General features: G+C 70.3%; 47 protein-coding genes (2 of these 47 running past the window's edge). 37 read left to right on the forward strand and 10 right to left on the reverse strand.

The window, feature by feature from the left end:
* The 10 genes from grpE to ACFC1J_RS04390 form a co-directional block, all read left to right on the forward strand.
* Positions 1–246, forward strand: partial view of a nucleotide exchange factor GrpE gene (grpE, locus tag ACFC1J_RS04345; protein ID WP_375902847.1) — the 3' end only. Its footprint begins 417 nt before the window's first position; 246 of the gene's 663 nt are visible here — the last part of the coding sequence; its start codon lies beyond the left edge, outside the window; its stop codon occupies positions 244–246.
* Between the two features lie 3 nt (positions 247–249).
* A complete protein-coding gene (locus tag ACFC1J_RS04350; RefSeq protein WP_375902849.1) occupies positions 250–1236 on the forward strand; it encodes a DnaJ C-terminal domain-containing protein in 987 nt (328 codons plus the stop codon).
* Between the two features lie 204 nt (positions 1237–1440).
* A complete protein-coding gene (locus ACFC1J_RS04355; RefSeq protein ID WP_375902851.1) occupies positions 1441–1920 on the forward strand; it encodes a heat shock protein transcriptional repressor HspR in 480 nt (159 codons plus the stop codon).
* A 365-nt stretch (positions 1921–2285) separates the two neighbouring features.
* The gene (locus tag ACFC1J_RS04360) at positions 2286–3656 is read left to right on the forward strand and encodes an ABC transporter substrate-binding protein (RefSeq protein WP_375902853.1); all 1371 of its coding nucleotides are present in this window, start codon (positions 2286–2288) and stop codon (positions 3654–3656) included.
* Positions 3657–3739: 83 nt separating this feature from the next.
* Entirely contained in the window at positions 3740–4666 is a 927-nt protein-coding gene (locus ACFC1J_RS04365) for a carbohydrate ABC transporter permease (protein WP_375902855.1), read from the forward strand.
* Positions 4666–5577, forward strand: coding sequence for a carbohydrate ABC transporter permease (locus ACFC1J_RS04370; protein WP_375902857.1), 912 nt, complete (start codon positions 4666–4668; stop codon positions 5575–5577). The genes ACFC1J_RS04365 and ACFC1J_RS04370 overlap by 1 nt, the downstream gene beginning before the upstream one ends.
* A gap of 29 nt (positions 5578–5606) precedes the next feature.
* Entirely contained in the window at positions 5607–6710 is a 1104-nt protein-coding gene (locus ACFC1J_RS04375) for a DUF4185 domain-containing protein (protein ID WP_375902859.1), read from the forward strand.
* A 148-nt stretch (positions 6711–6858) separates the two neighbouring features.
* Complete coding sequence (locus ACFC1J_RS04380) at positions 6859–8592, forward strand: ABC transporter transmembrane domain-containing protein (RefSeq protein ID WP_375902861.1); 1734 nt, start codon at positions 6859–6861, stop codon at positions 8590–8592.
* Entirely contained in the window at positions 8589–10352 is a 1764-nt protein-coding gene (locus ACFC1J_RS04385; protein WP_375902862.1) for an ABC transporter ATP-binding protein, read from the forward strand. Before ACFC1J_RS04380 ends, ACFC1J_RS04385 begins: the two co-directional genes overlap by 4 nt.
* Positions 10353–10543: 191 nt before the next feature.
* Positions 10544–10975: a DoxX family protein gene (locus ACFC1J_RS04390; RefSeq protein ID WP_375902864.1), complete on the forward strand. Its 432-nt coding sequence runs from the start codon at positions 10544–10546 to the stop codon at positions 10973–10975.
* A gap of 117 nt (positions 10976–11092) precedes the next feature.
* Here ACFC1J_RS04390 and ACFC1J_RS04395 read toward each other — a convergent pair whose 3' ends face one another.
* Positions 11093–12628: a DUF4185 domain-containing protein gene (locus ACFC1J_RS04395; protein WP_375902866.1), complete on the reverse strand. Its 1536-nt coding sequence runs from the start codon at positions 12626–12628 to the stop codon at positions 11093–11095.
* 50 nt (positions 12629–12678) lie between these two features.
* Positions 12679–13806 (reverse strand): glycoside hydrolase family 172 protein, encoded by a 1128-nt coding sequence (locus ACFC1J_RS04400; protein ID WP_375902868.1) that lies wholly within the window; start codon positions 13804–13806, stop codon positions 12679–12681.
* Positions 13807–13948: 142 nt separating this feature from the next.
* Here ACFC1J_RS04400 and ACFC1J_RS04405 point away from each other — a divergent pair, with 142 nt between their 5' ends.
* Positions 13949–14929 (forward strand): LacI family DNA-binding transcriptional regulator, encoded by a 981-nt coding sequence (locus ACFC1J_RS04405; RefSeq protein WP_375902870.1) that lies wholly within the window; start codon positions 13949–13951, stop codon positions 14927–14929.
* 8 nt (positions 14930–14937) lie between these two features.
* Here ACFC1J_RS04405 and ACFC1J_RS04410 read toward each other — a convergent pair whose 3' ends face one another.
* Positions 14938–15213: a hypothetical protein gene (locus ACFC1J_RS04410; protein WP_375902871.1), complete on the reverse strand. Its 276-nt coding sequence runs from the start codon at positions 15211–15213 to the stop codon at positions 14938–14940.
* Between the two features lie 183 nt (positions 15214–15396).
* Here ACFC1J_RS04410 and ACFC1J_RS04415 point away from each other — a divergent pair, with 183 nt between their 5' ends.
* From ACFC1J_RS04415 to ACFC1J_RS04430, 4 genes are all read left to right on the forward strand, one after another.
* A complete protein-coding gene (locus ACFC1J_RS04415; RefSeq protein ID WP_375902872.1) occupies positions 15397–16920 on the forward strand; it encodes an FGGY-family carbohydrate kinase in 1524 nt (507 codons plus the stop codon).
* Positions 16917–19556, forward strand: a complete 2640-nt coding sequence (locus ACFC1J_RS04420) for a GH116 family glycosyl-hydrolase (protein WP_375902874.1) — start codon at positions 16917–16919, stop codon at positions 19554–19556. The genes ACFC1J_RS04415 and ACFC1J_RS04420 overlap by 4 nt, the downstream gene beginning before the upstream one ends.
* Positions 19553–21184: a fucose isomerase gene (locus ACFC1J_RS04425; RefSeq protein ID WP_375902876.1), complete on the forward strand. Its 1632-nt coding sequence runs from the start codon at positions 19553–19555 to the stop codon at positions 21182–21184. Before ACFC1J_RS04420 ends, ACFC1J_RS04425 begins: the two co-directional genes overlap by 4 nt.
* A gap of 62 nt (positions 21185–21246) precedes the next feature.
* Positions 21247–21657, forward strand: a complete 411-nt coding sequence (locus ACFC1J_RS04430) for an MmcQ/YjbR family DNA-binding protein (RefSeq protein WP_375902878.1) — start codon at positions 21247–21249, stop codon at positions 21655–21657.
* A 110-nt stretch (positions 21658–21767) separates the two neighbouring features.
* On the opposite strand, the gene ACFC1J_RS04435 is transcribed toward ACFC1J_RS04430, so the two are convergent.
* Entirely contained in the window at positions 21768–22163 is a 396-nt protein-coding gene (locus ACFC1J_RS04435; protein WP_375902880.1) for a winged helix-turn-helix transcriptional regulator, read from the reverse strand.
* Between the two features lie 123 nt (positions 22164–22286).
* On the opposite strand from ACFC1J_RS04435, the gene ACFC1J_RS04440 reads away from it, so the two are divergent.
* Positions 22287–22817: an SRPBCC domain-containing protein gene (locus ACFC1J_RS04440; protein ID WP_375902881.1), complete on the forward strand. Its 531-nt coding sequence runs from the start codon at positions 22287–22289 to the stop codon at positions 22815–22817.
* A gap of 144 nt (positions 22818–22961) precedes the next feature.
* Here ACFC1J_RS04440 and ACFC1J_RS04445 read toward each other — a convergent pair whose 3' ends face one another.
* Positions 22962–23564, reverse strand: coding sequence for a hypothetical protein (locus tag ACFC1J_RS04445; protein WP_375903615.1), 603 nt, complete (start codon positions 23562–23564; stop codon positions 22962–22964).
* Between the two features lie 141 nt (positions 23565–23705).
* Here ACFC1J_RS04445 and ACFC1J_RS04450 point away from each other — a divergent pair, with 141 nt between their 5' ends.
* The 3 genes from ACFC1J_RS04450 (at position 23706) to ACFC1J_RS04460 (ending at position 28836) form a co-directional block, all read left to right on the forward strand.
* Complete coding sequence (locus tag ACFC1J_RS04450) at positions 23706–26165, forward strand: polysaccharide lyase 8 family protein (RefSeq protein ID WP_375902882.1); 2460 nt, start codon at positions 23706–23708, stop codon at positions 26163–26165.
* 284 nt (positions 26166–26449) lie between these two features.
* Positions 26450–27610 (forward strand): glycosyltransferase, encoded by a 1161-nt coding sequence (locus ACFC1J_RS04455; RefSeq protein ID WP_375903617.1) that lies wholly within the window; start codon positions 26450–26452, stop codon positions 27608–27610.
* Positions 27611–27615: 5 nt separating this feature from the next.
* Positions 27616–28836 (forward strand): glycosyltransferase family 4 protein, encoded by a 1221-nt coding sequence (locus ACFC1J_RS04460; RefSeq protein ID WP_375902884.1) that lies wholly within the window; start codon positions 27616–27618, stop codon positions 28834–28836.
* 37 nt (positions 28837–28873) lie between these two features.
* Here ACFC1J_RS04460 and ACFC1J_RS04465 read toward each other — a convergent pair whose 3' ends face one another.
* Positions 28874–29314 (reverse strand): hypothetical protein, encoded by a 441-nt coding sequence (locus ACFC1J_RS04465; protein ID WP_375902886.1) that lies wholly within the window; start codon positions 29312–29314, stop codon positions 28874–28876.
* Between the two features lie 128 nt (positions 29315–29442).
* Positions 29443–30147: a hypothetical protein gene (locus tag ACFC1J_RS04470; RefSeq protein ID WP_375902888.1), complete on the reverse strand. Its 705-nt coding sequence runs from the start codon at positions 30145–30147 to the stop codon at positions 29443–29445.
* A gap of 221 nt (positions 30148–30368) precedes the next feature.
* Here ACFC1J_RS04470 and coaBC point away from each other — a divergent pair, with 221 nt between their 5' ends.
* The 6 genes from coaBC to pucL all read left to right on the forward strand — a co-directional run bounded on the left by coaBC (position 30369) and on the right by pucL (position 35076).
* Positions 30369–31586 carry a bifunctional phosphopantothenoylcysteine decarboxylase/phosphopantothenate--cysteine ligase CoaBC gene (gene coaBC, locus ACFC1J_RS04475; protein ID WP_375902890.1) on the forward strand — a complete coding sequence of 406 codons (1218 nt, stop codon included), beginning with the start codon at positions 30369–30371 and terminating at the stop codon, positions 31584–31586.
* A gap of 91 nt (positions 31587–31677) precedes the next feature.
* The gene (locus ACFC1J_RS04480) at positions 31678–32553 is read left to right on the forward strand and encodes an HpcH/HpaI aldolase/citrate lyase family protein (protein ID WP_375902892.1); all 876 of its coding nucleotides are present in this window, start codon (positions 31678–31680) and stop codon (positions 32551–32553) included.
* 68 nt (positions 32554–32621) lie between these two features.
* Positions 32622–33089: a thioredoxin-dependent thiol peroxidase gene (bcp, locus tag ACFC1J_RS04485; protein WP_375902893.1), complete on the forward strand. Its 468-nt coding sequence runs from the start codon at positions 32622–32624 to the stop codon at positions 33087–33089.
* Between the two features lie 239 nt (positions 33090–33328).
* The gene (gene uraD, locus ACFC1J_RS04490) at positions 33329–33832 is read left to right on the forward strand and encodes a 2-oxo-4-hydroxy-4-carboxy-5-ureidoimidazoline decarboxylase (RefSeq protein WP_375902895.1); all 504 of its coding nucleotides are present in this window, start codon (positions 33329–33331) and stop codon (positions 33830–33832) included.
* A complete protein-coding gene (gene uraH, locus ACFC1J_RS04495) occupies positions 33829–34170 on the forward strand; it encodes a hydroxyisourate hydrolase (protein ID WP_105688448.1) in 342 nt (113 codons plus the stop codon). Before uraD ends, uraH begins: the two co-directional genes overlap by 4 nt.
* A 12-nt stretch (positions 34171–34182) precedes the next feature.
* Positions 34183–35076, forward strand: a complete 894-nt coding sequence (pucL, locus tag ACFC1J_RS04500) for a factor-independent urate hydroxylase (RefSeq protein WP_375902897.1) — start codon at positions 34183–34185, stop codon at positions 35074–35076.
* An 89-nt stretch (positions 35077–35165) separates the two neighbouring features.
* Here pucL and ACFC1J_RS04505 read toward each other — a convergent pair whose 3' ends face one another.
* Positions 35166–35942, reverse strand: coding sequence for an SDR family oxidoreductase (locus ACFC1J_RS04505; protein ID WP_375902899.1), 777 nt, complete (start codon positions 35940–35942; stop codon positions 35166–35168).
* A 112-nt stretch (positions 35943–36054) separates the two neighbouring features.
* Between ACFC1J_RS04505 and aceE the strand changes: the two genes are divergently transcribed.
* Complete coding sequence (gene aceE, locus ACFC1J_RS04510; protein WP_375902901.1) at positions 36055–38760, forward strand: pyruvate dehydrogenase (acetyl-transferring), homodimeric type; 2706 nt, start codon at positions 36055–36057, stop codon at positions 38758–38760.
* Between the two features lie 144 nt (positions 38761–38904).
* Here aceE and ACFC1J_RS04515 read toward each other — a convergent pair whose 3' ends face one another.
* Entirely contained in the window at positions 38905–39705 is an 801-nt protein-coding gene (locus tag ACFC1J_RS04515) for an IclR family transcriptional regulator (protein ID WP_375902904.1), read from the reverse strand.
* Between the two features lie 191 nt (positions 39706–39896).
* On the opposite strand from ACFC1J_RS04515, the gene ACFC1J_RS04520 reads away from it, so the two are divergent.
* The 11 genes from ACFC1J_RS04520 (at position 39897) to ACFC1J_RS04570 (ending at position 56331) form a co-directional block, all read left to right on the forward strand.
* Entirely contained in the window at positions 39897–41288 is a 1392-nt protein-coding gene (locus ACFC1J_RS04520; RefSeq protein ID WP_375902905.1) for an NAD-dependent malic enzyme, read from the forward strand.
* A 5-nt stretch (positions 41289–41293) separates the two neighbouring features.
* Positions 41294–42568: a DUF6986 family protein gene (locus tag ACFC1J_RS04525; protein WP_375902907.1), complete on the forward strand. Its 1275-nt coding sequence runs from the start codon at positions 41294–41296 to the stop codon at positions 42566–42568.
* On the forward strand, positions 42565–43386 hold the full coding sequence (locus ACFC1J_RS04530; RefSeq protein WP_375902909.1) for a bifunctional allantoicase/(S)-ureidoglycine aminohydrolase: 822 nt from the start codon (positions 42565–42567) through the stop codon (positions 43384–43386). Before ACFC1J_RS04525 ends, ACFC1J_RS04530 begins: the two co-directional genes overlap by 4 nt.
* 393 nt (positions 43387–43779) lie before the next feature.
* A complete protein-coding gene (locus tag ACFC1J_RS04535; RefSeq protein ID WP_375902911.1) occupies positions 43780–44580 on the forward strand; it encodes a hydroxypyruvate isomerase family protein in 801 nt (266 codons plus the stop codon).
* Positions 44581–44612: 32 nt separating this feature from the next.
* Positions 44613–45491: a 2-hydroxy-3-oxopropionate reductase gene (locus ACFC1J_RS04540; protein WP_375902913.1), complete on the forward strand. Its 879-nt coding sequence runs from the start codon at positions 44613–44615 to the stop codon at positions 45489–45491.
* Positions 45492–45632: 141 nt separating this feature from the next.
* Complete coding sequence (gcl, locus tag ACFC1J_RS04545; protein ID WP_375902915.1) at positions 45633–47420, forward strand: glyoxylate carboligase; 1788 nt, start codon at positions 45633–45635, stop codon at positions 47418–47420.
* Positions 47421–47452: 32 nt separating this feature from the next.
* The gene (locus ACFC1J_RS04550; RefSeq protein ID WP_375902917.1) at positions 47453–48601 is read left to right on the forward strand and encodes a glycerate kinase; all 1149 of its coding nucleotides are present in this window, start codon (positions 47453–47455) and stop codon (positions 48599–48601) included.
* Between the two features lie 174 nt (positions 48602–48775).
* A complete protein-coding gene (allB, locus tag ACFC1J_RS04555; RefSeq protein WP_375902919.1) occupies positions 48776–50149 on the forward strand; it encodes an allantoinase AllB in 1374 nt (457 codons plus the stop codon).
* 398 nt (positions 50150–50547) lie between these two features.
* Positions 50548–52767, forward strand: coding sequence for an ATP-dependent Clp protease ATP-binding subunit (locus tag ACFC1J_RS04560; protein WP_375902921.1), 2220 nt, complete (start codon positions 50548–50550; stop codon positions 52765–52767).
* 317 nt (positions 52768–53084) lie between these two features.
* Entirely contained in the window at positions 53085–54551 is a 1467-nt protein-coding gene (locus tag ACFC1J_RS04565; RefSeq protein WP_375902923.1) for a nucleobase:cation symporter-2 family protein, read from the forward strand.
* A 412-nt stretch (positions 54552–54963) separates the two neighbouring features.
* Positions 54964–56331, forward strand: a complete 1368-nt coding sequence (locus ACFC1J_RS04570) for an 8-oxoguanine deaminase (protein WP_375902925.1) — start codon at positions 54964–54966, stop codon at positions 56329–56331.
* 37 nt (positions 56332–56368) lie between these two features.
* Here the strand turns inward: ACFC1J_RS04570 and ACFC1J_RS04575 are convergent, their stop codons facing one another.
* Positions 56369–57671 carry the 3' portion of a glucose-6-phosphate dehydrogenase gene (locus ACFC1J_RS04575; RefSeq protein ID WP_375902926.1) on the reverse strand. The gene runs 71 nt beyond the window's last position, so 1303 of the gene's 1374 nt are visible here — the last part of the coding sequence; its start codon lies beyond the right edge, outside the window; the stop codon is at positions 56369–56371.

Consider the following 57671-nt stretch of genomic DNA (forward strand, 5'->3'; position numbering starts at 1 on the left):
GCGATCGCCGACAAGGTCCGTTCGGTCGTCGAGCGCCTCGGCGTGATCTCCTACGGCGAGAAGGGCGACGAGTTCGACCCGCAGCAGCACGAGGCGATCTTCCAGCAGCCCACTCCGGGAGTTGCGAAGGCCGTCGTGCTCGAGGTCGTCGAGGTGGGCTACCGCCTGGGCGACGTCGAACTGCGTCCCGCCAAGGTCGTCGTCGCCGTTCCCGCAGACCCTTCGGCAGGCTCAGGGACCGCTTAGCATATGGCTAGCCAGGACTGGTTCGACAAGGACTTCTACAAGACCCTCGGCGTCTCGAAGGACGTCTCCGAGGCGGATCTGAAGAAGACCTACCGCAAGCTCGCGCGCAAGCACCACCCCGACTCCAACCCCGGCGACGCCGCGGCGGAGGCGAAGTTCAAGGAGATCAGCGAGGCGTACTCGGTGCTCTCCGACACGGAGCAGCGCGCCGAGTACGACCAGATCCGCGCGATGGGCGCCGGCGGTGCGCGCTTCACGGCTCCGGGGAGCGCCGGCAACGGCGGCTTCGAGGACGTGTTCAGCGCGTTCGGCCGGGGCCGTGGCGGCCAGCAGGGCGACTTCGACGACATCTTCGCGATGTTCAACCAGGGTGGCGGATCCTTCGGATCCGGGCGCTTCGGTCAGCCGTCCGGCGGCTACCGGGGCTTCGGCGGCCCGCAGAAGGGCGCCGACGTCACGGCCCGCACGACGCTGTCGTTCGCGACCGCGGTGCAGGGCGAGACCGTCACGCTGCAGGGCGAGGACGGTCGGCCGCTCAAGGTGAAGATCCCCGCCGGCGTGAAGGACGGGCAGAAGATCCGTCTCCGCGGACGCGGGCGGCCTTCGCCCGACGGCGGGGAGAACGGCGACATCGTGGTGCAGGTCGCTGTGAAGCCGCATCCGGTGTTCACCCGCGACGGGCTCAACCTGCGCGTCACCGTGCCGATCACCTTCACCGAGGCGGCACTCGGCGCCACGATCGAGGTGCCGACGCTCGGTGGCGATCCGGTCAAGCTCAAGGTCGCGCCGGGTACGCCGTCCGGTCGCGTGCTGCGGGTCAAGGGCCGAGGCGTCACGACGTCCAAGGGCACCGGCGACCTGCTCGCTGAGGTCCAGGTGGCCGTGCCGTCGCACCTCGACGACGCCGCGCGCGAGGCGCTGGAGCGCTTCCGCGCCGCCGAGCCTGCGGAGAACCCGCGCGCCGAGCTGCTGGCGAAGGCGCGGGCGTGATGAGCCTCTCGGCCGTTGAGCGTCCTTCGTCTCGTCGCTGCGCTCCTCGCTCAGGAACCGGTTCGTCGGTCCCTGAGCGCCTCGCTTCAGGAACCGGTTCGTCGGTCCCTGAGCGAGCCGCTTCAGGAACCGGTTCGTCGGTCCCTGAGCGAGCGCAGCGAGACGAAGGGCGCCCGACCGGAACGGCAGTGCCGGAGGTGCGTCATGCCCGATGAGCGCATGAGCGCCGACACCCCGGTCTTCGCGATCGCCGTCGCGGCCGAGCTCGCGGGGATGCACCCGCAGACCCTGCGCCAGTACGACCGGATCGGGCTCGTCGTGCCCGGACGCACCCGCGGCGGATCCCGCCGCTATTCGATGCGCGACATCGAACAGCTGCGCGAGGTCGCCCAGCTGTCCAGCGAGGGCATGAGCCTGCCCGCGATCGCGCGCCTGCTCGACCTCGAGGACGAGGTGCGCACACTGCATCGCCGTGTGGTCGAGCTCGAGCTCGCACTGCGCGAGGAGCGTGCCAACCGCCCCGGCGTGCGCGTCTTCGCCGCGGGCACGACCGGATCCGTCATGGCCGTCCCGTCCGGACGCCGGATCCGCCGCTCCACCGAGGTCGTGCTGTGGCGGCCGTGGGGGAGTGCTCAGGATCACCCCGACGACCTCGCCGACGATCCGGACGACAGCGCGCGCTGAGCGCCGCAGGCGGGCGCCGTCCGCGCGCCCGCGATCAGTCCGCCGGGTCTTTCTCGGACGTTCGTCCCAGTGCGCATCTCCCGCCGCGGGGAGGGCGAGCGTGCCTGAAATCGATTTCCTGCACGGCGATCCCAGGAGTTGCAGCGAGGGTCACGAAGCGCAACCCGGAGTTCCGCAGGGAGCGAGAGCGGCAACCGGTCGCACGGATTTCCTGAATCAACGAAGATCGTCTTGTGTCTGAAATCGATTTCGCCTAATCTGAGTGCAGCCCGGTCGATGCCGACTCAGCGCGACCGCGGACCCGGCCCCCTGTGCCGGACCCAGCACCGAATCGACGAGGAAGTCGTGTTCCCGAGGAGGAACCCATGAAGACGGACACACAGCGCACGCGCCGGGTGGTGATGGCCGCACTGGGCGGCATCACGGCGGTTGGACTGCTCGCAGGCTGCGGCTCGAGCACTCCTGGCCAGTCTGCCGGAGGCGGAGGGGACTCGAGTGGCAAGACCACGATCGAGTTCTGGCACCGCACGTTCACCCCGCCGGAGAACGCCTGGTACAAGGACATCGTCAAGAAGTTCAACGCCTCGCAGGACAAGATCGTCGTCAAGGACACCGAGATCCCCGCCGACGCCTGGGACCAGAAGATGAAGGCCGCCCAGGCCGCGGGTAAGGCCCCCGACATCTACACGCACTCCGGCAGCATCCAGGACGCCGTGAACGCGGGGCAGCTGTACGACCTCGGTAAGGTCGTCGACAAATCCAAGCTCGGCGAGATCATCGACTCCGCGAAGTCGGTGTCCGAGATCGGCGGAACCTACTACGCGTATCCGCTCCTGCAGGAGGCCCAGACGGTGCTGTTCTGGAACAAGGACATGCTCTCCAAAGCGGGCGTGGACACCGACAAGGCTCCGGCCACGTGGGACGACCTGCTCGCCGACTGCGCGAAGATCCAGCCGACGCTCGCCCAGGGCCAGTACTGCATCTCGCCCGCATCCGACGCCATCACCTTCGCCTGGTCGACCGTCGGCCAGCAGTACAACTTCGCCGGGCACACCGCGCTGACGGACGACTGGAAGTCGCCGGACATCGACAACGCCGGGTACCGCGACCTGATGTCGAAGTACAAGGAGCTGTGGGACAAGGGCTACATGCCCAAGCAGGCGCTCGCCGCCTACGTCGAGGGCAAGGACTTCGGCCAGAAGAAGGTCGCCTTCAAGGTCTCCGGCTCGTGGATGATGTCCGAGATCGGATCCGACTACCCCGACCTGCTCGCCAAGACCGGGATCGGCGCCTTCCCGAACGCCTCGAACGCCGACGGTCGCACCGCCACCACGCTCGGCAACTTCAAATGGGTCATCGACGCGAAGACCAAGAACGCCGAGGACGCGGGGAAGTTCCTGGAGTGGTCGCTCGCCGGCGATCCGCAGAACCTCGTGCCCTTCTTCGTGAACACGCAGTTCACCAAGGTTCCGGTGCGCAAGACGGTGCAGGACGCCGTCGCCAAGGACGAGGCCGCGGCCAAGGCGCCGTGGTCGAGCGTCATCACGAACGACATCGCACCGGACGCGATCTCCGAGCCCACCTACCCGTGGGACGTCTCGCTCGCGGTCGGCACCGCGATGGAGTCGGTGATGAAGGGCGCAGCCTCGCCGGATGACGCGATCAACACGGCGAATGCCGCGATCCAGAAGGTCATCCAGTCGCAGGACCTGCCCGGCAAGGCTCCCAAGAAGTGAGCACGGCGCGGTCGGGGACCGCTGCGCGGCCGTCCCCGACCGCGCAGCCCGCGCCCAGCACCTCAGAACGACGGGGAGAGACGATGGCCACCGAAGCGATCGACGACAGGCACACGGCCAAGAGCCGGCACGCCAAGTACCGGAGTCGCGACACGAAGCTCGCCTACCTGATGCTCGCGCCCGTGGTGATCCTGCTCGGCGTCTTCGTCGCGTGGCCGGCGGTGTACGCGGGGTTCCTGTCGTTCCAGGACTGGAGCTTCTACAAGGATCCACAGTTCGTCGGCGGGAAGAACTACGCCGACGTCCTGACGGACCCGCTGTTCGTCGCCACGATCGGCCGCGGCTTCCTGTTCGTCCTGCTGACGGTGCCCCCGATGCTCGTGCTCGCGTTCCTGTTCGCGAGCCTCGTGGTGACCCTGTCCCGCCGGCTGGCGACCATCCTCAAGGTCAGCATCTACATCCCCACGATCATCTCCGGCGTCATCGCCTCCATCATCTTCGTGGTGATCTACGCGTACGACGGCGGGATCCTGAACGCCGTGCTCGCCGCCTTCCACATCGACCCGGTGTCCTGGATCGGGGATCCGGCCTGGGCGCTGCTCTCCGTCGCCGTGCCGGCGGTCTGGCTCGGCATGGGCCTGACCTCGCTCATCATGGTCGCCGCGATGGTCGACATCCCGACGGAGTACTACGAGGCGGCCGCGATGGAGGGCGCGGGATGGTGGCAGAAGACCTTCTACATCACGATGCCGCAGATGAAGAACGTGTTCCTGTACCTGCTCATCACGGGCTTCGTGGCCGCCATCCAGCAGTTCGAGCTGCCCCTCGTGATGACCCAGGGCGGTCCGCTGGACTCGACCACCCTGCCGAACCTGTTCATCTTCAACCACTTCCGCAACGACGTGAACGTGGGCTACTCGATCGCCGCGGCGCTGCTGCTGTTCGTGGTGCTGGGATCCGTGTCGGCCCTCGTGTTCAAGTTCATCAACTCCGAGAGGCTGGTCGACTGATGAGCGCGACGCGCCAGAGCACCGTGCCCGAGACCACCCGGATCGTCCTGGACGGCAAGGATCACCGTCGGCTCGCGATGCCGCACGGCCTCGGCGGCTGGGCCGCGCTCGTCGGCAAGGGCGTGGTGGGCCTGATCTTCCTGCTCGCCGCACTGTTCCCGCTCGCGTGGATGGTGATCGCCGGCTTCAAGGCGAAGACCGAGGTGCTGAGCACGCCCTTCCAGTTCTTCCCCGAGGTGTGGCACTGGGAGAACTACGGGCAGATCCTGGGCGACGAGACGTTCCTGCGCACGCTCGGCTGGACCTTCCTCGGGGCGATCCTGTTCACGGTGCTCAGCCTCACCGTGAACTCGTTCGCCGCATATGCGTTCGCCCGGCTCGAGTTCCGGTTCCAGCGGACGCTCTGGGTCGCCGTCATCACGACCATGTTCATCCCGGGGATGACGATCCTGCTCACGAGCTTCATCGTGGTGACGAAGCTCGCGATGCTCGACACGCTCGCGGTGCTCGTGCTCCCGGGCGCCGCCAGTGCTGCCTCGGTGTTCTTCATCCGGCAGTTCTACCTGAACATCCCGGCGAGCCTCGAGGAGGCCGCGATGCTCGACGGCTGCGGACGGTTCGGGATCTTCGTGCGCATCTTCCTGCCGCTGTCCAAGCCGCCGTTCGTCGTGATGGGGATCACCGCGTTCCTCGCGTACTGGAACTCCTACGTGTGGCCGATCATGACGATCACGTCACCGGAGAAGTTCGTGCTGCAGCAGTATCTCGCCGAGTTCCGCACCGGGCGCGGCTCGAGCGAGCTCGGCCTGCTCATGGCCGGATCCGTGCTCGCCGCGGCGCCGGTCGTGATCCTGTTCCTGATCTTCCAGCGTCAGATCATCGGCAACATCAAGATGGCTGGGCTCAAGTAGCCGGCCGCGTTCTCGAAGGGGAGAAGGCCATGTCCGAAGAAGTGATCCGTCCCGCCCACGGGCTGACCCGCCGAGGTCTGCTGCAGGGAGCGCTCGCGGCAGGGGCCGCGCTCGGCGTCTCCGCGCTGGGTGCGAGCCCCGCGGCAGCCGCCGGGCTCACCGTCACCCGGATGAACGTGCTCGCCGGCACCCAGGCCGGTGTCCAGTACGGGATCGGCGCGACCGATCTCGGGATCCCCGCCCGCACCCCGGACGGGCGGCTGCTCTTCGTGTTCGGGGACACCTGGGCCGATGCGGTGGGCGGTACGAACTGGCGCTCCCCGGTCGCGCTGTACTCCTCGACGGCGAACCTCGTCTCCGGGATCGTGTTCGACGGGGCGGCGGGCGCGGGCGCGAACACGCAGGTCACGGCGCCGCAGCTCTGGTACTACCCGCACGACGCGTACTACGAGACCGTGATCCCCTCCGACGTCATCACGATCGGCTCACGGATGTACCTGCACGCGATCGTGAACGGGCCGACCTTCGGCGCGGTGCGCTGGACGGAGCTGTGGCAGTCCGACGACTCCGGGGCGAGCTGGCAGCACACGGGATTGAAATTCCCGGCCGACATGGCCGACGGGCGCTTCCAGTGCATCACCTGGGGGCAGGGCAACGACGGCTACGTCTACATCTACGGCACCGGCTTCCAGCGAGACAAGGGCATCGTGCTCTACCGGGTGCCGCAGAACAGCATGACCTCCCTGTCGGCGTACCAGCCCTGGGGCTTCGCGAACGGCGCCTGGGGCTGGGGGAACCCGGCCACGGAGGTGCTGCCGGGCAAGTTCGGCGAGATGTGCCTGCGGCCGCTCGGCGGCAAGTGGATCCTGACGTGGTTCAACGCCGACGCCTACCGGATCGACGCGATGATCGTGAACACGCCGACCGACAACCTCTACACGGCCGCCAAGACCACGTTGCTGTGGGGCGGTGACTGGGGTGCGGAGGACGCGACCCATGTCGCTCAGCTCTACGGCGGGTACATCCTGCCCGGTTCGACGCTGTCGGACCTGCACCTGAGTGTGAGCCAGTGGAACACGGGGAACAACAGCGTCTATCACGTCGAGCAGTTCCGGATCCAGGGTCTCGCCTGAATCGGTGATATCGATTTCGCACGAAAGCGGCTAGGGTGGCGACATGCGCCGTTGAGCAGAGCCTCCACGGATCCTCGTGATCCTCCCGACCGCCGTGCCGTGTGCACGCGGTCGATGACTCTGTTCCCGCTGCGAGAGGAGACGGGCGATGATCGCCCTTCCCGAGAAGTACGTTCCGCCGCCGGCCCGCGTGACCCCGGTGGGGTTCCTCGCCTGGCTCATCCGCATGCAGTGGACGACCGTGCTGCAGGGCGTCGTGTGCGATGTGATCTGGCTGCTCGGTCTCGCCCTCACGCCCTGGGCGATCGGTCGGGCGGTCGACGAGGGGCTCGTCGCGGGGGACTACGGCGCCTTCCTGCGCTGGCTGGGTGTCGTGGTGTGGCTGCAGCTGCAGCACTCCCTGATCCAGGGACTCAGGGACAGGGCGGGATCCATCAACTTCGCCCGCGCCTATTCCCGGCTCGAGATGGTGCTCGCGCGATCGACCTCGCGCGTGACGATCGCCGCGGAGCAGGCGCTGGCCCCGGGCGCGGTCGTCACGATGGCGGCGGAGTCGTGGAGCGCCACGTTCCTTCCGATCAACGTGGGATCCATCACCTCCGCGCTTGTGGCGTTCGTCACGGTGTCGGTGCTGCTGCTGCGGGATTCCGTGATGCTGGGTCTCTTCGTGATCGTGGGCGTGCCGCTGTTCTCCGCTGCGTCGTTCCTGCTGGTGCGCACACTCAACGCTCGCAGCGAGATCGCGTGGGGTGCGCGAGAGGCGATGAACGCGGTCGCGCTGGACAGCGTGAAGGGCCTGCGCGTGCTCCGCGGTGTCGGCGGAGAGCAGCGCTTCCTCGGGCGCTACCGCGAGCGCTCCGCCGAACTCCGCGTCGCGGGGATCCGCCTCGCTCTGCCGCGAGCGGCGGCGGAAGCGCTGAACCTGCTCATCCCCGGACTCTTCGTCGCGGGGCTGACCTGGGTCGGAGCGGTCCTCGTGAGCCAGGGGCAGCTGCAGGTGGGCGCGCTCGTCGCCTTCTACGGCTACGCGGGCTTCCTGGTGCTGCCGGTCGCCCTCATCAACCAGGCGATGACGGTCGCGGTCGACGCTCGGGTGGCTGCGAGACGCATCGTCGGACTGCTCGCTCTGCAGCCGCTCTGGACGGACGGAACGGGATCGGGGAGTGCACCCGAGCCGGCGGCGGAAGGATGCGATCTGCTGCGCGACGACGTCACAGGGCTCGTCGTGCGCGAGGGGGAGCTCTTGGGCGTTGTGGTCTCCGAGGGCGGCAGCGCGCGGGCACTGGTCGACCGCGTCGGCCGTCTCCTTCCGGATGACGGGGAGGCATCCGTCCTGCTGCGCGGTCGTCGCCTTGAGGACTGGGACATCGCCGCGGTGCGGGAGCGGATCGTCGTGTCGGACCCTGTGCCGTTCCTCTTCAGCGGCACGCTGCGCGAGGTGCTCGATCCCTGGGGCCGCCATGGCGACGACGCCGTCCTCGCCGCCGTCGCAGCGGTGGACGCCTCCGACATCGTGAAGTCGGTCCCCGGTGGCCTCGACGTGCTGGTCGGCGAACGGGGCGTCGAGTTCTCGGGCGGTCAGCGCCAGCGACTCGGCGCGGCGCGCGCCCTTCTCGCCGAGCCCGAGCTGCTGGTGATGCACGATCCCACCTCGTCGGTGGACGCTCCGACGGAGGAGCGGATGTCATCGGGGATCCGTTCGCATCGTCGAGGGCGCAGCACGATGATCGTGACGACGAGCCCGCTCGTGCTCGCCCTCGCCGCGCGCGTCGTGCTCATCGTCGGCGACCGCATCGTCGCGGACGGCACGCACTCGGGTCTGCTCGAGAGCCACCCGGAGTACCGCGCACTCGTGATGCGCGCCGAGGGGGTGGAACGATGAGCGGCTCCGCTCTGCCGACGGCCGGACGCCGGCACGTGTACGCCGCGTTGCGCGCCATCTGGCGCGGGCGGCGGGCGGCGTTCATCGCGGTGATCGCCCTGTTCGCCGTGGCGGCGGTGGCCGGGCTCGCCCCGCCGCGGCTGATGGGACTGCTCATCGATCGTCTGACGGCGGGCGCAGACGCGGGTGAGCTGGCGCTCTACTGCGGCGGGATGCTGGGCTGCGCGCTCGCGCAGGGCATCCTCGTGCTGAGCGCGAGCAGGCTGGCCTACGTCGCGGGCGAGCATGTCTTCGCTCAGCTGCGGGAGGAGTTCCTGGCGAACGCGCTCGCCCTGCCGATCGGCGTGCTCGAGAGGGGCGGCACCGGGGACCTCGTCGCGCGCACGACGCAGGACATCTCCGCGGTGTCGGACACCGTTCGTCGCGCGCTTCCGGAGTCGCTGATCGCGGGGATCACGGTGATCCTCACGCTGGCCGCCGCCGTGCTGACCTCTCCGATGATCGCCCCGGTCTACCTGCTCAGCGTGCCGATCCTCGTGCCGGTCATGCGCTGGTTCATCCGCCGGGCCGGCGGTGTCTACGAGAGACTTGGCGCGAGCTGGGGTCCGATCTTCGCCTCGATCAATGAGACGGCGACGGGAGCGCGGACGGTGGAGGCTCTGGGGATCGCCGAGGCGCGGGACCGTTCGATGCAGGTGGCGCTCGCGGACATCGGCATCGCCTGGTACGCGCGGATCCGGCTGCGTCAGGTGATGCTGCCCTGGACGAACCTCGCCTTCGCGATCCCGGTCTTCGCGTCACTGGCCTGGGGCGGCTGGCTCGCTTCACAGGGCCAGGTCTCCATCGGCACGGTCGTGAGCGTCACCCTCTTCGCGTCCGCGCTGGTCGCGCCGCTCGAGGCGCTGATCGGCTGGACCGATGAGCTGCAGAAGGGCTTCGTCTCGTTCGCGCGGATCCTCGGAGTCGGTGAGGCCGGTGCCGAGCTCACGGATTCCTCGGCCGTGCCGTCGACGAAGGACGTCGAGCTGCGCGACGTGCGCTTCGCCTATCGCGAAGGGCACGACGTCGTGCACGGCGTGACGCTGCAGGTGATCCCGGGAGAGCGACTCACCCTCGTGGGTCCCTCCGGAGCGGGGAAGTCGACCCTCGCACGTCTCTTCGCGGGGATCGACGCGCCGACCGGCGGACGTGTGCTCATCGGGGGCGTGGATGCGGGCACGATCGGGCTGGATCGCCGGCGTCGCGAGATCATGCTGGTGTCGCAGGAGAGTCACATCTTCGCCACGACGATCCTGGAGAACGTGCGGCTCGCGCGGGGCGGCGCCGACGAGGGCGAGGTCCGCGATGCGCTCCGCACCATGGGGGCGCTCGAGTGGGTCGACGCCCTCGATGACGGCTGGGACACCCCGGTCGGCTCCGGTGGACATCCGCTCACCGGCGCGCAGGAGCAGCAGCTGGCGCTCGCGCGCGTGCTGCTCGCGGATCCGCACACGATCATCCTGGACGAGGCGACGAGCGCGATGGATCCGACCGCGGCGCGCGATCTCGAGGCCGCGCTGGCGGCGACCATGCAGGGGCGCACGGTGATCGCGATCGCGCACCGCCTGTACACGGCGTACGACGCCGACCGGATCGCAGTCGTGGACGACGGGCGGATCGTGGAACTCGGATCCCACGACGAACTGGTCGAAGCGGGCGGGGTCTACGCGCGTCTCTGGGCGCTCTGGCGCAATGACGGCGCCCGCTCCGACAGTCGCTGACGTGTCGGTGGGACACCAGGCTCGCGAGCCGGCAGCGGATGGTGAGTCGAACGGCGCGGATACGGCCCGTGTGCCGAATATCCGCCTCGCGTTCAGAAACATGACAGGCGCGGCTCCGTAGCGTGGAAGACCGGGGCGGACGCCCCGAGCCGCGCTCGCCGCGGTGTCCTGCCACGAAGGAGCTGTCCGGAATGACGAACACCACGAAGCCCGCCGCCTCTCTCGGACTCCTGGTCCTGCGCCTCGTGCTGGGCGGCGTCTTCGCCGCGCACGGCGCGCAGAAGGTCTTCGAGTTCACCCTGCCCGGCACCGTGCAGGCTTTCGCGGGCATGGGCGCCCCGCTGCCGGAGATCGCCGGACCCGTGATCGCGTTCCTCGAACTCGTCGGCGGGATCCTGCTCATCGCCGGCCTGTTCACGCGTCCGGTCGGCGTGCTGCTGGCCGCGGACATGGTGGGCGCCATCGTGCTCGTGCACCTGGGCAACGGCATCTGGGTCGGCGACGGCGGCTGGGAGTTCGCGGCCGTGCTCGGCGCCGGCGCGCTGGCCCTCGCCTTCACTGGCGCCGGCCGGTACGGGCTGGACCGGGCCGTGCTGCGCGGACCCGTGCGCGCTCTGGCCTGAGCCCGGGTCAGCCTCCGCGACGGATGCACGATCGCGACACGGATGCACGACGGATTCGGTGATCGCGTCGTGCATCCGTGCCCGCGTCGTGCGTGTGAACCGCTGAAGTGCGCGCCCTCAGGGCACTCGCACGAGAGCGACGTCGTCCATCTGCATCCAGATGTCGCCGCTGTTCGTCCATACTCCGCCGTAGAGCTGCACCTGATCGCGGTCCCCGGAGTCGAACGTCACCGTGAAGCGCGTCCACGCGCCCACCGAGACGAAGTGCGCCTCCGAGATCACGGCGCCGTCGACCGTGCGCGCGCCGAAGTAGCCGTTGTCGCTGTTCACCGAGGTGCGGAGGAATCCGGTCAGCTGATATCTCGTGTGCGGCTGCACCGCCACGTCCTGCCAGATGTCGCGCCATCCGTCGTTGTCACGGACGAAGACGCGGTGATCACCCGTGAAGCCTGCGGCGGGGGCGTCGTCGATGCCGGAGTTCGGCTTCGCCGCCCAGGTGCCGTTCGTGCCGTCGCCCAGCGCCGTCGCGCGCTCGAAGCTCGGATCCGACACGAGGTTGGGATCGACGATCGTGCCGCTGCGGTCGATGCGCAGGTGCATCAGATAGACGTTGTACGGGTTCCACTGCGACATCGTGAAGTAGATCTCGCCGTTCTTGCTCCACGGGTGGAAGTAGCCGCCGTACAGCGCGGGGTAGTCCGTCGAGCTCGCCACGGTCTGCGCGGGGGACCAGGGGCCCTCGGGGCTGGTCGCGGTGCGCAGGATGATGTCCTCGCCCGAGAGCGTCATCATCAGGAACCGCTTGCTGTAGTCGTCCCACTGCACAGACATCTCGCTCATCGGCGCGTCGAGCACGGGCTTCGCGGCGGACTCGTCCTTGCTCCACGACGAGCCGTCCCAGTACCGGTACGAGCCCTTGTCGAGCAGCTTCTGCGCGGGCACCTTCGCGACCGAGGCCGGGCCGTTGCGCCCGTTCTGCGTGCCGAAGACGTAGATCGTGCCGCCCTTCTGCGCGTAGGCCTGCATCTGGAACGGGTCGCGGCCGTCGGGGTTGTCCCAGCGCGTGTCGGAGACGGTCCAGGTCTCGCCGTCGTCGTCGGAGTAGGCGATGCCGGCGTGATTCGTGTCCCACATGCCGGGCGGTCCCCACTGGCGCACCGACATGAAGCCGAGGTACTGGCGACCGCCGACCGAGATGCCGCTTGTGGGGATCACCGTGATCTCGTCGCCGTTGATCTTCTTCGAGGGGATGATCTGCTTCGCGATGCCCTGCGGATCCTGTGCGGCGTGATCGAAGAGCATGCCGTCGGCGAGGTCCGCGTCGCTCGAGCGCAGCAGCACGTTGCTGCGCCAGTCGCCGTTCGGCGGCGCGCCGCCGCCCGGCCCTGTCCATGAGTTGCCGAACGTGTCGCCGAACGCGGTGAGGACGTGACCGGATCCGTCGTCCCACATGATCCCGAGGTCGGTGGCCTTCACGTCCCAGCGGCCCCAGGTGTTGTTCGGCGCATCCGGTCCGGTGAGCTTCTCGACCACGGTGGCCGGCGTCGTCGCGGTCGTGGCGACGGCCGGCGGAGGCGCAGCCGCGGCCGCGAAGGCGACGACGGCGAGGGAGGCGATCGCGGCGCCGGCCGTGATCTTCGTCAGGGGCTTCATCGCCCTCTCCTTTCATGGCGTCGCCGGGCGACCATCGCCCACGACGGCTTTCAATCGCGCGGTGCGCGCGGCGGAGTGGATCCCAGGTCCGGCACCGGGGCCGTTCCTAGGTGCACCTCCATGTCGTCGGCGCTGGGCGCCTTCGGGCGGCGGGCCGTCGGCCGGTCCAGGTAGAACATCGCGGTGGAGGCGATGTCGTCGCGGAGCGGAAGGTAGCGCCAGCCGCTGCGCCACCCGAGCGCCTGGATGTCGACCTTCGGGATCCCGGTCGAGAAGTGGATCGGGTCCGCGAGGTGCCAGCGGTACATGCCGAAGCGCTGCTGCGAGACGTAGAGTCCGTCGGGACGGATCACCTGGGGCATGCCCAGATACGGCGTCGAGAACGCGGTGTAGCCCTGGCCAGGGATGTCGAAGTTCCAGGCGCCGCCGAAGTAGTCCTCTGTCCCGGTGCCGCAGATCGTCGGGTAGTCGGTGTCGTCGTCGAGGTAGAACTTGATCTCGCCCTCGCCCCACCATCCGTTGGAGTTCACGCCCCACGCGATGTAGGTCCCGACGTACTGGCCCTGTCCCTCGATCCCCTCCAGGATCGTGTGCGGCACGAGCTCTTCGAGCGGGTCGGAGCGGCGCCACTGCGCGTGGAAGTAGCCGTCGCGGGAGTAGTCGCCGCCCACCTCGTAGGTCACCTGGTAATAGACCCGCACATCGAGGGCCGAGGTGTTCTCGATCGTCAGGCGGGCGCCGTCGCGGAACGGCATGGGCCAGTAGGAGTTGAAACCGCCGTGCGGGTTCGCGGCGATCACCTGCGAGTCCACCTGCGCGAAGACGCCCCAGCCGTTGCAGAAGAAGTCGCCGTAGGGCACCTCGACCGCGGGCTCCGACGCGCCGTCCCAGTATGCGCGGAGGATGAGCGTGCGCCAGTTGTCGGTGTGCGTGGTGATCCAGATGTGGGTGATCTTGCCGGCGCCCTCGATCGCGGCGAGATCGAAGGTCTCGCCGGCCTTGATGTCGACGCTCGGCGAGATCTTCCAGCCGGGCCCGAGGTCGCGTGCGCAGTCCGCACCGGTCCCCTCCGTCGCCCGTCCGCCGCCGCCGACGGCGCCGTCGAAGTTCTCCGGTGAGATGGACCGGGTCTGCACGGTCCGCAGGGCGGACAGGGACGACAGGTCGGGAAGAGTCATGGCGGGTGCACATCCTCGTGTCTGTGGGGCGGATCCGCGCGCGGGTCGTGGCAGCGCGTGCGGCCACCCTACCGATTCCCCTCGACTGTTGCAATCGATTTCATCGCGGTAGTGTGTCCTGACGGACAACGGAGGGGGCGAGATGGCGACCATCTATGACGTGGCGCGGCTCGCGGGGGTGTCCCCGGCGACGGTGTCGCGCGTGTTCAACGGCGCCGGCGTCTCGGACGAGAAGGTCACGGCCGTGCGACAGGCAGCCGCGCAGCTGAAGTTCTTCCCGAACCGCACGGCCCGCACCCTGCGCAGGCAGAGCTCCGAGGTGATCGCCCTGGTGATCCCCGACATCGAGAACCCCTATTTCACCGAGATGGCGCGCGGCGTCGAGGACGTCGCCTCCGAGGCCGGCTTCTCCGTGGTGCTGTGCAACTCCGACGCGCAGGTCGAGAAGGAGCAGACCTACCTGCGGATCGCGATCGCCGAGCACATGTCCGGCGTGATCCTCGCGGCGGCGTCCGACCGCACCAGCCTCGACGAGATCATGGCGGCGGGACGCCCCGTCGTCGCCGTCGACCGCGGCACCGGCTACGACATCGACGGCGTCGTGATGGCGAACCGCGACGCGGGGCGCAGCGCGACCGAGCAGCTGATCGAGGCGGGATACACCCGCATCGCGCACATCGCGGGGCCCGAGCATATCGAGACCGCGGTCGAACGCGCGGACGGATGGCGGATGGCCCTTGCGGCGCACGGTCTTCCGGTGGATCCCGGCCTCCTGCGGTTCTCCTCCTTCCGGGTGGACGGCGGCCGCGAGGCCATGGAGGAGCTGCTCGCCCTGCCCGAACCCCCGGACGCCGTGGTCGCGGGCAACAACCTCATCGGCGTCGGGGCGATCCAGGTGCTCACCGAGCACGGCCTGACTCCGCCGGCCATGGGTGTCGCGGTCGTGGGCTCGCTGCCCTTCACGACCCTGTCGCCGAGCGTGGTCACCGTGGTGCGCCTTCCCGCGCGCCACATGGGTGTGACCGCGGCGCGCATGCTGCTGGACCGGATCGGCGGCGACGACCAGCCCGCGCGCACGATCGTGCTCCGCAACGAGATCCAGGCCGCGACCGTCTCGCGCTGAGCGCGGATTCAGGAGCGCCAGAAGCGTTCGGCGAGTGCCGCCACATCCTTGTCGAGGGCGGAGACCTTGACGTCCATGGCGTCGAAGCGGGCGTTCATCTCGTTTCGAAGCCCCGCGATCCTGCCTTCCATGGCTTCGAACTTGCCGTCGAACCTGCCCTCGAGGCGCCCGATCTCGGACCGGATCACGCGGGTGAGCATCGTCGTCGTGAGCATCATTCCGCCGAGCATGATCGCCGCGAAGACCCCGATCAGGGTCCACACCTGCGGTTCGGTCATGTCCATGCCTCCATTCTCTTCGGTTCCGCCGAACCTGTCATCCCCGCGTGGCGAATGGATCGGTTTCACGGAATCGGTGGAAAGTCGCTGGTGAACTCGATCTGTGCGGAGTGATTGCAAGCCGATTGCGCTTGAAATCGATTTCGCGTAGTGTGATCGCCGTCCGGACAGGGCGAGCGATCGAGGAGGATGCGCGTGCGGTGCACCATCGGTGTCGACATCGGCACCTCCAGCAGCAAGGGCGTCCTCGTCGACGCCCACGGCGCGATCCTCGCCCAGGCGACGCGGGCGCATGACGTGAGCCGTCCGCGCACCGGCTGGGTCGAGATGGACGGCGAGATCTGGTGGGACGAGTTCGTCGCGCTGTCCCGCGAGCTGCTCGACGCGGCGCCGGATGCCGAGGTCGCCGCGGTCGGGGTGAGCGGCATGGGGCCGTGCATCCTCTTGGCGGAGGAGGACGGCGCGCCCGTGCGTCCCGCCATCCTCTACGGCATCGACACCCGCGCGGGCGCGCAGATCGAGCGGATGACGGCGGAGCTCGGCGTCGAGGCGATCACGCGGGTGGGCGGATCCGAGCTCACCTCCCAGGCCGGCGGCCCGAAGATCCTCTGGATCCACGAGGAGGAACCGGCGGCGTGGGGTCGCGCCCGACGGCTCTTCATGCCCGCCTCCTGGCTCGCGCACCGGCTCACCGGCGCCTACGTGCTGGACCATCAGTCCGCGAGCCAGGTCTCGCCCTTCTATGACATCGATCGGGAGCAGTGGCACGACGAGTGGTGGCAGCGGTACGCGGCGCCCCTCGAACAGCCCGCCCTGCTCTGGGCCGGCGACGTGGCTGGCACCGTGACGGCCGCGGCCGCGGCGCTCACCGGGATCCCCGCGGGTGCGCCCGTGATCGCCGGCACGATCGACGCCTGGACCGAGGCCGTCAGCGTCGGCGCGCATGGCGCGGGCGATCTCATGCTGATGTACGGGACCACGATGTTCATGGTCTTCACCCGCGGCGTGGCGACCGGGGAGGGGGCCCTCCGCACGCCCTCGATGTGGACCACGGCCGGTGCCTTCGCCGGCATGCGCAACCTCGCCGGCGGGCTGTCGACGTCCGGCGCCCTCACCGCCTGGCTGAAGGACCTCACCGGATCCGACTATCCCGCGCTGCTCGCCGAGGCCGAGGCGTCGGGGGCGGGCGCGCGCGGCCTCGTGCTGCTGCCGTACTTCGCGGGAGAGCGCACGCCGATCCAGGATCCGGACGCGCGCGGCGTGATCGCGGGCCTCACGCTCGCGCACGGCCGTGGCGACCTGTACCGGGCCGCTCTCGAGGCGACGGCACTCGGGGTGCGGCACAACGTGCAGACCATGCGCGACGCGGGCGCCGACATCCGGCGGATCGTCGCGGTGGGCGGCGGCACGCAGGGGCGGCTCTGGCTGCAGATCGTGTCCGACGTCACCGGCCTCGTGCAGGAGGTGCCGCGGGTGACGGTCGGCGCGAGCTACGGCGCGGCCTTCCTCGCGGCAGGCGCCGACTCCGCCCCTGCCCCCTCGATCGCGGACTGGAACCCGGTGGTGGAGACGATCGCCCCCGATCCCGCCCTCGCCCCCGTCTACGACGCGCTGTTCGACCGCTACCTGCGGCTCTATGCGGGCACGGCCGAGATCGTGCACGAGCTCGCCGCGCAGCAGAGGGCCGACGACGAGAAGGAGACGCCCGCATGACGCGCCGCGCCCGCCCCATCCCGCACACCGCCGAACGTGCGGCGTTCCTCCTCGGCGGCATCGGCACCGGGAACGTGTCGCTCGGGGCCCGCGGGGAGCTGCGCGACTGGGAGCTGGAGAACCATCCCGACAAGGACCGCCGCAATCCGCGCACCTTCTTCGCGATCCACGCGGCGCCGGAGGGGGCGGATCCGGTCACCCGGGTGCTCGAGGCGCGGGTGACCGGCCGGCGCGACCTCGACGCCGGGTTCTCCTTCGACGACCTCGCGGGTCTCCCGCGACTCGACGCCGCCACGATGCACGGCGAATACCCGGTCGTCGACATCGACTTCACCGACCGCGCTCTTCCGGTCGAGGTGACGCTGCACGCGTTCACCCCGCTCGTGCCGCTCGACGCCGACGACTCGGGCATCCCCGCGGCGGTGCTGCGCTACCGGGTCACGAACCCCGGCGACGAGCCGGTCGCGGTCACGGTCGTCGGCAGCGTCTCGCACACGGCCGGCCGCGGCGAACCGGGGCCGGACGCGCCGTGGGGGATGCGCGGCACGCAGACCGTGCGCTGGCGCGACGACGGGGGCGTGCGCGGCCTCGACTTCGGCATCGATCTGCCCGAGGACGATCCGGGCTACGGCACGCTCAGCCTGACCACGACCGACCCGTCCACGACGGTCAAGCCGCAGTGGGTCACCAGCTACTGGCCCGACGGCGCCCGCATGTTCTGGAGCGACCTCACGGACGACGGGCTCCTCGAGCCCGAGCCGCGCCTCACGCTCGAGGACCGGCCCCGGGGCCTGTTCGCGGAGCCGGACGCGGATCCGGATGCGCGCCCGCTCACCGAGGAGGAGATGCTCGCGAAGCTTCCGCGGCTGCGCACCGGATCCCTCGGGATCGTGCACACGCTCGCGCCTGGCGAGGTCCGCGACTTCGAGTTCGTGCTGAGCTGGTCGTTCCCGAACCGGCGGCGCGGCTGGCACGGGCACATCGTCCTGGACGACGAGCCGGCGGATCCGGCGCTCCCGCCGATCGTGCGCAACCACTACGCGACCCTCTGGCCCGATGCCTGGGCCGCCGCGGCCCACCTGCATCGCGGGCTGCCCGCGCTCGAGGCCGCGACCGACGCCTTCGTCGAGGCCTTGTACGGCGGCACCGTGGATCCCGTGATCGCCGAAGCCGCCGGGGCGAACATCGCAGCGGTGCGCTCCACCACCTGCTTCGTCCTGGAGTCGCCGAACCCGGCCATGGGGGAGGGGCCGATGTTCGCCGCGTGGGAGGGCTCCTTCGACCACGGCGGCTCCTGCGAGGGCACCTGCACGCACGTCTGGTCGTACGCGCAGACGGTCGCCTGGCTGTTCCCGGCGCTCGAACGCAGCGCCCGCCGCCCGGAGTTCCTGCTGGAGACCGATGCAGACGGTGCGCAGAAGTTCCGCGGCAACCGGATCTTCGGATCCTCGTCCTGGTTCATGGGCCCGGCGGTCGACGGGCAGCTCGGCACGTTCCTGCGGCTGCATCGCGAATGGCGGTTCTCGGGCGACGACGCGTTCCTGCGTGAACTCTGGCCGGTCGCAGCGCGCACGCTCGAGCATGCCGCCCGCGAATGGGACCGCGACGGCGACGGCCTGCTGGACGGCGAGCTGCACAACACCTACGACATCGAGTTCCACGGGATCGATCCGCTCGCCAACGGGATCTACCTCGCCGCCCTCCGCGCCGGATCCCGGATGGCCGGCCACCTCGGCGAGGCGGAGCGCGCCCGCGACTGGTCGGCACGTGCCGACCACGTCGCCGCCGCGATGGACGACGTGCTGTTCAACGGCGAGTACTACCGGCAGGTGATCGACGACGTCGACGCGCACCGCTACCAGTACGGGGAGGGTGTGCTGTCGGATCAGCTGCTCGGACAGTTCCACGCCTTCGTGAACGGTCTGGGCCCGCTGCTGCCACCGGCTCATCTCGACAGCGCCCTCGCCGCGATCGTCGCGCACAACCACCGTGCCGACCTGTCCGCCCACGAGAGCACGCAGCGCGTGTACGCGCTGAACGACGAGGGCGGGCTGCTGCTCGCGTCGTGGCCGCGCGGCGGCAGACCGGCGATCCCGTTCGTGTACTCCGACGAGGTGTGGACCGGGATCGAGCACCAGGTCGCGGCCACCCTGCTCTACGCGGGGAGGGCCGACGACGCCCTGCTCGTCGAGCGCACTCTGCGCGCCCGTTACGACGGCGTGTACCGCAATCCGTGGAACGAGATCGAGTGCGGCAACCACTATGCGCGCTCGCTCGCGTCCTGGGCGCTCTTGCTCGCGGCGAGCGGCGCGCAATGGGACGCCCCCGCCCGCGAGCTGTCCTTCGCTCCCGCCGCCGGCGCGTTCGAGGGCGGCGGGGCGCAGCGCTTCCTGTTCACCACCGGCACGGGCTGGGGGCGCGTCGAGATCGACGCCGAGAAGCTCCTGCTCCACCTCGACGGGGGCGTGCTCGACCTCGCCGCACTGCGCCTGCACGACGCCGTCCTCGCGCGCGACCTGCGCCTCGACGCCGGCGAGACCCGTTCCTTCGCCATCCCGGTCCCCGAACGTTCCTTCACCGTCCCGGTCCCTGAGCTCGTCGCAGGGCCATCCACCCGCAACCGGAGAATCTCATGACCTACGCCATCCCCGCGCCCATCGAGCGCCCCGCCTCCGCGCCGAAGACCGCCTATCTGATCACCTCCGGCGACCTCCGCGAATCGGCGAACGTCGCGGGGTGGCCGGTGCAGGCCGCGACCGAGGCGGCCGTCACCGCGGCCTTCGAGGACCTGGGGTGGACGGTCGTCCGGCCCTTCGGCGTGGATCCGGCCACCGGCCACGGGTACATCTCGAGCCAGCGCATGGGCATGGAGGTGTTCACGAGGATCCCCGAGGACGCGCCGCTCATCGTCGCGACCGCGAACTGGCAGTACTCCCACCATGTGCTCGCGGGTCTGCGCACGCACCGCGGTCCGATCCTCACCACGGCCAACTTCGCGCCGGACTGGCCCGGCCTCGTGGGCCTCCTCGGCCTGAACGCCGGACTCACGAAGATGGGGAAGCCCTATTCGACGATCTGGTCCGTCGACTTCACCGACGACTGGTTCCGGCAGGGACTCAGGGAGTGGGTCGAGACCGGCGGCATCACGCACGATGCCTCGCACGTGCGGGCGCTGCCGGAGCTGCCGGAGGGGCCGGAGCGCGAGCTCGGCGAGGCGCTCGCCGCCCAGCTGCTCGCGGACAAGGCGATCATCGGCGTCTTCGACGAGGGCTGCATGGGGATGTACAACGCGATCTTCGACGACGAGCTGCTCAACGCGACCGGCATCTACAAGGAGCGTCTGTCGCAGTCGGCGCTGTACGCGGAGATGCTCGAGGTCGCCGAAGCCGACGCCGACGCCGCCTACGACTGGCTCGTCGCGCACGGCATGACCTTCGTGTACGGCGAGGACGCCGCCACCGAGCTCACCCGCGACCAGGTGCAGTGGCAGCTGAAGATGTACATCGCCGCACTCCGCATCGCCGACGACTTCGGCCTCGACGCGGTCGGGATCCAGTATCAGCAGGGACTCAAGGACCTGGTCCCCGCATCGGATCTCGCAGAGGGGATCCTGAACTCCACCGAGCGCCCGCCGGTGGCCTCGCGCGACGGATCCCGGATCCTGCACGAGGGGCGCGCATTCCCGCACTTCAACGAGGCCGACGAGGGCGTCGCGGTCGACGCGCTCGTGACCGACCGGGTGTGGCGGGCGATGGGGCTCGTGCCCGACAACACGCTGCACGACGTGCGCTGGGGCGAGGACTACGACGGCGAGTTCGTGTGGGTGTACGAGATCTCCGGATCCGTCCCCGCGTCGCACCTCGGCGGCTGGGACAGGGCGGAGGGCTGGCGGCAGGGGCACGTGTTCTTCCCCGCCGGCGGCGCCACGATCAACGGGGTCTCGAAGCCCGGCGAGGTCGTGCTCTCGCGCATCTTCATCGCGGACGGCGTGCTGCAGGCCGACGTGTTCCGCGGCACGGTCGTGGAGCTGCCCGCCGAGGAGACGCAGCGCCGCAAGGACGCCACGAACCCGGAGTGGCCGATCGCGCACGTCGTGCTGCACGGGCAGAGTCGCGACCAGTTCATGGCCCGGCACAAGGCCAACCACGCCCAGCTCGTCTACGCCCCCGACGCCGAGACTGCGGACAAGGCGCTCATCGCCAAGGCCGCGATGCTCGACGGCATGGGCATCAAGGTCAACCTCGTGGGGGACGTGAACGTCTGACGCCCGGTTCCGTGCGCTCGCCGCAGTTGAGGCAGGAGCGCGGGCGGGGGAGGATCGGATCCATGGCGACGATCGACGACGTCCGTGCTCTGGCCCTCGCGCTGCCCGGCGTCGAGGAGAAGGTCGGCGGGCACACCGGCGAGGCCGCCTGGCGCTGCAACGGCGGCCAGATCGCGTGGATGCGCGGGCCGTCCCAGACGGATCTGCGCCAGCTCGCCGAGCTCGACCGGTCCTGGTCCGATGGACCGGTGCTCGCGGTGCGCACCGAGACGGTCGCCCTCGCCGGAGAGCTCGTGGTCGCGGATCCGGAGGTCTTCTTCACCATCCCGCACTTCGCGGGCTACCCCGCCGTGCTGCTGCGACTCGACGCGATCGCGCGCGACCACCTCGGCGAGCTCCTCGCCGACGCGTGGCTGCTGCGCGCACCGAAGGCGGTCGCGCGGGCCTGGCTCGACGAACGCGGGCTCGCCTGATCCGCGCCTGATCCGCGAGAAACCACTTCCTACACGAGACATCCCGGCAGCGCTGATGTTTCGGGCTGGATCCGGTTTCTCGCCGACGGTGGACGCCGAGGCGGGCGGGTTCAGCCGAGGGCGTCGGATCGGACGCGGTTGTCCATGATCTCGTCCTGATGCTGCGTGACCCACCCGACGAGGTGGTCGACGGCGGAGGCGAGGGATCGGCCGAGGTCGGTGAGCTCGTACTCGACGCGAGGCGGGACCTCGGGGTAGGCGGTGCGGGTCGCGAGGCCGTCGCGGGTGAGCGCGCCGAGGGTGTGGCCGAGCATGCGCTGGGAGATGCCCGTCACCTGTCCATGCAGAGCGGTGAAGCGCATCGGTCCGTCCTTGAGCGCGCTGACGATGAGCATCGTCCACTTGTCGCCGACGCGGGCGAGCACCTCGCGGACGACCACGATCGTCTCGACGCAGTCGGGTGCGATCCCTCGCTCGACCAGTTCGGTCCGGAGATCAGCGTTCACCGTTTCCTCCTTCCGGGTGCGTTGCTGACGTTGAAGTGCGTATGGCGCGGGCGGAATCATCGCCGCCGGCGCACGTTTCCTACGGATAGTAACTGTTTGGATCTGCTGACCGATGGAGATGACATGCCAGCCCATCCCGAGACCCGCGGCGATGCCGTGACGCGGCCGACGACCAGCGCGCTCGACGTGCGTCACGACGCCTTCACCATCGAGCGCCATGTCGATGCGGCGCCCGAGGCGGTGTTCGCCGCGTTCGCCGACGACACGACCCGGCGGCGCTGGTTCCGCCTGCCCGGTGCGCGGGCGTCCGATCATCACGAGTTCCGCGTCGGCGGCGGCGCGGATGCCACCAGCACGTTCGTGCTCCCCGGGATCGCACCGGAGCGCCTCGCCTATCACTCCCACTACCTCGACATCGTTCCTGATCGCCGGATCGTGTTCTCCTACACCTCGACGGTGGACGACGTGCCGCGGTGGGCCTCGCTGGTCACCGTCCTGTTCGCCGACGACGAGACCGGCTGCCTGCTGACCTGGACCGAGCAGGTCGCGTTCCTGACCCGCACCGGAGACGGCCGCGACGACTTCCCGCACCTGCGCGGCGGCACGACCCTGCGCCTGAACGGCCTCGCCGCGGCTCTCCGCGCCGACCGCTGACGGCTCGGCGTGAGGGCGCGCGCGGGCCGGATCCGCGAGAAACCACTTCTTGCACGAGACACCACGGCAGCGAAGGTGTCTCGTGCTGGATATGGTTTCTCGCCGCGGAGTCGGGCGCCGGGCCAGCTGCGGGGGCCGCGCAGGTCAGGCCGGCGGCAGCCGCAGCACGGGGCCCGCCTCGCCGACCGCGAGGTCGTCGGCGGTGCGCAGCGTGCGCGCGATCTCGTCGACGGCGGAGATCACGGTGCCGAACCGCTCCCGGTCGCCGCACACGGCCTGCAGCGTGATGAGGTGGGTGCCGGTGTCCCAGGTGTAGGTCGCGAACGGCGGCGCCGCCTGCCCCGAGGGACCGGGCTGCGGCAGCGGCACCACGAGCTTCTCGCCCGCACCGAGGTAGGGGTTGCGGAACTCCTCGGTGTCGTCGTACTCCATCGGCATCATCGCGCGCGCGGTGCGCACCTGCGGAGTCAGCTCCTGCGCGCTCGCCATGGCCACGATGAGCTCTGGTTCGGCCTTCCAGGTCCACACCAGCACGCGTCCGTCGGCCTTGCGCATGAGGAAGGGGGCGGCCTGGCTGAGCGCCCAGGCGCCGAAGCCGGATCCCGGGCGGGACTCGGCGCCGACGGCGGCGCCGGCCTGGCCGAGCAGCATCCTGATCGCCGCTTTACGATGCCGGCGGCCGCGCAGGCCCAGGGATCCGGTCACGGGGATCCAGCGTGCGGGGTCGGCGTCGGCGAGCAGGCGCATGCTCAGAGCGTAGGGGGCGAAAGTGGGGGTCAGCCGTGCGTCCGCCACGCGATGAAATATGTACACCGCCTCTACTATTCGGATGGGAAAGCGCATACCATGGTGCGCGAATCCTTCCCCCGAACGACCCGGAGGCCGATGATGTCCCCCCTCGAAATGAACCGCCGTGCTCTGCTCGGACTGCTCGGAGCCGGCGCTCTCGTCGCCGTCGCCGGCGAATCCGCGAGCGCCCGCACGCTGCCTGGCGTCCGGACGGCGGCCGACGATCCGCTCGCGGTGCTCATCCAGCGCCGCGCGGTCATGCTCGCCGGCGACGGCAGCGCGGCGTCCGTCCCCGAGCTCGCCGGCGTGCTGAGCGGGATGAGCGACGCGGCGGCCGCGTCGTGGAACACGATGGTGCGCCCCGCGGCGTCCCCCGGAATCTGGAGCGACCTGCCGCTCTCTGGCGTGAGCGGCACCGTGCTGTCCGGGAACATGGGCGTCACCTTCAACCGCATCTTCGATCTCGCACTGGCGTACGCCACCGCGGGGTGCGCGCAGCATGGCGATGCGGCGCTCGCCGCCGATCTCGTGGACGCCCTGGCCTGGCTCAGCGCGAACGTCTACACGGCAGGCAAGTCCGCGGTCGGCAACTGGTGGTTCTGGGAGATCGGCGTGCCGCGCAAGGCGGCCGACATCTGCATCCTGCTGCACGACGTGGTCCCGGCCGACGTGCGCACCGCGCTCATGGCCGCCGCACGCTCCTTCACGCCCGATCCGAACTGGCGAGGCCGCGGCACGAGCCTCGCCGAGACCGGCGCCAACCGCACCGACAAGGCGCTGTCCTGCGCCCTGCGCGGAATACTCGACGGGCGTCCCGACGAGATCGCGCTCGCCCGCGACGCCCTCAGCGACACGGTGCGCGCCGGGAAGAACAGCGTGTTCGGCTACGTCACGAGCGGCGACGGCTTCTACGTCGACGGATCCTTCGTGCAGCACACCTACCTGCCCTACGTCGGCACCTACGGCGTGGTCACGCTGGGCGGCATCGCCGAGATCCTGGGCCTCCTCGGCGGGAGCGACTGGGAGGTGACGGATCCGAAGAAGTCGGTCGTCCTCGACGCGGTCGAGGCCTCCTACGCCCCGTTCATCTGGAACGGCCGCATGATGGAGGCCGTCCGCGGGCGCGCCGTGTCACGGCAGGCCTCGCCCGACTACGTCGACGGCGCCGCCGCGCTCACCGCGATCCTGCTGCTCGCCCAGGGGGCGGGCGAGCCGTACCGCGCCCGCTACCTCTCGCTCGTGAAGGGCTGGCTGCAGCGCTGCACCGACGAGAAGCTCTACGGCCTGCCCCGGCAGACCGTCGCGAAGTCGCTGCTCGTCACCTCGGTCCTCGGCGACGACGCGATCGCGCCGGCCGACGCCCCGGTCTACACGCGGGCGTTCGGCGACCAGGACCGCCTCGTGCACCACCGCCCCGGCTTCAGTGCGGTGGTGAACCTCTCCTCGAAGCGGATCGGCCGCTACGAATGGGGCAACCGCGAGAACAACCTCGGCTGGTACCAGGGCGACGGGCTGACCTTCTTCTACAGCGCTGCGGATCCGGCGCAGTACAGTGCCGACTTCTGGCCCACGATCGACCCGTACCGGCTGCCGGGGACGACGGTCACGGCGGCGCCCCGGGCGAACGGCGCGACCGACGGCACGGGCATCCCGCGCGCGTTCCAGGCGTTCGGCGGCGGCCTCGCGCTCGACGATCGCTGGGGGATCCAGGGCATGGACCACCTGAACTTCGACAAGTCGCTCAGTGCGCGCAAGTCGTGGTTCTTCCTCGACGACAAGGTCGTGTGCCTGGGATCCGCGATCGCGTCGGGGTCGGGATTCGACGTGTTCACCACGATCGACAACCGCTCGTTCGCGCCGGGAACCGTGCCGAACGTGCGCACCGACAACCGCAACCGCGTCCTCACCGCGGCCGACGGCGCAGTGACCGTCACGCGCAACGTGCATATCATGGGCCACGGCGGATACGTCTTCCTCCCGGGCGAGAACGTCTCCGGCTCGATCGACGTGCAGGTCGTGCCCCGGTCCGGCGACTGGCAGACGATCAACTCCGGAACGGACACGGGCGGCACGACCGAGGTCAAGAGCCGCGACTACGTCACGGTGACCCATCACCACGGCACGAACCCGTCCGGCGGGGGCTACGCCTACATGGTGCTGCCGAACGTCGCGCACTCGGTCACCTTCACGGAGTCGGATGCGCCGACCGTCGAGGTGCTCGCGAACAACGCGCAAGCGCAGGCGATCCGCGTGGCGGGGCAGGGGCTCGTCCTCGCGAACTTCTTCCAGGCGACGCCGTCGGGTGCGGCGCCCGCGTATGGCGTGACGGTCGGCGGGCCGTGCTCCGTCGCCGTGCGCACCGACGCGGGACGCACCACGGTCGCCCTGTCGGATCCGAGCCGCACGCAGACGACCGCGCGGGTCGTGCTCTCCGGCGTCACGGAGTCCTCGGTGGTCGAGGGCGATGACGGAGTGCGGGTCGTCGGGACGTCGCCGCTCACTCTCGAATTCGACCTCGACGGGCACGGGCACGCCAAGAGGGTCGTGCTCGGCGTCTGACCGCTGCGGAGGGCCGGTCCTGCGAGGGGGGCGAACCGGCCCTCCGCCGCGCGGCGAGACCATACCGGATCCGCCTCCCTCGGATCCCAGGCCCCTCCGGTAGAGTGGCCAGCGCCCGATCCAGGCCATCTCCGCGGGGTTCGAGCGGCCGATGAGGTGCTCGCCGGCACCGCGGCCCAGCAAAAGGCAGCAATCACGTGACTTCCCCCGGCGACCATCGCCCGCAGGCCACCCCCGACACCGCCGCGTCCACCCCGGCCGAGCCCGCGGCGGCGACGCGCCCGTTGCGGATCCTCATCGGCGCCGACACCTTCGCTCCCGACGTGAACGGCGCCGCCCGGTTCACGGAGCGTCTCGCCGCCGGCCTCGTGCAGCGAGGACACGACGTGCACGTCGTCGCCCCCAACCAGGCGTACCGCACGGCCAAGCCCCGCATCGAGGTGATCGAGGGCGAGGCGATGACCCTGCACCGGCTGCCGTCGGTGCGCTGGGCGCCGCACGACTGGCTACGCTTCGTCTGGCCGTGGCGCTCGAAGCACTACGCCCGCACGGTGCTCGACGAAGTGCAGCCCGACGTGGTGCACATCCAGTCGCACATCGTGATCGGACGCGGCCTGTCGCGGATCGCGCACCAGCGCGGCATCCCGGTGATCGCCACGAACCACGTCATGGCCGAGAACATCCTCGACCACACCACGATGCCCAAGTTCATCGACGACATCGTGCTGCGCCTCGCCTGGGCCGACGCCGGTCGCACGTTCGCGCTCACCCGCGCCGTCACGACGCCGACCCGCCGCGCGGCGGACTTCCTCGAGCGCACGATCGACGTCGAGGGCGTGATCCCGATCAGCTGCGGGATCGACCGCACGCAGTACACGCCGGTCATCGGTCCGCGGGAGAAGAACCGCATCGTGTTCGTCGGCCGCCTGACCGCCGAGAAGCAGGTCGAGGTCATCCTCAAGGCGATGACCAAACTGGATCCCGCTCTCGACGTGACGTTCGACATCGTCGGCGGCGGAGACCAGCGCAAGCAGCTCGAGTCGCTCACCCAGCAGCTGGGCCTGCAGGATCGCGTGACCTTCCACGGCCGCACGACCGATGCCGAGCTGCGTGCAGTCCTCAGTCGCGCTTCGCTGTTCGTGATCGCCTCGATCGCCGAGCTGCAGTCGATCGCGACCATGGAGGCGATGGCTTCGGCGCTGCCGATCGTCGCGGCCGACGCGGTCGCGCTTCCGCACCTCGTGCACGACGGCGAGAACGGCTACCTCTTCGAGCCCGGCAACGTGAACGAGCTGGCCGCACGGCTGACCGACGTGCTCACCGCGGATCCGGCCGAGTACGAGCGCATGCAGCGCGCCTCGCTCGACGGTGTGGCCGTGCACGACATCAACCGCACGCTGGACACCTTCGAGGCGCTGTACCGCGACGAGCCGCTGCCGGAGTAGCCCGGATGCACATCGTCTTCTTCGGCGACCAGCACGCCGAGTCGCTGGGCGGGGCGCAGGTCTCGATGCGGCTGCAGCGGAAGTACCTCGAGCGGGCGGGGCACACGGTCACGATCGTCGCGCCGCGGATGCACGCCGAGCGGGCGAGGCTCGCCGGCGCTGAGGATGACGCGGGGTACGTCGACCTCCCGTCGATCCCGATCACGGCCGACCGCGAGTACTCACTGACCTGGCCGGGACGGCGCACCGACCGCTTCCTCGACCGCGCGCTGACCCGCCGTCCGCCGGTCGACCTCGTGCACGTGCAGGCCGATTTCTGGGGCGCCTACATCGGGCACCGCTTCGCGCACCGGCACGGCATCCCCGCCGTGCACACGATGCACAACCGCGTGGACGTCGGCATCGCCGCGGTGACCCCGCTGCACAAGCCCGTGCTCGGAGCGCTGAACCTGTGGCGGCGCACGGCGCTGCGCGGGATCGGAGTACAGTCGCACGCTGCGGACGGCTGGGCGTACCTCGCTGGGATCGCCGCGGAGTCGCGTGCCGTGACCGCGCCCTCGGGGCACTTCGCTCGACGACTCGAGCAGCACGGGGTCTTCGGATCCGTGGACGTGATCTGGAACGGCATCGACGACGAGGTGCGCGAGCAGGTGCTCGCCGCGGCGCCGGCGGAGCGCGTCGCCGGGAGGCCACGGTTCATCTGGCTCGGCCGGATGAGCCCGGAGAAGCGGCTGCTGCCGTTCCTGGAGGCGGTCGTCGCGAGCGACGTGGATGCGGACATCGAGATCGTCGGCGGCGGGGGAGAGCGGCGCGCGGCCGAACGCATCGCCGCACGTGCGGGCCGCCCGGGGATCCGCTTCGCGGGACGGATCGGCTATGCCGACGTGCTCGCCCGGATCGCTGCGGCCGACGCCGTGGTGCAGACCTCGATCGGCTTCGAGACCCAGGGGATGACGCCGTTCGAGGCCGCGACCCTCGGCACCCCGACGGTCGTGAGCGACCCCGACATCGCTGCCGAGCTGCGGGGCGGGCTGTGGGCGGTGCCCGACGCCGGGGCGGACGAGCCTGCGCGGGTGGCTGCGCTCGCCGAGACGCTGCGCCTCGCCGCGTCCGAGATCGCAGCCGGCCGCGCGCCCGAGCCGGATCCGCAGGTCGCCGCCGACTTCCGGCAGTCGTCGAGGACCGCGGCGATGCTCGAGGTCTACGGGCGGGCGATCGGCGGCTGAGTCGGGCGGAGCACGGATCCGTCCCCATGCGGATCCGTCAGATCGCCGAGGCGATCAGGCTCGACAGGACGGCGAACGCGATGCCGACGACGCCCGCTCCGCCGACGCCGATCGCGATGCCCGCCTGCAGCGTGCGACTGCTGCGCGCGCCGAGGATCCCGAGGATCAGCGTGACGCCGTAGGCGAGGAAAAGGACGACCTCGCCGACGATGTTGTACATGCCGATGGCGCTCGCGCCCAGGTGCATGTCGTAGGAGAGTCGGATGATCACGAAGCGGAAGAGCACGGTGGAGAGCAGGCTCAGGGCGACGCTCACGATCGCCAGCGCGAACGCGGCGCGGGCGAGGTCGCCGGAGTCGCGGGCGGCCGGCGCTCCCGGGTAGCCGGTCTGCGCGGTGCGGTACGGCGGCGCGGGGGTTGGCGGAGCCGGCGCGGACGGCGCGCCCGGCGCCGGCGGGAACTGCTGCGGATCGCTCATGCCGCCGACGCTACCTGCGCCGCCGCGATCCCGGAATGGGGAGCGCTGCCCATGGGGCGGAACGGACACGAAGCGGCAACCGCGGCCGTGGCTCCGGCTGCGGCGCGACTCGGGCCGGTGTCCGCGGCTCAGCCCCAGTGCGCCGGCGCGGGCAGCGCGTGGTCGCGCACCTCGACGCCGTCGGGGCCGACCGACGCCGTGCAGTAGAGGAGCGACTGCGTCGGGTAGCCGTGCGGCCGGTTGTCCCGGATGATCGCGCGGTCATCGGCGGGATCCAGCTCCGTCGTCGTGGCGAGCAGCCGGATCCAGGACTCCGGCCACTCCTCGTCGCGGGTCGGATGCGTGCGGAACTCCGGCAGCCAGCGTGCGATGCGGGCGGTGTCGGGGTCGTCGAGATCGGAGTGGGCGATCATGTGGATGCCAGGGGGCACCGGGGTCTCGCGGAGCTCCGTGCCGTCCCAGGACAGCACGCGCGCGCCGTCGGGGGAGACCTCGAGGAGGTTGAAGCCGTGCATGCGCTCCGAGCCCGTGGGCGAGGTGCCGGTGACCGACGCCGGTGCCAGCGTGCCGCGCGAGACGGCCTGATCGTCGGGAAGGTCGAGCACGTCGGCGCGATTCAGCAGCACCGCGAGCCGGTGCGACGCCGGGTCGACCGCGAGCCACGCTCCGCCCGCACGGCGGTCGCGGATCCCGATGACCCCTGGACGGTCGGGCCACCACTCGCCGAGCGCGTCCCACTCGCGCAGCGGATCCTCATCCCGCACGGCCAGCAGCCGCACCACCGGTCCCTGACCCTCTTGGAGGGCGCCGACCTCGATCACGACGGTGCACACGCGCCTCAGTCTAGGCACGTCGACGCCCCCTCGCGGCGTCGAGGCCCCCTCGTGCGAACGTACCTGCGAGGGGGCGCCGATCGTAGGAGGGGGCGTCGACGGGGATGGGGTACGCACGGACCCGGCGCCGCGCAAGCGCTCGCGCGGCGCGCCCGGGCGTGGGCGCGACCGCGTGCCCCGCTCCCAGCCCGCGTCTTCGGTATCTCGGGCAGAATCGAGGGATGGACATCGTGGTGGGGGTCTCCGGCGGCATCGCGGCCTACAAGTCGGTGCAGCTCGTGCGGCTCCTCGTGAAGGCGGGACACGGGGTCACCGTGGTCCCCACGGAGGATGCGCTGCGCTTCGTGGGCGCGCCGACGTGGGAGGCCATCAGCCGCAACCCGGTCACCACGAGCGTGCACGACGATGTGGCGAAGGTGCGCCACGTCGCCCTGGGGCAGGGCGCCGACCTGGTCGTGGTCGCGCCCGCCACTGCCAACACGATCGCGCGCATGGCGGCCGGTATCGCCGACAACCTGCTCGGCACCACGCTCCTGGCGACGACGGCTCCCGTGCTCATCGCCCCCGCGATGCACGCCGAGATGTGGGCCCACCCCGCGACGCAGGCCAACATCCGCACGCTGGTCGAGCGCGGCGTGCACCTGATCGGTCCGGACGACGGCGAACTGGCGGGCGGCGACAGCGGACCCGGCCGGATGAGCGAGCCCGAGGCGATCGCCGAGGCCGCGCTGCGCCTGCTCGCGCCGCAGGACCTCGCCGGCCTGAGGGTCGTGGTCTCCGCGGGCGGCACGCGCGAGCCGATCGACCCCGTGCGCTACCTCGGCAACCGGTCCAGCGGACGGCAGGGCGCGGCGCTCGCCATCGAAGCTGCGACCCGGGGCGCCGAGGTCGAGCTCGTCGCGGCCAACCTCGCGGGGGACGTCCTCGCCGAGGCGGGACATCCGCGGATCAGGATCCGCCCCGTCGCGACGGCCGCGGAGCTCGCGACCGCGATGAAGGAGGCCGCGGGCCACGCGGACGCCGTGGTGATGGCCGCCGCCGTCGCCGACTACCGGCCCGCGCAGGCCGCCGCGCACAAGCTCACCAAGGAGGACGGGATCCTCGAGCGGATCGAGCTCGTGGAGAACGAGGACGTGCTGGCGGGCCTCGGCGCGGCCCGCCTCGCCGGGTCGGCGCCCGAGGGCCAGGTCATCGTCGGCTTCGCCGCGGAGACCTCGACGGATCCCGAAGCCCGACGCGAACGCGCGCGCCGCAAGCGTGAGCGCAAGGGGGCCGACCTGCTCGCAGTGAACCTCGCCGACGCCGAGCACGGGTTCGAGAGGCACGAGAACGCGGTGGAGGTCATCGGTCCGGACGGGACCGTGGTCGCCGCTGCCTCCGGCTCCAAGCGCGCGGTCGCCGCGGTGCTGTGGGATGCCGTGGTCGCGCTGCGCGGCTGATGCCGGGCCCTGCGCTCAGGGCTGGCGCCCGCGGGAGAGCGGGAGTAATCTTTTCATATCGCAAAAGTCAAGTTTCGTAGAATGGAATGCAATGAACGCTCCTCTGCCCACCACCGGCCCGCGCGAGATCGCGCCGGAGTTGGCGCGCTCGTGGCTCCTGGTCGCGGCGACGAGGCCGGAGACGTTCGACGACGCGGCGCGCTCGCACGCCGACGCCGTCGTGCTCGACGTGGAGGATGCGGTCGACGCGAGCCACAAGGACTCCGCCCGCGATGACGTCGTCCGCTGGCTGCACGGCGCGGACGCGGACGGCAACGCCAACCGCGCGTGGGTGCGCATCAACGACGCGACCAGCGAGCACTGGTCCCCGGATCTGGACGGGCTGCGCGACGCCCCCGGTCTGCAGGGTGTGATGCTCGCCAAGACCGAGTTCGGCGGCCAAGTGATGGACACGTTCAACCGTCTCGGCGCGAGGGTGCCCGTGGTCGCACTCGTCGAGTCCGCGGTCGGAATCGAGAACGCGACCGAGATCGCCCGGGCCAAGGGCGTGTTCCGGCTCGCGTTCGGCAGCGGCGACTTCCGCCGCGACACGGGCATGTCGGCCGACCGCGAGGCGATGGCCTACCCGCGGGCGCGCCTCGTCATCTCGAGCCGTGCCGGCGGCCTGCCCGGCCCCATCGACGGCCCGACCGTCGGATCCAGTCATCCGATCCTGCGCGAGCAGTCGGCCATCACCGTGTCGATGGGGATGACCGGCAAGCTCTGCCTGCAGGCCGATCAGGCGCCGGTCGTGAACGAGGTCATCAGCCCCACCCGCACCGACGTGGAGTGGGCCTACGAGTTCCTCGAGGACTTCGAGGCCCGCGGCTGCATCGTCCGCGATGGCAGCGACCTGCCCCGTCTCGGCCGCGCCCGCAAGATCATGCAGCTCGCCGAGGCCTTCGGCGTGCTGCCCGCCGTACGCTGACCCCGGTCGCTGAGCCCGTCGAAGCGTCCACCTCCGAATCCGCCGAACCCCATCCGAACGGAGAGATCATGACCACTCGCCTCGCCCCCGGCGACACCGCTCCCGCCTTCGCCCTCGAGGACGCCGACGGCGTCCGCACCGCGCTCGAGGACTACCGCGGCCGCAACGTCGTCGTGTACTTCTACCCCAAGGCCGCGACCCCCGGTTGCACCACCGAGGCCTGCGACTTCCGTGACAGCCTTTCGTCGCTCGCCGCCGCGGGGTACTCCGTGATCGGCGTCTCGCCCGACGAGGTCGCCGACATCCGCGCCTTCTCGGACGCGGAGGGCCTGACCTTCCCGCTGCTCGCCGACACCGACGCCGCCGTGGCGCGCGCCTGGGGCGTGTGGGGCAAGAAGACCGTGGGCGACCGCACGTTCGACGGCGTGATCCGCTCCACGTTCGTGCTGGACGGCGACGGCGTGGTGCAGCGCGCCGAGTACGGCGTCGACGCCTCGGGCCACGTGGCCCGCCTGCGCGCCGAGCTCGGGGTCTGACCCCGGCGCACCCTTCCATCACCCCGAGTCGTCCCCCTCAGCGGAGCCCAGAGCGTCCGCTGAGGGGGACGACGCGCAATGGGGGTTGACAGGGCGGACTTCCGTCCGCAGAATAGTTACACATGCTGAAATAACAGTTCCGGACTACGGAAACTATCCTCGCGATAGCACCGGATCCTCCGATAGGATCCGGCCGTAAGCACCACACGCCGGATGCCAGCAAGTCTTGAGGATCGAAGATGTTGCTCGAGGAGTTCAACTCCGCAGACCGTGACGACGCCACGGCCGCGGTGAAGCCCGCACTGGACATCCCCCGCTGGATCGCCGCGATCGTCGACGGCCGTCCCTACGCCTCGGTCGACGCGCTCTCCGCCGCCGCTCTCGAGGTCGCGGCCCCGCTCGCCGAGGCCGAACTCGACGGAGCGCTCGCGCACCACCCGCGCATCGGCGCCAAGGTCGACGGCACGAGCGCCGAGGCCGCGCACTCGCGCCGCGAGCAGCCGAGCGTCGACGACGCCACCGCGGCTGCCCTCGCCGAGGGCAACCGCGCCTACGAGGAGCGGTTCGACCGCGTGTTCCTCGTGCGCGCCGCCGGCCGCACCGCAGAGGACATCCTCGCCCTGCTGCACGAGCGGCTCGGCAACACCGACGATCAGGAGCTCGCCGTCGTCGACCAGCAGCTGCGCGAGATCGCGGCACTGCGGCTCGCGGCGGCCATCGAGACCGAAGGAGCGAGCGCATGAGCGTCTCCCACGTGACCACCCACATCCTGGACACATCGATCGGGCGCCCCGCGTCCGGCGTCGCCGTCGCACTCGAAGCCCGCGACGGCGAGGGATGGGTCGGGATCGGTACGGGCTTCACCGATGCTGACGGGCGGGTGAAAGAGCTGGGCCCGGAGCGGCTGGAGAGCGGTGCATACCGCCTCCGGTTCGACACCGCGGCCTACTTCGCCGGCATCGAAACGGACACCTTCTTCCCGGAGGTGGTGCTGACCTTCCTGGTCGACGCCGAGCAGGCGCACTATCACGTGCCGCTGCTGCTCAGTCCGTTCGCCTATTCCACCTACCGAGGAAGCTAAGAGGAATCCCCCATGACCACCATCACCCTGGGCAAGAACCAGTACGGCAAGGCGGAGAACCGCGTCGTCCGCATCACGCGCGACACCGCCCGCCACGAGATCGAGGACCTCAACGTCACCTCGCAGCTGCGCGGCGACTTCGAGGCCGCCCATTTCGAGGGCGACAACGGCCACGTCGTCGCCACCGACACCCAGAAGAACACGATCTACGCCTTCGCCAAGGACGGCATCGGCAGCCCCGAGGAGTTCCTGCTCCGCCTCGGCCGGCACTTCACCGACGGATTCGACTGGGTGACCGGCGGGCGCTGGGCCGCCGAGCAGTACACCTGGCTGCGCATCGAGGGCGACGACGGCGAGCACGACCACTCGTTCGTGCGCGGCGGCACCGAGACCCGCACCGCGGTGGTGCAGATCGACGGCGACGACACCACGATCATCGCGGGGCTGCAGGACCTGACGGTCCTCAAGTCCACCGCGAGCGGCTTCGTCGGCTACCCGAAGGACCCCTACACGACCCTCCCCGAGACCGAGGACCGCATCCTCGCCACCTCGGTCACGGCCAAGTGGCGCTACAACCGCAACGACCTCGACTTCAACGAGGTCTACGCGGACGTCCGTCGCCTCCTCCTCGCCGGCTTCTCGCGCAACTACTCCTACGCGCTGCAGCACACGCTCAAGGAGATGGCGGAGGCGGTGCTCGAGGCGCATCCGGAGATCGACGAGATCCGCTTCTCGACCCCGAACAAGCACCACTTCGTCGTGGATCTGTCGCCGTTCGGTCTGGAGAACCCGAACGAGGTGTTCTTCGCCGCCGACCGCCCCTACGGCCTCATCGAGGCGTCGTTCCTGCGCGACGGCGCGGACGCCGACCACTGGTCGTGGGGCGGCATCGCCGGCTTCTGCTGAGCGCGCCGCACCGAAGCGCCGCACGGACGCGCCGCACCGAGATGAGGGGATGGATCTGCCTGATGGGATCCGTCCCCTCATCCGTCGCCTCAGCCGCGCCCGCCGAACGGCATCCCGCTCGCCGTGACCGTGAGCGCGCCGATGTTCGCCTCGGCGGGCAGATCCGCCATGAACAGTACGGTGCGGGCCGCCGCCTCGACGTCGAAGGTGGGCTCGACCCTGCGGCTGCCGTCCGCCTGGAGCGCCCCGGAGCCGACGCCGAGCTCGTCCATGATCTCGGTGCGGGTGTTGCCGATGTCGATCTGGCCGCAGGAGATGCGGTACGGCCGGCCATCCAGGTCGATCGAGCGCGTGAGTCCGGTGAGCGCGTGCTTGCTCACGGCATAGGCGACCGAGAGCGGTCGGGGCGCCTGCGCGGAGATGGATCCGTTGTTGATGATCCGACCGCCCTGCGGATCCTGCGCGCGCATGACGCGCATCGCGCCGCGCGCGCACAGCAGCGCGCCCGTGACGTTGACCGCGAGCGTCCGCTCCCAGTCGTCCAGGCAGATGTCGGCGGCCGACACCGCAGGGCCGAACGCGCCGGCGTTGTTGAACAGCACGTCCACCCGGCCCCACTCCTGCACGACTCGGTCGAAGAGGGCGTCCACCTCGGCCTCGACCGTGACGTCGGTCGGCACCACCAGAGCGCGCGACGGGATGGCTCCGTTCCAGGGAGCATCCGGACGCCCGGCCGCCGTCTCGGCCAGCGCGGCCTCGCGCCGCCCGGCCAGTGCCACCCGGTAGCCGGCCTCCAGCATCGTGCGCGCGACGGCGCGTCCGATCCCCGATCCTGCACCCGTCACCACGGCGATGCGTCCGCTCATCGTCACTCCTCGAACCTCAGACCCGCTGCCCGATCGGCAGCCCCCTACATGTAGCAGATCAGCCCCGCCGCCCGACCGGCGGCAACCCACACATCTCGCAGAAAGGCCGACCATGCACGAACAGAGCAGCTCCGCCGCCCCCGGATCCGAGACCCTGGATCACGACCCCGAAGAGACCGCCGAATGGCTCGAGTCGCTCGACGCGCTCGTGGCGCAGCGCGGCGCCGAGCGCGGCGAGCACATCGTGCGCTCACTCGCCGCCCGCGCCGGCTACGCGCCCGAGCCCACCGCGACGACGGACTACGTCAACACGATCCCGGTGGCGGATGAGCCCGCCTACCCCGGTGACGAGGAGCTCGAGCGCCGCTACCGCGCCTGGATGCGCTGGAACGCCGCGATCCTGGTGCACCGGGCGCAGCGCCCCGGCATCGGCGTCGGCGGCCACATCTCCACCTACGCGGGCGCCGCGACCCTGTACGAGGTCGGCTTCAACCACTTCTTCCGCGGCAAGGATCACCCCGGCGGCGGCGACCAGGTGTACTTCCAGGGCCACGCGTCGCCCGGGATGTACGCGCGCGCCTTCCTGGAGGGCCGCCTCAGCGAGGAGGACCTCGACGGCTTCCGCCAGGAGAAGTCCCGCGAGGGCCACGCCCTGAGCTCCTACCCGCACCCGCGGCTCATGCCCGAGTTCTGGGAGTTCCCGACCGTGTCGATGGGCATCGGCCCGATGAACGCGATCTACCAGGCCCAGTCCAACCGGTACCTGCAGGGCCGCGGCCTCAAGGACACGAGCGACCAGCACGTCTGGGCCTTCCTCGGCGACGGCGAGATGGACGAGCCGGAGAGCCGCGGCCTGCTGCAGCTCGCGGCCAACGACGGCCTCGACAACCTGACGTTCGTGGTCAACTGCAATCTGCAGCGCCTCGACGGCCCGGTCCGCGGCAACGGCAAGATCATCCAGGAGCTCGAGGGCTTCTTCCGCGGCGCCGGCTGGAACGTCATCAAGGTCGTCTGGGGCCGCGAGTGGGACGACCTGCTCGCCCGCGACACCGACGGCGCGCTGCTCGACATCATGAACACGACCCGCGACGGCGACTACCAGACCTACAAGGCCGAGTCGGGCGGGTTCATCCGGGAGCACTTCTTCGGCAAGGATCCGCGCGCGCTCGCGCTCGTGGAGAACCTCACCGACGAGCAGATCTGGGGGCTCAAGCGCGGCGGGCACGACTACCAGAAGGTGTTCGCGGCGTACCAGGAGTCGCTCTCGCGCAACGGCAAGCCCACGGTCATCCTGGTCAAGACGGTCAAGGGCTACGGCCTCGGCCCCCGCTTCGAGGCGCGCAACGCCACGCATCAGATGAAGAAGCTCACGCTGCAGGATCTCAAGGACTTCCGCGACCACCTGCGCGTGCCGATCACGGACGCCCAGCTCGAGGCCGACCCGTACCGGCCTCCGTACTACCACCCCGGCGCCGACGCCCCCGAGATCCGGTACCTGCAGGAGCGCCGCCGGGCGCTGGGCGGCTACCTGCCGGAGCGTCGCCCGAACGCATCCGGGGAGATCGCCCTGCCCGACGCGAAGGCGTACGAGGTGGCCGCGCGCGGATCCGGCAAGCAGCAGGCCGCGACGACCATGGCCTTCGTGCGGGTGCTCAAGGACCTCATGCGCGACCCCGGGTTCGGCCAGCGGATCGTCCCGATCATCCCCGACGAGGCGCGCACCTTCGGCATGGACGCGTTCTTCCCGACCGCGAAGATCTACAACCCGAACGGGCAGAACTACCTCGCTGTCGACCGCGACATCGTGCTCTCGTACAAGGAGTCGACGGCTGGGCAGATCCTGCACGTCGGCATCAACGAGGCCGGATCCATCGCCGCCTTCACCGCCGCCGGTACCGCGTACGCGACGCACGGCGTGCCGCTCGTGCCGGTGTACGTGTTCTACTCGATGTTCGGCTTCCAGCGCACCGGAGACTCGCTCTGGGCGGCCGCCGACCAGATGACGCGCGGCTTCCTCATCTCGGCGACCGCGGGCCGCACCACGCTGACCGGCGAGGGCCTGCAGCACGCCGACGGGCACTCGCCGCTGCTCGCCGCGACGAACCCGGCTGTGGTCACCTACGACCCGGCCTTCGGCTACGAGATCGGCCACATCGTGCGCGCGGGGATCGAGCGCATGTACGGGGCCGACTCGACCGACCGCAACCACATCTACAACCTCATGGTCTACAACGAGCCGATCGTGCAGCCGGCCGAGCCCGGGGGTGTCGACGTGGCGGGGATCCTGGGCGGGATCCACCGGATCGCACCGGCCGAGGCTCCGAAGGCCCACCTGCTCGCGTCGGGCATCGGCGTGACCTGGGTGCAGGAGGCGCAGCAGCTCCTCCGCGACGACTGGGGCGTGGAGTCGGACGTGTGGTCGGTGACCAGCTGGACCGAGCTGCGTCGCGACGCGGTCGCGGCGGAGGAAGACGAGTTCCTCGGGCGCGGTGTGCGGGTGCCCTTCGTGCAGCAGCAGCTCGCGGACGCGCACGGCCCGATCGTCGCGGTCAGCGATTATGCCAAGGACCTGCCGGACCAGATCCGCCACTTCGTGCCGAACGACTGGGCGAGCCTCGGCGCCGACGGCTTCGGCTTCTCCGACACGCGCGCCGCGGCCCGCCGGTTCTTCAAGATCGACGGACCGAGCGTGGTGGTGCGCACGCTGCAGCTGCTCGCCGCGCGCGGCGAGGTGGATGCGGCGATCCCCGCCCAGGCCGCCGAGAAGTACCGCCTGCTCGACGTCAACGCCGGCACGAGCGGCACCGACGCGGAGTAGGTCCGTCTCCGGGTCACGGGGCCGTGCGAACAAAGGACGGATGCAGCTCTGCAGGACGGGATCCGAGGATCCATCCTGCAGAACTGCATCCGTCCTTCAGAGTTGCGGGCGGGCGAGGGCGCCCTGTGGTCGCCAGGCCCCGGACTACGCTTCGAGGTCAGCGGCGATCGCGCCGGCGGCCTCGCGCAGCAGTGGCACGGCGCGCTGGCCGAACTCCTCGGTCACGCGCGCGATCGGACCGGACACCGAGACCGCGGTCGGCGTGGGTGCGCCCGGCACGGCCATCGCGTAGCAGCGCACGCCGATCTCCTGCTCCTGCTCGTCGATCGAGTAGCCGCGCTCGCGGATGACGTCGAGCTCGGCGAGCAGAGCGTCCACGGTGCCGATGCTGAACGAGGTCGGGGTGCTCATGCCGGTGCGGGCGACGATGCCGCGCACGGTGTCGTCGTCGAGCTGGGCGAGGATCGCCTTGCCGACGCCGGTGTCGTGCACGTTCGCGCGGCGGCCCACCTCGGTGAACATGCGCATGGAGTGCTGCGAGGGCACCTGGGCGACGTAGACCACCATGTCGCCGTCGAGCACGGCCATGTTGGCGCTCTCGCCGAGGGCGTCGACGAGGGTCTTCAGCTGCGGGCGCGCGAGCGCTCCGAACTGGCGGGACGCGCCTTCGCCGATGCGGATCAGCCGAGGGCCGAGCGCATAGCGGCGGTTCGGCAGCTGGCGCGCATAGCCCAGGGAGACGAGCGTGCGCAGCAGCCGGTGGATCGTCGGCAGTGGGAGGTCGGTCGACGCGGACAGCTCGCTGAGCGTGACGTCGCCGCCGGCGTCGGTCACGAGCTCGAGCAGCTCGAACACCCGCTCGACCGACTGCACGCCGGATCCCGCGGCCCTGCCGGGTTTCGGATCTGCGGCCTTCGTGCCTGTCGTGCTCGGATTCTCCGCCATGTCAGCTCCCGTCCTTGCGGTAATTCCATCATGCGAGAGTGCCGCGCCGGAAATCCGAGAGGATCCGGATCCCGCCTTGCGCAAGACTTCCACGATAGAGATAATAGTGTCCACTATACGAAAGTTCTGAAAGTTCATCACGGAACAAGCGCCCGCGGCCTCCGCCCGGGACGCCTCGATGAGGAGGAATCATGGCGAACCCGGGTCCCGGAAATTCGATCACGCTGCGCATCGACGCGCCGTCCAACTTCACCGTCACGAGCGAGCTCGCCGCGGCCGCTGCGGCCGCCGGCGCCGTCGTGACCGCCCTCGACGTCGTCGAGTCGCACCCGACGACGATCGTCGTCGACCTGACCTGCAACACCACGGACGAGGGGCACGCCGACGAGGTCCGTGCCGGCGTCGAGTCCCTCGAAGGCGTGGTCGTGCGCCAGGTCAGCGACCGCACCTTCCTCATGCATCTGGGTGGAAAGCTCGAGGTCGTGCCCAGCGTTCCGCTGCGCAACCGCGACGACCTGTCGCGTGCCTACACGCCCGGCGTCGCCCGCGTCTGCATGGCCATCGCCGAGGACAAGAGCAAGGCCCGCAACCTCACCGTGAAGCGCAATACGATCGCGGTCGTCACCGACGGCACCGCGGTGCTCGGCCTCGGCGACATCGGGCCCGAGGCCGCTCTCCCGGTCATGGAGGGCAAGGCCGCGCTGTTCAAGCAGTTCGCGAACGTCGACGCCTGGCCGGTCTGCCTGGACACTAAGGACACTGAGGAGATCATCAAGATCGTCAAGGCGATCGCCCCGGTCTACGGCGGCGTGAACCTCGAGGACATCGCGGCCCCGCGCTGCTTCGAGATCGAGGCGCGACTGCGCGAGGAGCTCGACATCCCGGTCTTCCACGACGACCAGCACGGCACCGCGATCGTCACGCTCGCCGCTCTGCGCAACGCGCTCAAGGTCGTCGGCAAGACGATCGGCGAGGTGCGGATCGTCGTCTCGGGTGTCGGCGCCGCCGGCAACGCGATCGTGCAGCTGCTGCTCGCCGAGGGCGCGGTGGACATCGTCGCCTGCGGCCGCAACGGCGCGATCCATCGCGGCGAGGAGTACACCGACGCGCACCGCACGGAGCTCGCCGCCACGACCAACCCGCGGGACTTCTCCGGCACTCTCAAGGAGGCCGTCGTCGGCGCCGACGTGTTCATCGGCGTGAGCGCCCCGCACGTGCTCGACGAGCACGACATCGCCGCCATGGCGGATGACGCGATCGTGTTCGCGATGGCGAACCCCACCCCCGAGGTCGACCCGATCGTCGCGTCCAAGCATGCGGCGGTCGTCGCCACGGGGCGCAGCGACTTCCCGAACCAGATCAACAACGTGCTCGCGTTCCCCGGCTTCTTCCGGGGCCTCCTCGACGCGGGCGTGTCGGACATCACTCCGCCTATGCTGGTCGCAGCCGCGCAGGCGATCGCGGAGCGCGTCGGCGATGACGAGCTCAACGCGAGCTTCATCATCCCGAGCGTGTTCGATCCGCTCGTGGCCGGCGCCGTCGCCGAGGCGATCGTGCGCGTCGTCGAGTCCTCGAAGGAGTGAGCCGAATGGCCGCAGGCACCCTGGGCGAGGCCGACCTCGCCGACATCGACGCCCGCCTCGCCGGCACCGACACGCTGCTGTCGACCGAGTACCCCGGCGACGACGGATCCCGCCAGCCCGTGCACACCCTGTACGTGCCCGCCGACCGATTCCGTCTCGACCTCCCTGCCCAGTCGGGGCAGGCGGCCGCCGCCGCTGTCGCGGAGTTCGGCGGAACCGTCGCGCTCGCCCAGGCGGTCGGCCTCGGCGCCCTCGCCGCAGAGCTCGCGCCCCTCGTGGACGCGAAGCTCGAACGCGAGCCCATCGAGGACCTGCGCCTGGACTTCGAGGACGGCTACGGCGCCCGGCCCGACGAGGAGGAGGACGCGGATGCGGTCCTCGCCGCCGAGCGGGTCGCCGCGGCCGTCGCCGCCGGCGTCGCGCCGCCCTTCATCGGGATCAGGTTCAAGTGCTTCGAGGCGCCCACGCGCCGTCGAGGGATCCGCACGCTCGACCTGTTCCTGTCGACCCTCGTCGCGAACGGCCCGCTGCCGGACGGCCTCGTGCTGACGCTGCCCAAGGTCACCACGGTCGAGCAGGTCGAGGCCATGGTCGCGCTCTGCGAGCGCTTCGAGGAGCGTCTCGGACTGCCCGCGGGCCGGCTGCGCTTCGAGGTGCAGATGGAGACGCCGCAGCTCATCGTCGCCGCCGACGGATCCGTCCCGGTCGCGGCCCTGCTGCACCGCGCCGACGGCCGGGTGTCCGCACTGCACTACGGCACCTACGACTACAGCGCCTCGCTGCAGATCGCGGCCGCGTACCAGTCCATGGAGCACCCCGCGGCCGACTTCGCCAAGCAGGTCATGCAGGTGGCGGTCGCCGAGACCGGTGTGCGGATCTCGGACGGATCCACCAACGTGATCCCCGTCGGGGATCCGGATCATGTCCTCGAGGCCTGGGCGCTGCACGCCCGCCTGGTGCGGCGCTCGCTCGAGCGCGGCTACTACCAGGGCTGGGATCTGCATGCGGCGCAGCTGCCCACCCGGTACCTCGCGACCTACGCGTTCTACCGCGAGGGCTTCGCCGCTGCAGCCCGGCGCCTGGACAACTACCTGCACGGCAGCGACGTCACGATCATGGACGAGCCGGCCACGGCCCGTGCCCTGGCGCGGTTCGTCGTCCGCGGCCTCGAGTGCGGCGCGCTCACAGCCGACGAGGTCCACTCCGCGACCGGATCCGAGCCCGCAGAGCTGATCCGCCTCGCACACCCGAAACTCGCAACCAAGGAGGCCGTCTCTTGAGCACCCGCACCTACTACACGCCCGCTGGCGGGCTGCCCCCGCAGACCGACCTGCTCACCGACCGCGCGGTCGTCAAGCTCGCCTACACCTTCATCCCGAAGGGCGTGCTGCGCGACATCGTCACCTCCAGCCTCCCCGGCTTCACGGACGCCCGCGCGTGGATCCTCGCCCGGCCGACGCCGAGCTCGGCGCAGACGTTCTCGCAGCTCATCGTCGAGATCGCGCCCGGCGGCGGCGCCGCGAGGCCCGAGGTCGAGGCGGGCGTCGAGAGCGTGCTCTTCGTCACCACCGGCGAGCTCACCCTCACGCTCGAGGGGGAGCGGCACGTGCTCGCCGCCGGCGGCTACGCGTTCATCACGCCGAACGCGCAATGGTCGCTCGAGAACGAGGGATCAGCGATCACCAGCTTCCACTGGATCCGCAAGGCCTACGAGTACCTCGAGGGCGTCGACGCTCCGGCGTCCTTCGTCACGAGCGACAACGACATCGAGCCCGTCTCGATGCCGGACACCGACGACGTCTGGGCCACCACCCGCTTCTCCGACGCGAGCGACATGGCGCACGACATGCAGGTGAACATCGTCACGTTCAAGCCGGGCGGATCCATCCCGTTCGCGGAGACCCACATCATGGAGCACGGCCTGTTCGTACTGCAGGGCAAGGCCGTCTACCGCCTCAACGACGACTGGGTCGAGTGCGAGGCCGGCGACTACATGCTGCTGCGCGCCTTCTGCCCGCAGGCCTGCTACGCGGGCGGTCCCGAGGACTTCCGCTACCTGCTCTACAAGGACATGAACCGCCAGATCAGGCTGACCTGACGTTTCTGCGCCTCGCGAAGGCCGCTCCCCGGTGGGGCGGCCTTCGTCGTTCTAAGCGGATGGGTCGTTGAGCGAGCGAAGCGAGACGAAACGCCGCGCCCTCGTGAGGGCACCGCGTTTCGTCTCGGTCGCCTGCGGCGTCCTCGCTCAACGACCCCGGGGGGATCCGGATCCCGCAACTCGACAGGACGTCTGCACCTCTGCAGGACAGTATTCGCGGATCCGTCCTGCGGAGTTGCGAACATCCTGCAGAGTTGCGGAGCTCCCGCGCCTCCGTGCGGATCCGGCCCGTTGACATCCACGGCCTCGCAGCCTAAACTTTCATCAATCAAGATTTTATTTCCATAATTCGGAAATAGCCCGAAATCCGAGACAGACATCAAGGACGATCTCATGAGCTACACCGTCAACGCCTCGATCCTGCTGACCGACCTCCCGATCCTGGAGCGCCCGGCCGCCGCGAAGGCAGCAGGCTTCGACGCGGTCGAGTACTGGTGGCCGTTCTCCGTCGCCGTGCCCGCGCAGGAGGAGGTCGACGCCTTCGTCGCCGCGATCCAGGACGCGGGCGTGCAGCTGACCGGCCTGAACTTCTTCGCCGGCGACATGCCGGGCGGCGACCGGGGCCTCGTGTCCTGGGTCGGCCGTGAGGACGAGTTCGCGGGCAACATCGACGTCGTCGTCGAGATCGGCCGCCGCCTCGGCACCACGGCGTTCAACGCGCTCTACGGCAACCGCCTCGAGGGCGTCGACGAGAAGGCGCAGGACGATCTGGCCGTGAAGAACCTCGCCGCGGCCGGACGCGCGGTCGCCGAGCTCGGCGGCGTCGTCCTGCTCGAGCCGGTCAGCGGCACCCCCGCCTACCCGCTGAAGACCGCCGCCGACGCGCTCGCGATCATCGCGCGCGTGAAGGACGAGGAGGGCGTCGACAACGTCAAGCTCCTCGCCGACTTCTACCACCTCGCCGTCAACGGCGACGACGTGCCTGCCGTGATCGCCGAGCACGCCGCGGAGTTCGGCCACATCCAGATCGCCGACGCCCCCGGCCGCGGCGAGCCCGGCACGGGCGAGCTGCCGCTCGAGCAGTGGATCTCCGACGCGCAGGCCGGCGGCTACACCGGGGTCATCGGCCTCGAGTACAAGGCCACCCAGGCGGATCCCTTCGCCTGGACCACCACCGCGGCCGCCCAGGCCTGACCTCAGCAGACTTTCCGCGAAGGAGCGAAGACATGACCCGCATCGCATTCATCGGCCTCGGCATCATGGGCCTGCCCATGGCGAAGAACCTCGTCGCCGCCGGCTACGACGTCGTCGGCTACAACCGCAGCCAGGAGGCGATCGACACGCTCGTCGCCGCCGGAGGCGCCGGCGCCACCGGGATCGCCGACGCCGTGAAGGACGCCGACGTCGTCATCACGATGGTTCCGGACTCCCCGGACGTCGCGGGCGTCGTGCAGGGCCCCGACGGGGTCTTCGCCCACGCCAAGGCCGGCGCGCTCTGGATCGACAACTCGTCGATCCGCCCCGACGTGGCCAAGGAGCTCGCCGAGGAGGCCGTCGCCGCAGGGCTGGGCGTCGTCGACGCCCCGGTCTCGGGCGGCGAGCAGGGTGCGATCGACGCGGCCCTCTCGATCATGGTCGGCGGATCCGCGGACGACTTCGTGAAGGCGGAGCCGATCCTGAACGCGATCGGCAAGACCATCGTGCACGTCGGGCCCGCGGGCGCCGGCCAGACGGTCAAAGCCGCCAACCAGCTCATCGTGGCTGTCAACATCCAGGCGCTCGCCGAGGCTGTCACGTTCCTCGAGGCGTTCGGCGTCGACACCGACGCCGCGCTGAAGGTCCTCGGCGGAGGACTCGCCGGATCCAAGGTCCTCGACCAGAAGGGCCAGAAGATGCTGAACCGCGACTTCGCGCCCGGCTTCCGCCTCGCCCTCCACAACAAGGATCTGGGCATCGTCACCTCGGCCGCCCGCTCGGTCGGGGTCACCGTCCCGCTCGGCTCGGCCGTCGCGCAGCTCGTGAACGCCCTCGTCGCCCGCGGCGACGGAGGCCTCGACCACTCCGGCCTGTTCAAGCTCACTACCGAGCTCTCCGGCCGCGACTGACCGCTCCCTTTTCGGGTCGCAGCGTCCTTCGTCTCGCTTCGCTCGCTCAGGAACCGATCCTTTTCCGGTCCCTGAGCGAGGAGCGAAGCGACGAGACGAAGGGCGCTCAACGACCCCCTCATCAGACCTAAGGAAACTCCCATGACCCGCATGCGTGCAGTCGACGCGATCGTCCAGATCCTGATCAAGGAAGGCGCGGATGAGGCGTTCGGCCTCCCCGGCGCCGCCATCAACCCGCTCTACTCCGCGATGCGCGCCAACGGCGGCATCCGGCACACCCTCGCCCGCCACGTCGAGGGCGCGAGCCACATGGCCGACGGCTACAGCCGCACCGGCGACGGCCGCATCGGCGTGTGCCTGGGCACCTCGGGTCCCGCAGGCACCGACATGATCACGGGCCTCTACGCCGCGATCGCCGACTCCATCCCGATGCTCTGCATCACCGGCCAGGCGCCGGTCGCGAAGCTCGACAAGGAGGACTTCCAGGCCGTCGACATCGCCTCGATCGCGAAGCCCGTCACGAAGTTCACCAAGACCGTCCTCGAAGGTGCGCAGGTGCCCGGCGCCTTCCAGACCGCGTTCCAGATCATGCGCTCGGGCCGTCCGGGCCCGGTGCTCATCGATCTGCCCTTCGACGTGCAGATGACCGAGATCGAGTTCGACATCGACACCTACGAGCCGCTGCCCGTGGCGAAGCCGGTCGCGACCCGCGCGCAGGCCGAGAAGGTGCTCGACCTGCTCATCGCCTCGAAGCACCCCGCGATCATCGCTGGCGGCGGCATCGTGAACTCCGGCGCCTCGGCCAAGCTCGTCGAGCTCGCCGAGACCCTGGGCGTGCCCGTGTTCCCGACCCTGATGGGCTGGGGCGTGCTCCCCGACGACCACCCGCTGGCCGCCGGCCTGGTCGGGATCCAGACTTCGCAGCGCTACGGCAACGCGAGCTTCCTGGAGAGCGATTTCGTGCTGGGCATCGGCAACCGCTGGGCCAACCGCCACACCGGCGGACTGGACACGTACCGCAAGGGCCGCACGTTCGTGCACGTCGACATCGAGCCCACCCAGATCGGCCGCGTGTTCGCGCCCGACTACGGCGTGGTCTCGGATGCGGGCGCGTTCATCGACGCCCTGCTCCAGGCGGCGCGCGACCGCGTCGCAGAACTGCCCGACTACCACGGCTGGGCCGAGGAGTGCCGCGACCGGAAGGCCCGTCTGCAGCGCAAGACGAACTTCGACGACGTGCCGATGAAGCCGCACCGGGTGTACCAGGAGATGCTGTCGGCGTTCGACCGCGACACCACCTTCGTCACCACGATCGGTCTGTCGCAGATCGCCGGCGCGCAGCTGCTGCATGTGTACGGTCCGCGCAAGTGGATCAACGCCGGCCAGGCAGGACCACTGGGCTGGACCGGTCCCGCCGCCCTCGGCGTGGTGCGCGGCAAGCCGGGCGAGCAGGTCGTCGCGCTCTCGGGCGACTACGACTTCCAGTTCATGATCGAGGAGCTCGCGGTGGGCGCGCAGCACAAGCTGCCGTACATCCACGTCGTGGTCAACAACAGCTACCTGGGGCTGATCCGTCAGTCGCAGCGCGGGTTCGAGATGGACTACGAGGTGTCGCTCGCGTTCGACAACGTGAACACCCCGCAGGACTCGTCCAGCATCGCGACGGGCTACGGCGTGGACCACGTCAAGGTCGCCGAGGGTCTGGGCTGCAAGGCGCTGCGCGTCGAGCGTCCGGAGGATCTGGCCGCGGGCTTCGCCGAGGCGCAGCGTCTGCGCGACGAGTTCCAGGTGCCCGTGGTGGTGGAGGTCATCCTCGAGCGCGTCACGAACATCGCGATGGGAGCCGACCTCGACACCATGAACGAGTTCGAGGACCTCGCGACATCGCCGGCCGACGCCCCCGAGGCGATCTACGCGCTGCTCGACTGAGCCGCGTCCCTCCGGCCCGTAGCATTCACACCATGCGCATCCTGATCGCCTCGGACAAGTTCAAGGGCTCCGCCACGGGGCCCGCGGTCGCCGCCGCTCTCGCGGAGGGGATCTCCCAGGCCGCGCCGGGGACCGTCATCGATGCGGTCCCCGTCGCGGACGGAGGGGAGGGCACGGTCGACGCCGCCCTCGCCGCCGGGTTCGAGGCGGTCACCGCGACGGTGACGGGGCCCACGGGCCTGCCGGTCGAGGCGCGCTTCGGCGTGCGAGGCGGGCAGGCCATCATCGAGATGGCCGCGGCGAGCGGGCTCGACCTGCTCCCCGGTGGTGTCAAGGACGCGCTCGGTGCCACGAGCCGCGGGACCGGCGAGCTCATCGCCGCGGCCCTCGACCGCGGCGCGACCAGCATCGTGCTCGGCATCGGCGGCAGCGCCAACACCGACGGCGGCGCGGGCATGCTGCAGGCGCTCGGCGTCTCGCTGCGCGACGCCGACGGACAGGAGCTGCCGGGCGGCGGCGGGGCGCTCGCGCGCATCGCCGCGGTGGACGTGTCGGATCTGGATCCCCGACTCGCGGCCACCGAGATCGTGCTCGCGAGCGACGTCGACAACCCGCTCCTCGGAGAGAGGGGAGCGCCCGCCGTGTTCGGGCCGCAGAAGGGTGCGAGCCCGGAGGACGTGGCCGCGCTCGACGCGGCCCTGGCAAGCTACGCCGCACTGCTCGAGCAGCAGCCGGGCATCCGCGCGGCCACCGACCTGCCGGGAGCGGGCGGCGCCGGTGGCGTGGGCTACGCCGCGCTCGCCGCGCTCGGCGCCCGGCGGGAACCAGGCGTCGAGGTGGTGCAGCGCCTCACCGGGCTCGCCGAGGCCCTCGGCACCGGCGCCGCCAAGGCCGATCTCGTCATCACCGGCGAGGGCAGCCTCGACGACCAGAGTCTCGGCGGCAAGACCCCGCTCGGTGTCGCCGCGGCCGCGCGCGCGGCGGGCATCCCCGTCATCGCCGTGTGCGGACGCTCCACGCTGAGCCCCGAGGCGGCGCGGGCGGCCGGGTTCGCCCGCGTCTACGCGCTCAGCGAGCTGGAGCCGGATGCGGCCCGCAGCATGGCCGAGGCCGTCCCCCTGCTCACCGAGGTGGGCCGTCGCATCGGCGCCGAAGCGGGCGAGCTCGTGCCGCAGGGCTGAGCCCATGGCCGTTGAGCGAGGACGCCCGGAGGGCGACCGAGACGAAACGTCGCGCTCTCTCAAGGACTCCGCGCTTCGTCTCGCTCGCTCGACGACCTCCGGCTCCGGAACCGGAGCCCAATGAACTCCAACCACGCATGACCGGCGCTCGCCGGAGGAAAGGATCCGCACGACATGTCGCAGGATCAGCACGACCCCGCAGGTTCGCACTACGACCTGGTGATCCGCGGCGAGCGGGTGCTCACCAGCTCGGGGATCCGTCCCCGTGAGGTCGGCGTGCGCGATGGCGTCATCATCGCGATGGAGCCGCTCGGCAACGGCCTCCAAGCGGACGAGATCATCGAGCTCGCCGACGACGAGACCCTGATCCCCGGGCTCGTCGACACGCACGTGCACGTCAACGAGCCGGGCCGTACCGAGTGGGAGGGCTTCTCCTCGGCCACCAAGGCCGCCGCGGCCGGCGGCGTGACCACGATCCTGGACATGCCGCTGAACAGCATCCCGCCGACGATCGACGTGGAGGCGCTCGACATCAAGCGCGACGTCGCCCGCGACCAGGTGCACGTCGACGTGGGCTTCTGGGGCGGTGCCGTTCCGGGCAACGTCGACAAGCTGCGCGGGCTGCACGACGCCGGCGCCTTCGGGTTCAAGTGCTTCCTGCTGCACAGCGGCGTCGACGAGTTCCCGCCGCTGGATCCCGACGAGCTCGAAGCCGACATGCGCGAGCTCGCGACCTTCGACTCGGTCATGATCGTGCACGCCGAGGACTCCCGTGCGATCGACCGTGCCCCCAAGCCCGACGGCGACGACTACGCCAAGTTCCTCGCCTCGCGACCCCGCGGCGCGGAGAACCTCGCGATCGCCGAGGTCATCGAGCGCGCCCGCTGGACCGGCGCCCGCGCGCACATCCTGCACCTGTCCTCCTCGGACGCGCTGCCGATGCTGCGCTCCGCCAAGCACGACGGCATCCGGCTCACGGTCGAGACCTGCCCGCACTACCTCACGCTCACTGCGGAGGAGATCCCGCTCGGTGCGACCGCGTTCAAGTGCTGCCCGCCGATCCGCGAGGCCGGCAACCGCGAACTGCTCTGGCAGGGTCTGGAGGACGGCACGATCGACTTCATCGTCTCGGACCACTCGCCCTCGACCCTCGACCTCAAGGATCTCGAGAACGGCGACTTCGCGGTGGCCTGGGGCGGCGTCGCGTCGCTGCAGCTCGGCCTCTCGCTGATCTGGACCGAGGCACGTCAGCGCGGCCTGTCCCTGGAGACCGTGGTGTCCTGGATGAGCGAGAAGCCGGCGCAGTTCGCCGGCCTCACCGGCAAGGGCCGGATCGCCCCGGGCTACGACGCGGACTTCTCGGTCTTCGCGGCCGACGACGCCTACATCGTGGACGTGACGAAGCTGCATCACAAGAACCCGCTCACGCCGTACAACGGCAAGGCGCTCGCGGGCCGGGTGCGCAAGACCTACCTGCACGGCGCGGAGATCGACTTCACGACCCCCCGCGGCCGCCTGCTGCGCCGGGGCATGGCCGAGGTCGGCTGACCCCTCTCCTTCCTTACCCCCCTCCACTTCCGAGTCGTCCCCACCACCGGAGCCCAGAGCGTCCGCTGAGGGGGACGACTCGGAAGTGGAGGCTCCCAAAGCTCGTCGGCGGTGTGTGACAACGGAGTCGCCATCGTCGACGTCTTCGTCGGGCGCCGTGTGCCGGGCGTCGTGCGTCGTGCGTCGTGTGCCGTGTGCCGTGTGCCGGGCGTCGTGCGCCGTGTGCCGGGCGCTGTGCGCCAGGCGCCGAGCGCGTTCTCGCCGTCGCGGTCGGATCGCGCCTGCTCTTGTCTCCGAGGGCCGAGTCCGGTAAACTTGAGTCCAATCAACTCAACTTTGAGGATCCGGAGCGGTTCCGGCTCTTCCGCCACAGACGCAAGGAGAACCCAGGAGGACGAATGGCCACCCCTCAGACGGCACAGCAGGACGAGCAGCAGTCGGCGCTCGAGCAGTTCGGCATCAACCTCACCGATCGTGCCCGACAGGGCAAGCTCGATCCGGTGATCGGTCGCGACGCGGAGATCCGCCGCGTGAGTCAGGTGCTCACTCGGCGCACCAAGAACAACCCGGTGCTGATCGGCGAACCCGGCGTCGGCAAGACCGCCGTCGTCGAGGGACTCGCGCAGCGCATCGTCGCCGGAGACGTGGCCGAGTCGCTCAAGGACAAGGAGCTCGTGTCACTGGACATCTCCGCCCTCGTCGCCGGTGCGATGTACCGCGGCCAGTTCGAGGAGCGCCTGAAGAGCGTGCTCAAGGAGATCACCGAGTCCGACGGCCGCGTCATCACCTTCATCGACGAGCTGCACGTGCTCATGGGTGCGGGCGGGGGAGAGGGGTCCGTCGCCGCGTCCAACATGCTCAAGCCCATGCTCGCCCGCGGCGAACTGCGTCTGATCGGCGCCACCACGCTCAACGAGTACCGCGAGTTCATCGAGAAGGACGCGGCGCTCGAGCGCCGGTTCCAGCAGGTCTACGTCGGCGAGCCCTCGGTCGAGGACACGATCGCGATCCTGCGCGGACTCAAGGGGCGCTATGAGGCGCACCACGGCGTGACCATCAGCGACTCCGCGCTGGTCGCGGCCGCGTCGCTCTCGAACCGCTACCTGCCGAGCCGCCAGCTGCCGGACAAGGCGATCGACCTCATCGACGAGGCCATGAGCCGGCTCAAGATGGAGATCGACTCCAGCCCGGTCGAGATCGACCAGCTGAAGAGGTCCGTCGACCGGATGCGTCTCGAGGAGCTCGCGCTGAAGAAGGAGAAGGACGCGGCCTCGAAGGAGCGTCTCGCGAAGCTCCGCGAGCAGATGGGCGAGGCCGAGGCCGAGCTCACCGACCTCGAGGCCCGCTGGGAGCGCGAGCGCAGCGGACTGAACCGCGTCGGCGACCTGAAGAAGCGCCTCGACGAGGCGATCACCGAGCGCGACCGCGCCCTGCGCGACGCCGACTACACGAAGGCCTCGAAGCTCGAGTACGAGACCATCAAGCAACTGCAGGCGCAGCTCGCCGACGCCGAGCGGCAGGCGGATGCGCAGAGCGACGAGCCCCGCATGGTGAACGAGCAGGTGACCGACGAGGACATCGCGGCCGTGATCGCGGCCTGGACCGGGATCCCCGTGGGGCGGCTGCTGCAGGGCGAGAGCGAGAAGCTCCTGCACCTGGAGCGCGAGCTGGGCCGGCGCCTGATCGGGCAGAAGGAGGCGGTCGCGGCCGTCTCCGATGCGGTGCGCCGCTCGCGCGCGGGCATCAGCGACCCCGGCAGGCCGACCGGATCCTTCCTCTTCGTCGGGCCCACCGGTGTCGGCAAGACCGAGCTCGCCAAGGCGCTCGCCGAGTTCCTCTTCGACGACGAGCACGCCATGGTGCGCATCGACATGTCGGAGTACGGCGAGAAGCACTCGGTCTCGCGTCTGGTCGGCGCCCCTCCCGGCTATGTCGGCTACGAGCAGGGCGGGCAGCTCACCGAGGCCGTGCGGCGGCGCCCCTACAGCGTCGTCCTGCTGGACGAGGTCGAGAAGGCCCATCCCGAGGTGTTCGACGTGCTGCTCCAGGTGATGGACGACGGCCGCCTCACCGACGGTCAGGGGCGGACGGTCGACTTCTCGAACGTCATCCTGATCCTCACGAGCAACATCGGATCGCCGATCCTGATCGACCCGACCCTCTCGCCCGACGAGAAGCGCGACGCCGTGATGGCCCTCGTGCGGCAGGCGTTCAAGCCCGAGTTCATCAACCGGCTCGACGACATCGTGATGTTCCAGGCCCTCACCGAGGACGACCTGGCGCAGATCGTGGAGCTCACGATCGATCAGCTGCAGCGGCGTCTCGCCGACCGCCGGCTGACGCTCGCCGTGACGCCCGATGCGCGCGCCTGGCTCTCCGAGCGCGGCTACGACCCGGTGTTCGGCGCCAGGCCGCTGCGTCGCCTCATCCAGAACGAGGTGCAGAACCGGCTCGCGTCGGCGCTGCTCTCGGGTCGCGTGCACGACGGCGACATCGTGCGCGTGGACATCGCGGCGGACGGATCCTCCCTCGTGCTCACGAGCGAGGGACCGGCCGTCCCGACGCCTCCCCGGGCCGACCCGGACGACGTGATCGAGGCCGAGCTGCTCGACGAGTGACGGCGCGGCATGTCAGGAAAGGCCCCGAATCTCCCTGATCCGGGGCCTTTTCCGTGCGCAGACGGCGAGAGCGGCTTCTCCATTGATATCCACATCATGGAAACAGCACTCCGAGATTCGGAAAAAGACCTTGACTCGGGATGTGCCCGTGGTTAGCCTGAGGGGGTCTCCAGAGCTGGAGACGCACCAGGACTAACAGCACCTCCGCCCCGCCTGCGAGGCGGAACGCGCGACTCGCCGTCGAACCGCCCGCACCGGCGTTGCGGACGGCCGCCGCCTCGCTCACCTGGTGCGCTGCCCCCGACGAAGAGGTCGAATTGACTACCAAGCAGAAGAAGGAGTTCGTCCGCCCCGAGGACGAGCGCCTGCCGATCGGTGCGACCATCGGCTACGGCATCCAGCACGTGCTCACGATGTACGGCGGCATCATCGCTCCGCCGCTCATCATCGGGCAGATGGCGGGGCTGAAGCCCGGCGAGATCGGCGTGCTCATCGCCGCGTGCCTGTTCATGGGCGGTCTCGCCACGATCCTGCAGACCGTCGGGGTCCCGTTCTTCGGATCCCAGCTGCCGCTCGTGCAGGGGGTGTCGTTCTCCGGCGTCGCGACCATGGGTGCGATCGTCACCAGCGGAGGCGGACTCCCGGCGGTCTTCGGATCGGTGATCGCCGCCTCGGTGATCGGCCTGCTGATCGCCCCGGTGTTCGCGACCGTGATCCGGTTCTTCCCGCCGGTCGTGACCGGAACCGTGATCACCACGATCGGTCTGAGTCTCCTCCCGGTCGCGGCCGGCTGGATCATGGGCACCGGGGAGAACACGGGAGGCGCGAAGGGCGGAGCCCCCGAGAACCTGATGCTCGCCGGCATCACCCTGGTGATCGTCCTGATCCTCAGCAAGATCCCGGTGGGCGCGATCTCCCGCCTCGCGATCCTGCTCTCGATCGTGCTCGGCACGATCGTCGCGATCTTCCTCGGCAAGGCCGACTTCAGCAAGGTCGGCGAGGGCGAGATCTTCGCCCTTCCGAGGGTCTTCGAGTTCGGAATGCCGACCTTCGAGATCGCGAGCATCATCTCGATGCTCATCGTGATCCTGGTGACCCTGACGGAGACCACTGCCGACATCCTCGCCGTGAGCGAGATCGTGGGCACCAAGGTCGACTCCAAGCGCATCGCCGCGGGCCTTCGCGCCGACATGCTCTCCAGCGCCGTCTCGCCGATCTTCGGCACGTTCACGCAGTCCGCGTTCGCGCAGAACGTCGGCCTGGTCGCCATCACCGGCGTGAAGAGCCGCTTCGTGGTCACCGCGGGCGGTGGCGTGCTGGTCGTCCTTGGCCTGCTGCCTGTCCTGGGGCGCGTCGTCGGGGCGATCCCGACGCCTGTGCTCGGCGGCGCCGGCCTCGTGCTCTTCGGCTCGGTCGCGGCGTCGGGCATCCGCACGCTCGCCAAGGTCGAGTACCGCGACAACATGAACCTCGTGATCGTGGCCACCTCGATCGCGGTGGGCATGCTCCCGATCGCTGTCCCGACGATCTATGCGCAGATGCCGGCCTGGTTCGTGACGATCTTCCACTCCGGCATCAGCTCCGCCGCAGTCGTCGCGATCCTGCTGAACCTGCTCTTCAACCACCTCGGCAGCGCCAAGCGCAAGAACGCGTTCGTGTCGGCGCCGACACGCAGCATCCCGGTCGCGTATCTGGACGCCTTCGAGGACGGCGACTCGATCGTCGACGGCAAGATCGTCGACCGCGACGGCAACGAGGTCACGGTCGAGCGCCCGGCGCACTGATCCGAAACGGGTTCTTCGCCCTTCGTCTCGTCGCTGCGCTCCTCGCTCAGGGACCGGCCTCTACCGGTTCCTGAGCGAGCGCAGCGAGACGAAGGGCGTGCGCTCCTCGCTCAGGGACCGGCCTCTACCGGTTCCTGAGCGAGCGCAGTGAGACGAAGGGCGTGCGCTCCTCGCTCAGGGGCCGGCCTCTACCGGTTCCTGAGCGAGCGCAGCGAGACGAAGGGCGTCGTCCGTATCGCGGAACTGTGGATCCGATATTCGGAAGAATCGTTGACCGGCATCGCGGGCCCGTGATAGATCTGAAAGGCCTCCTCGGACGGAGGCGCACCTGGATCAGCAGACAGGTCAACACTGAGCTGGCCCCCGCGGGGCCACGTTCCGGCTCCGCTCATCGAATGAGGGAGTCTGCTCGATGTCCGAATCCACCCGCACCGTCTGGCTGAAGAACCCGCTCGGGATCCACACCGGCGACGCCGCCGACGCCCGCGGCGGCCTCGTCATCGCCGGATCCACGATCCGCGAGGCCGTGCCCGCCGGAGGAGCCCCGTCCGCGCCGGTCGACGAGGTCTACGACGCCTCGCGGCACGTGATCATCCCCGGCCTGATCAACACGCACCACCACTTCTATCAGACCCTCACCCGGGCGTGGACGCCCGTGGTCAGCGCCGAGCTGTTCCCCTGGCTCAAGGGCCTGTACGGCGTCTGGGCGGGGCTCACCCCGCGCGATCTCGAGCTCGCCACGACCGCCGCCCTCGCCGAACTGCTGCTGAGTGGCTGCACCACCGCCGCCGACCACCACTATCTGTTCCCGAACGGGCTGGAGGACGGCATCGACGTGCAGGTCGACGTCGTCAAGCGCCTGGGCATGCGCGCGACGCTGACCCGCGGATCCATGTCGCTCGGCGAGAAGGACGGCGGACTGCCCCCGCAGAGCACGGTGCAGGACGCGGATGTGATCCTCGCCGACAGCGAGCGCCTCGTCGGTGCGTACCACGAGCGCGGCGAGGGCGCGTTCGTGCAGATCGGCCTCGCGCCGTGCTCGCCGTTCTCCGTCACCACCGAGGTCATGCGCGACACGGCGACCCTCGCCGAACGCCTCGACGTGCGGCTGCACACGCACCTCGCCGAGACCATCGACGAGGAGGACTTCTGCCGGGAGCGGTTCGGGTTGCGCACCGTGGACTACCTCGACAGCGTCGGCTGGCTCGGCGACCGCACCTGGCTCGCGCACGGGATCCACTTCGACGATGACGAGATCGCCCGCCTGGGCAAGGCCGGCACCGCGGTCTCGCACTGCGCCACCTCGAACATGCGCCTCGCAAGCGGCATCGCGCGTGCGGTCGAGCTCGAGGCCGCGGGCGTGCCGGTCGGCCTGGGCGTGGACGGATCCGCGTCGAACGACGGATCCAACATGATGATGGAGGTGCGTCAGGCCCTGTACCTGCAGCGCCTGCGCTACGGCGCCGCCGCCGTCAACCCCGAGCGGGCGCTCGACTGGGCGACCCAGGGATCCGCCCGCGCACTCGGCCGCACCGACATCGGCGTGCTGAGCCCGGGCAAGCAGGCCGACCTCGCGATGTTCACCCTCGACGAGCTGCGCTTCTCCGGCAGCCATGACCCGCTCGCGGCGCTGCTGCTGTGCGGCGCCGAACGCGCGGACCGGGTCATGGTCGGCGGCGCCTGGCGCGTGCTCGACGGCCGGATCGTCGGCCTGGACGTGCCGCAGCTCATCGCGCAGCACAGCGAGGCCGCCCGCCGCCTGCTCGCCCGCCACGGCTGACGGCGGGGCCGGGCCGTTCGTTCCCGGCCCGGCGTGCTCAGCGCCGCGAGGTCGCCCACTCCTCAGGACCGGTGGATCCGGCCGGGTACTCCTGCATCGGCACCGCGCCGGAGCGCCAGGCGTCGAGCGCCGGCTGGATGATCCGCCAGCACTGCTCCGCCGCGTCGCCGCGGACCGACAGGGCGACGTCACCGTCGAGGATTTCGCTGAGCACCTCGGTGTAGGCCAGCAGGGTGCCCTTGCCCAGGCCCGTGGACAGGACGTCGCGGCGCAGGGCGAACGGATCGTCGCCGCCGTTCACGTTCAGCTCGAGCTCGATCCGGTCGGGGCCGAGGGAGAAGCGCAGCACACCGCCGTCCGTCGGCGTCCCGGTGAGCCCGCCGGGGATGTGCCGCACGGGCCGGAACGTGACGACGATCTCCGCGCAGCGCTCGCCCAGGGCCTTGCCGCTGCGCAGCGTGAAGGGCACGCCCGCCCAGCGCGCGGTGTCGACCTCGCAGGTGATCTCGGCGAGGGTCTCGGTGCTGCGGGCCGGATCCACGCCCTCCTCGTCCGCATAGGACGGCACGGGGCGGTCGTCGCTCGTGCCGGCCGTGTACCGGGCGCGGCGGGTCGAGGCGACCGGGTCGTCGCCGAGGATGCGGGTCGCGCGGAGGGCGGCGGCCATCGCATCGCGCAGGTCGATCTCGTCCAGATCCGCCGGCTGCTCCATCGCGAGGATCGCGAGCACCTGCAGCAGGTGGCTCTGGATCATGTCGACGAGCGCGCCGGCCTTGTCGTAGTAGCGCGCACGGTTCTCCAGCGCGAGCGACTCGTCGTAGCGCACCAGGACCGACTGCACGTGGTCGGCGGACCAGACCGGCTCGACCAGGCGGTTCGCGAAGCGCACGCCCATGATGTTGAGGATCGTGGATCGCCCGAGGAAGTGGTCGACCCGGAAGACCTGGGTCTCCGGCACGATCCGGGTGACCAGCGCGTTGAGGTCGGCCGCGCTCCGCTCGTCGTTGCCGAAAGGCTTCTCCAGCGCCAGCACGGTGCCCTCGGGCAGCGGGATGTCGACGAGCTCCTCGCACGCGGCGACCGCGACCGCAGGCGGAAGGGCGAAATAGATCACGAGGGATCCGTCGACGCCGGCGATGAGCCCGGCCAGCGCATCGCGATCGGTGACATCGGCCTTGACGTAGGTGGTTCCGGCGATCCGCGGGAGCTGGTCCGTGGCGTCGACCGTCGCGAACGCGGTGCGCACCGCCTCCTGCCAGCGCTCGTCGGACCAGTCATCGGATCCTGCGCCGCGCAGCACCAGGGTGCGATCGGGCTGGCGCTTCAGCAGTTGCGCGATC

Origin of the sequence: Microbacterium sp. NPDC056052, assembly GCF_042266785.1 — a bacterium.
Classification (GTDB): Bacteria; Actinomycetota; Actinomycetes; order Actinomycetales; family Microbacteriaceae; genus Microbacterium.

Bases quoted from the DNA above. Each gene is read 5' to 3' on its own strand.
- ACFC1J_RS04395 (WP_375902866.1), bottom strand. From the start codon at position 12,628: ATGAAGCCCCTGACGAAGATCACGGCCGGCGCCGCGATCGCCTCCCTC.
- uraH (WP_105688448.1), top strand. From the start codon at position 33,829: ATGAGCGTCTCCCACGTGACCACCCACATCCTGGACACATCGATCGGG.
- ACFC1J_RS04360 (WP_375902853.1), top strand. From the start codon at position 2,286: ATGAAGACGGACACACAGCGCACGCGCCGGGTGGTGATGGCCGCACTG.
- ACFC1J_RS04480 (WP_375902892.1), top strand. From the start codon at position 31,678: ATGAACGCTCCTCTGCCCACCACCGGCCCGCGCGAGATCGCGCCGGAG.
- ACFC1J_RS04385 (WP_375902862.1), top strand. From the start codon at position 8,589: ATGAGCGGCTCCGCTCTGCCGACGGCCGGACGCCGGCACGTGTACGCC.
- ACFC1J_RS04430 (WP_375902878.1), top strand. From the start codon at position 21,247: ATGGCGACGATCGACGACGTCCGTGCTCTGGCCCTCGCGCTGCCCGGC.
- ACFC1J_RS04370 (WP_375902857.1), top strand. From the start codon at position 4,666: ATGAGCGCGACGCGCCAGAGCACCGTGCCCGAGACCACCCGGATCGTC.
- coaBC (WP_375902890.1), top strand. From the start codon at position 30,369: ATGGACATCGTGGTGGGGGTCTCCGGCGGCATCGCGGCCTACAAGTCG.
- ACFC1J_RS04380 (WP_375902861.1), top strand. From the start codon at position 6,859: ATGATCGCCCTTCCCGAGAAGTACGTTCCGCCGCCGGCCCGCGTGACC.
- ACFC1J_RS04415 (WP_375902872.1), top strand. From the start codon at position 15,397: ATGCGCGTGCGGTGCACCATCGGTGTCGACATCGGCACCTCCAGCAGC.
- ACFC1J_RS04460 (WP_375902884.1), top strand. From the start codon at position 27,616: ATGCACATCGTCTTCTTCGGCGACCAGCACGCCGAGTCGCTGGGCGGG.
- ACFC1J_RS04365 (WP_375902855.1), top strand. From the start codon at position 3,740: ATGGCCACCGAAGCGATCGACGACAGGCACACGGCCAAGAGCCGGCAC.
- ACFC1J_RS04440 (WP_375902881.1), top strand. From the start codon at position 22,287: ATGCCAGCCCATCCCGAGACCCGCGGCGATGCCGTGACGCGGCCGACG.
- allB (WP_375902919.1), top strand. From the start codon at position 48,776: ATGTCGCAGGATCAGCACGACCCCGCAGGTTCGCACTACGACCTGGTG.
- ACFC1J_RS04410 (WP_375902871.1), bottom strand. From the start codon at position 15,213: ATGGACATGACCGAACCGCAGGTGTGGACCCTGATCGGGGTCTTCGCG.
- ACFC1J_RS04445 (WP_375903615.1), bottom strand. From the start codon at position 23,564: ATGCGCCTGCTCGCCGACGCCGACCCCGCACGCTGGATCCCCGTGACC.
- gcl (WP_375902915.1), top strand. From the start codon at position 45,633: ATGACCCGCATGCGTGCAGTCGACGCGATCGTCCAGATCCTGATCAAG.
- ACFC1J_RS04405 (WP_375902870.1), top strand. From the start codon at position 13,949: ATGGCGACCATCTATGACGTGGCGCGGCTCGCGGGGGTGTCCCCGGCG.
- ACFC1J_RS04520 (WP_375902905.1), top strand. From the start codon at position 39,897: ATGGCGAACCCGGGTCCCGGAAATTCGATCACGCTGCGCATCGACGCG.
- ACFC1J_RS04350 (WP_375902849.1), top strand. From the start codon at position 250: ATGGCTAGCCAGGACTGGTTCGACAAGGACTTCTACAAGACCCTCGGC.
- pucL (WP_375902897.1), top strand. From the start codon at position 34,183: ATGACCACCATCACCCTGGGCAAGAACCAGTACGGCAAGGCGGAGAAC.
- ACFC1J_RS04425 (WP_375902876.1), top strand. From the start codon at position 19,553: ATGACCTACGCCATCCCCGCGCCCATCGAGCGCCCCGCCTCCGCGCCG.
- ACFC1J_RS04535 (WP_375902911.1), top strand. From the start codon at position 43,780: ATGAGCTACACCGTCAACGCCTCGATCCTGCTGACCGACCTCCCGATC.
- ACFC1J_RS04375 (WP_375902859.1), top strand. From the start codon at position 5,607: ATGTCCGAAGAAGTGATCCGTCCCGCCCACGGGCTGACCCGCCGAGGT.
- ACFC1J_RS04560 (WP_375902921.1), top strand. From the start codon at position 50,548: ATGGCCACCCCTCAGACGGCACAGCAGGACGAGCAGCAGTCGGCGCTC.
- uraD (WP_375902895.1), top strand. From the start codon at position 33,329: ATGTTGCTCGAGGAGTTCAACTCCGCAGACCGTGACGACGCCACGGCC.
- bcp (WP_375902893.1), top strand. From the start codon at position 32,622: ATGACCACTCGCCTCGCCCCCGGCGACACCGCTCCCGCCTTCGCCCTC.
- ACFC1J_RS04570 (WP_375902925.1), top strand. From the start codon at position 54,964: ATGTCCGAATCCACCCGCACCGTCTGGCTGAAGAACCCGCTCGGGATC.
- aceE (WP_375902901.1), top strand. From the start codon at position 36,055: ATGCACGAACAGAGCAGCTCCGCCGCCCCCGGATCCGAGACCCTGGAT.
- ACFC1J_RS04550 (WP_375902917.1), top strand. From the start codon at position 47,453: ATGCGCATCCTGATCGCCTCGGACAAGTTCAAGGGCTCCGCCACGGGG.
- ACFC1J_RS04540 (WP_375902913.1), top strand. From the start codon at position 44,613: ATGACCCGCATCGCATTCATCGGCCTCGGCATCATGGGCCTGCCCATG.
- ACFC1J_RS04525 (WP_375902907.1), top strand. From the start codon at position 41,294: ATGGCCGCAGGCACCCTGGGCGAGGCCGACCTCGCCGACATCGACGCC.
- ACFC1J_RS04390 (WP_375902864.1), top strand. From the start codon at position 10,544: ATGACGAACACCACGAAGCCCGCCGCCTCTCTCGGACTCCTGGTCCTG.
- ACFC1J_RS04515 (WP_375902904.1), bottom strand. From the start codon at position 39,705: ATGGCGGAGAATCCGAGCACGACAGGCACGAAGGCCGCAGATCCGAAA.
- ACFC1J_RS04450 (WP_375902882.1), top strand. From the start codon at position 23,706: ATGTCCCCCCTCGAAATGAACCGCCGTGCTCTGCTCGGACTGCTCGGA.
- ACFC1J_RS04420 (WP_375902874.1), top strand. From the start codon at position 16,917: ATGACGCGCCGCGCCCGCCCCATCCCGCACACCGCCGAACGTGCGGCG.
- ACFC1J_RS04355 (WP_375902851.1), top strand. From the start codon at position 1,441: ATGCCCGATGAGCGCATGAGCGCCGACACCCCGGTCTTCGCGATCGCC.
- ACFC1J_RS04465 (WP_375902886.1), bottom strand. From the start codon at position 29,314: ATGAGCGATCCGCAGCAGTTCCCGCCGGCGCCGGGCGCGCCGTCCGCG.
- ACFC1J_RS04400 (WP_375902868.1), bottom strand. From the start codon at position 13,806: ATGACTCTTCCCGACCTGTCGTCCCTGTCCGCCCTGCGGACCGTGCAG.
- ACFC1J_RS04505 (WP_375902899.1), bottom strand. From the start codon at position 35,942: ATGAGCGGACGCATCGCCGTGGTGACGGGTGCAGGATCGGGGATCGGA.